This window comes from Austwickia chelonae (assembly GCF_003391095.1).
Lineage (GTDB): Bacteria > Actinomycetota > Actinomycetes > Actinomycetales > Dermatophilaceae > Austwickia > Austwickia chelonae_A.
Genome location: NZ_CP031447.1, coordinates 288358 through 345350 on the forward strand (window position 1 = coordinate 288358; position 56993 = coordinate 345350).

The 56993-nt window shown below is 64.8% G+C and carries 52 protein-coding genes; 23 read left to right on the top strand and 29 right to left on the bottom strand.

Annotation, left to right across the window (positions count from 1 at the left end):
- Positions 1 to 6: 6 nt before the first annotated feature.
- The 3 genes from DX923_RS01280 to DX923_RS01290 are packed head-to-tail and all read right to left on the bottom strand — an operon-like array spanning position 7 to position 2391.
- Positions 7 to 705, bottom strand: a complete 699-nt coding sequence (locus DX923_RS01280; protein ID WP_116112120.1) for a VOC family protein — start codon at positions 703 to 705, stop codon at positions 7 to 9.
- On the bottom strand, positions 705 to 1328 hold the full coding sequence (locus tag DX923_RS01285) for an SAM-dependent methyltransferase (protein ID WP_116112121.1): 624 nt from the start codon (positions 1326 to 1328) through the stop codon (positions 705 to 707). The genes DX923_RS01280 and DX923_RS01285 overlap by 1 nt, the downstream gene beginning before the upstream one ends.
- Positions 1321 to 2391: an enoyl-CoA hydratase/isomerase family protein gene (locus DX923_RS01290; protein ID WP_116112123.1), complete on the bottom strand. Its 1071-nt coding sequence runs from the start codon at positions 2389 to 2391 to the stop codon at positions 1321 to 1323. The genes DX923_RS01285 and DX923_RS01290 overlap by 8 nt, the downstream gene beginning before the upstream one ends.
- 136 nt (positions 2392 to 2527) lie before the next feature.
- Here DX923_RS01290 and DX923_RS01295 point away from each other — a divergent pair, with 136 nt between their 5' ends.
- Together DX923_RS01295 and DX923_RS01300 are read left to right on the top strand one after the other, a co-directional pair.
- Entirely contained in the window at positions 2528 to 3013 is a 486-nt protein-coding gene (locus tag DX923_RS01295) for an ATP-binding protein (protein ID WP_116112124.1), read from the top strand.
- A gap of 35 nt (positions 3014 to 3048) precedes the next feature.
- Complete coding sequence (locus tag DX923_RS01300) at positions 3049 to 3951, top strand: DUF5926 family protein (protein ID WP_116112126.1); 903 nt, start codon at positions 3049 to 3051, stop codon at positions 3949 to 3951.
- Between the two features lie 24 nt (positions 3952 to 3975).
- Here the strand turns inward: DX923_RS01300 and DX923_RS01305 are convergent, their stop codons facing one another.
- Positions 3976 to 4722 (bottom strand): Crp/Fnr family transcriptional regulator, encoded by a 747-nt coding sequence (locus tag DX923_RS01305; RefSeq protein WP_162872698.1) that lies wholly within the window; start codon positions 4720 to 4722, stop codon positions 3976 to 3978.
- 174 nt (positions 4723 to 4896) lie between these two features.
- On the opposite strand from DX923_RS01305, the gene hcp reads away from it, so the two are divergent.
- From hcp to DX923_RS01320, 3 genes are all read left to right on the top strand, one after another.
- Entirely contained in the window at positions 4897 to 6510 is a 1614-nt protein-coding gene (hcp, locus tag DX923_RS01310; protein WP_116112129.1) for a hydroxylamine reductase, read from the top strand.
- A 323-nt stretch (positions 6511 to 6833) separates the two neighbouring features.
- Positions 6834 to 7772 (top strand): ABC transporter ATP-binding protein, encoded by a 939-nt coding sequence (locus DX923_RS01315; RefSeq protein ID WP_116112131.1) that lies wholly within the window; start codon positions 6834 to 6836, stop codon positions 7770 to 7772.
- Positions 7773 to 7802: 30 nt separating this feature from the next.
- Positions 7803 to 8570: an ABC transporter permease gene (locus DX923_RS01320; RefSeq protein ID WP_116112133.1), complete on the top strand. Its 768-nt coding sequence runs from the start codon at positions 7803 to 7805 to the stop codon at positions 8568 to 8570.
- Positions 8571 to 8580: 10 nt separating this feature from the next.
- Here the strand turns inward: DX923_RS01320 and DX923_RS01325 are convergent, their stop codons facing one another.
- The 3 genes from DX923_RS01325 to DX923_RS01335 form a co-directional block, all read right to left on the bottom strand.
- Entirely contained in the window at positions 8581 to 9360 is a 780-nt protein-coding gene (locus DX923_RS01325; RefSeq protein WP_116112134.1) for a phosphatase PAP2 family protein, read from the bottom strand.
- Entirely contained in the window at positions 9357 to 10457 is a 1101-nt protein-coding gene (locus DX923_RS01330) for a diacylglycerol/lipid kinase family protein (RefSeq protein WP_116112136.1), read from the bottom strand. Before DX923_RS01330 ends, DX923_RS01325 begins: the two co-directional genes overlap by 4 nt.
- A gap of 64 nt (positions 10458 to 10521) precedes the next feature.
- A complete protein-coding gene (locus DX923_RS01335) occupies positions 10522 to 11388 on the bottom strand; it encodes a hypothetical protein (protein ID WP_116112137.1) in 867 nt (288 codons plus the stop codon).
- Positions 11389 to 11521: 133 nt separating this feature from the next.
- On the opposite strand from DX923_RS01335, the gene DX923_RS01340 reads away from it, so the two are divergent.
- The gene (locus DX923_RS01340) at positions 11522 to 12370 is read left to right on the top strand and encodes a siderophore-interacting protein (protein WP_116112139.1); all 849 of its coding nucleotides are present in this window, start codon (positions 11522 to 11524) and stop codon (positions 12368 to 12370) included.
- Between the two features lie 117 nt (positions 12371 to 12487).
- Here the strand turns inward: DX923_RS01340 and DX923_RS01345 are convergent, their stop codons facing one another.
- Positions 12488 to 13366, bottom strand: a complete 879-nt coding sequence (locus tag DX923_RS01345; RefSeq protein ID WP_240322697.1) for a matrixin family metalloprotease — start codon at positions 13364 to 13366, stop codon at positions 12488 to 12490.
- Between the two features lie 379 nt (positions 13367 to 13745).
- Here DX923_RS01345 and serS point away from each other — a divergent pair, with 379 nt between their 5' ends.
- The 9 genes from serS (at position 13746) to DX923_RS01390 (ending at position 23159) form a co-directional block, all read left to right on the top strand.
- The gene (serS, locus tag DX923_RS01350) at positions 13746 to 15077 is read left to right on the top strand and encodes a serine--tRNA ligase (protein WP_116112142.1); all 1332 of its coding nucleotides are present in this window, start codon (positions 13746 to 13748) and stop codon (positions 15075 to 15077) included.
- A gap of 118 nt (positions 15078 to 15195) precedes the next feature.
- Complete coding sequence (locus DX923_RS01355; protein WP_162872699.1) at positions 15196 to 16191, top strand: hypothetical protein; 996 nt, start codon at positions 15196 to 15198, stop codon at positions 16189 to 16191.
- A gap of 147 nt (positions 16192 to 16338) precedes the next feature.
- Positions 16339 to 17283 (top strand): serine hydrolase, encoded by a 945-nt coding sequence (locus DX923_RS01360; protein WP_116112146.1) that lies wholly within the window; start codon positions 16339 to 16341, stop codon positions 17281 to 17283.
- Between the two features lie 217 nt (positions 17284 to 17500).
- Positions 17501 to 18385, top strand: coding sequence for an HAD family hydrolase (locus DX923_RS01365; protein ID WP_116112148.1), 885 nt, complete (start codon positions 17501 to 17503; stop codon positions 18383 to 18385).
- A 280-nt stretch (positions 18386 to 18665) separates the two neighbouring features.
- Positions 18666 to 18929, top strand: a complete 264-nt coding sequence (locus DX923_RS01370) for a hypothetical protein (RefSeq protein ID WP_116112149.1) — start codon at positions 18666 to 18668, stop codon at positions 18927 to 18929.
- A gap of 142 nt (positions 18930 to 19071) precedes the next feature.
- Positions 19072 to 19890: a TrmH family RNA methyltransferase gene (locus DX923_RS01375; protein WP_116112150.1), complete on the top strand. Its 819-nt coding sequence runs from the start codon at positions 19072 to 19074 to the stop codon at positions 19888 to 19890.
- Between the two features lie 37 nt (positions 19891 to 19927).
- Positions 19928 to 20569, top strand: coding sequence for a VOC family protein (locus DX923_RS01380; protein ID WP_116112151.1), 642 nt, complete (start codon positions 19928 to 19930; stop codon positions 20567 to 20569).
- 216 nt (positions 20570 to 20785) lie between these two features.
- The gene (locus DX923_RS01385; protein ID WP_205413079.1) at positions 20786 to 21505 is read left to right on the top strand and encodes a GmrSD restriction endonuclease domain-containing protein; all 720 of its coding nucleotides are present in this window, start codon (positions 20786 to 20788) and stop codon (positions 21503 to 21505) included.
- Positions 21506 to 21842: 337 nt separating this feature from the next.
- Positions 21843 to 23159 carry an MFS transporter gene (locus DX923_RS01390; protein ID WP_162872700.1) on the top strand — a complete coding sequence of 439 codons (1317 nt, stop codon included), beginning with the start codon at positions 21843 to 21845 and terminating at the stop codon, positions 23157 to 23159.
- A gap of 143 nt (positions 23160 to 23302) precedes the next feature.
- Here DX923_RS01390 and DX923_RS01395 read toward each other — a convergent pair whose 3' ends face one another.
- Genes DX923_RS01395 through DX923_RS01410 form a run of 4 tightly spaced genes read right to left on the bottom strand, consistent with a single transcriptional unit; the run spans position 23303 to position 26017 of the window.
- Positions 23303 to 23818 (bottom strand): ribonuclease domain-containing protein, encoded by a 516-nt coding sequence (locus DX923_RS01395; RefSeq protein ID WP_116112154.1) that lies wholly within the window; start codon positions 23816 to 23818, stop codon positions 23303 to 23305.
- Entirely contained in the window at positions 23815 to 24291 is a 477-nt protein-coding gene (locus tag DX923_RS01400; protein WP_116112155.1) for a barstar family protein, read from the bottom strand. Before DX923_RS01400 ends, DX923_RS01395 begins: the two co-directional genes overlap by 4 nt.
- A 44-nt stretch (positions 24292 to 24335) precedes the next feature.
- Positions 24336 to 25745, bottom strand: coding sequence for an adenylosuccinate lyase (gene purB / locus DX923_RS01405; RefSeq protein WP_116112156.1), 1410 nt, complete (start codon positions 25743 to 25745; stop codon positions 24336 to 24338).
- A 47-nt stretch (positions 25746 to 25792) separates the two neighbouring features.
- Entirely contained in the window at positions 25793 to 26017 is a 225-nt protein-coding gene (locus DX923_RS01410; RefSeq protein WP_116112158.1) for a hypothetical protein, read from the bottom strand.
- A 193-nt stretch (positions 26018 to 26210) separates the two neighbouring features.
- Between DX923_RS01410 and DX923_RS01415 the strand changes: the two genes are divergently transcribed.
- The gene (locus tag DX923_RS01415; protein ID WP_116112160.1) at positions 26211 to 26768 is read left to right on the top strand and encodes a GNAT family N-acetyltransferase; all 558 of its coding nucleotides are present in this window, start codon (positions 26211 to 26213) and stop codon (positions 26766 to 26768) included.
- Between the two features lie 44 nt (positions 26769 to 26812).
- Here the strand turns inward: DX923_RS01415 and DX923_RS01420 are convergent, their stop codons facing one another.
- From DX923_RS01420 to DX923_RS01450, 7 genes are all read right to left on the bottom strand, one after another.
- Positions 26813 to 27328, bottom strand: coding sequence for a low molecular weight protein-tyrosine-phosphatase (locus DX923_RS01420; protein WP_116112162.1), 516 nt, complete (start codon positions 27326 to 27328; stop codon positions 26813 to 26815).
- Positions 27325 to 28350: a DUF4282 domain-containing protein gene (locus DX923_RS01425; protein ID WP_162872701.1), complete on the bottom strand. Its 1026-nt coding sequence runs from the start codon at positions 28348 to 28350 to the stop codon at positions 27325 to 27327. The genes DX923_RS01420 and DX923_RS01425 overlap by 4 nt, the downstream gene beginning before the upstream one ends.
- Positions 28351 to 28444: 94 nt before the next feature.
- Positions 28445 to 29266, bottom strand: a complete 822-nt coding sequence (locus tag DX923_RS01430; RefSeq protein ID WP_162872702.1) for a nucleotidyltransferase domain-containing protein — start codon at positions 29264 to 29266, stop codon at positions 28445 to 28447.
- 31 nt (positions 29267 to 29297) lie between these two features.
- Complete coding sequence (gene cydC, locus DX923_RS01435; protein ID WP_116112168.1) at positions 29298 to 30989, bottom strand: thiol reductant ABC exporter subunit CydC; 1692 nt, start codon at positions 30987 to 30989, stop codon at positions 29298 to 29300.
- Positions 30986 to 32608 carry a thiol reductant ABC exporter subunit CydD gene (cydD, locus tag DX923_RS01440; RefSeq protein WP_116116087.1) on the bottom strand — a complete coding sequence of 541 codons (1623 nt, stop codon included), beginning with the start codon at positions 32606 to 32608 and terminating at the stop codon, positions 30986 to 30988. The genes cydC and cydD overlap by 4 nt, the downstream gene beginning before the upstream one ends.
- Before the next feature lie 178 nt (positions 32609 to 32786).
- A complete protein-coding gene (cydB, locus tag DX923_RS01445; protein WP_116112169.1) occupies positions 32787 to 33830 on the bottom strand; it encodes a cytochrome d ubiquinol oxidase subunit II in 1044 nt (347 codons plus the stop codon).
- A gap of 9 nt (positions 33831 to 33839) precedes the next feature.
- Positions 33840 to 35285 carry a cytochrome ubiquinol oxidase subunit I gene (locus DX923_RS01450; RefSeq protein WP_116112170.1) on the bottom strand — a complete coding sequence of 482 codons (1446 nt, stop codon included), beginning with the start codon at positions 35283 to 35285 and terminating at the stop codon, positions 33840 to 33842.
- A 569-nt stretch (positions 35286 to 35854) separates the two neighbouring features.
- Here DX923_RS01450 and DX923_RS01455 point away from each other — a divergent pair.
- Positions 35855 to 36511: a class I SAM-dependent methyltransferase gene (locus DX923_RS01455; RefSeq protein ID WP_116112172.1), complete on the top strand. Its 657-nt coding sequence runs from the start codon at positions 35855 to 35857 to the stop codon at positions 36509 to 36511.
- An 8-nt stretch (positions 36512 to 36519) separates the two neighbouring features.
- On the opposite strand, the gene DX923_RS16545 is transcribed toward DX923_RS01455, so the two are convergent.
- From DX923_RS16545 to DX923_RS01500, 9 genes are all read right to left on the bottom strand, one after another.
- On the bottom strand, positions 36520 to 37869 hold the full coding sequence (locus DX923_RS16545; protein ID WP_240322698.1) for an FHA domain-containing protein: 1350 nt from the start codon (positions 37867 to 37869) through the stop codon (positions 36520 to 36522).
- A 104-nt stretch (positions 37870 to 37973) separates the two neighbouring features.
- On the bottom strand, positions 37974 to 39251 hold the full coding sequence (locus tag DX923_RS01465; protein ID WP_116112174.1) for a VWA domain-containing protein: 1278 nt from the start codon (positions 39249 to 39251) through the stop codon (positions 37974 to 37976).
- Between the two features lie 4 nt (positions 39252 to 39255).
- On the bottom strand, positions 39256 to 40797 hold the full coding sequence (locus DX923_RS01470) for a PP2C family protein-serine/threonine phosphatase (protein ID WP_116112175.1): 1542 nt from the start codon (positions 40795 to 40797) through the stop codon (positions 39256 to 39258).
- Positions 40794 to 43091 (bottom strand): serine/threonine-protein kinase, encoded by a 2298-nt coding sequence (locus DX923_RS01475; RefSeq protein WP_116112177.1) that lies wholly within the window; start codon positions 43089 to 43091, stop codon positions 40794 to 40796. The genes DX923_RS01470 and DX923_RS01475 overlap by 4 nt, the downstream gene beginning before the upstream one ends.
- Complete coding sequence (locus DX923_RS01480) at positions 43088 to 44236, bottom strand: hypothetical protein (RefSeq protein WP_116112179.1); 1149 nt, start codon at positions 44234 to 44236, stop codon at positions 43088 to 43090. The genes DX923_RS01475 and DX923_RS01480 overlap by 4 nt, the downstream gene beginning before the upstream one ends.
- Positions 44233 to 45522: a hypothetical protein gene (locus tag DX923_RS01485; protein WP_116112180.1), complete on the bottom strand. Its 1290-nt coding sequence runs from the start codon at positions 45520 to 45522 to the stop codon at positions 44233 to 44235. Before DX923_RS01485 ends, DX923_RS01480 begins: the two co-directional genes overlap by 4 nt.
- The gene (locus DX923_RS01490) at positions 45519 to 47063 is read right to left on the bottom strand and encodes an AAA family ATPase (RefSeq protein ID WP_116112182.1); all 1545 of its coding nucleotides are present in this window, start codon (positions 47061 to 47063) and stop codon (positions 45519 to 45521) included. The genes DX923_RS01485 and DX923_RS01490 overlap by 4 nt, the downstream gene beginning before the upstream one ends.
- 21 nt (positions 47064 to 47084) lie before the next feature.
- The gene (locus DX923_RS16450; RefSeq protein ID WP_205413080.1) at positions 47085 to 47867 is read right to left on the bottom strand and encodes a hypothetical protein; all 783 of its coding nucleotides are present in this window, start codon (positions 47865 to 47867) and stop codon (positions 47085 to 47087) included.
- Between the two features lie 8 nt (positions 47868 to 47875).
- The gene (locus DX923_RS01500) at positions 47876 to 49111 is read right to left on the bottom strand and encodes a toxic anion resistance protein (protein WP_116112183.1); all 1236 of its coding nucleotides are present in this window, start codon (positions 49109 to 49111) and stop codon (positions 47876 to 47878) included.
- Positions 49112 to 49349: 238 nt separating this feature from the next.
- On the opposite strand from DX923_RS01500, the gene DX923_RS01505 reads away from it, so the two are divergent.
- The 6 genes from DX923_RS01505 to DX923_RS01530 all read left to right on the top strand — a co-directional run bounded on the left by DX923_RS01505 (position 49350) and on the right by DX923_RS01530 (position 55401).
- Positions 49350 to 49637, top strand: a complete 288-nt coding sequence (locus tag DX923_RS01505) for a hypothetical protein (protein ID WP_116112185.1) — start codon at positions 49350 to 49352, stop codon at positions 49635 to 49637.
- Complete coding sequence (locus DX923_RS01510; RefSeq protein ID WP_116112187.1) at positions 49634 to 50866, top strand: hypothetical protein; 1233 nt, start codon at positions 49634 to 49636, stop codon at positions 50864 to 50866. Before DX923_RS01505 ends, DX923_RS01510 begins: the two co-directional genes overlap by 4 nt.
- A gap of 159 nt (positions 50867 to 51025) precedes the next feature.
- Positions 51026 to 51583 (top strand): hypothetical protein, encoded by a 558-nt coding sequence (locus DX923_RS01515; protein ID WP_116112189.1) that lies wholly within the window; start codon positions 51026 to 51028, stop codon positions 51581 to 51583.
- A 108-nt stretch (positions 51584 to 51691) separates the two neighbouring features.
- Positions 51692 to 53065: an AI-2E family transporter gene (locus DX923_RS01520; RefSeq protein WP_116112190.1), complete on the top strand. Its 1374-nt coding sequence runs from the start codon at positions 51692 to 51694 to the stop codon at positions 53063 to 53065.
- 111 nt (positions 53066 to 53176) lie between these two features.
- Positions 53177 to 53593 (top strand): hypothetical protein, encoded by a 417-nt coding sequence (locus DX923_RS01525; protein WP_116112192.1) that lies wholly within the window; start codon positions 53177 to 53179, stop codon positions 53591 to 53593.
- Positions 53594 to 53904: 311 nt separating this feature from the next.
- A complete protein-coding gene (locus DX923_RS01530) occupies positions 53905 to 55401 on the top strand; it encodes a uracil-xanthine permease family protein (RefSeq protein WP_116112193.1) in 1497 nt (498 codons plus the stop codon).
- On the opposite strand, the gene DX923_RS01535 is transcribed toward DX923_RS01530, so the two are convergent.
- The gene (locus tag DX923_RS01535; protein ID WP_116112195.1) at positions 55398 to 56891 is read right to left on the bottom strand and encodes a polysaccharide deacetylase family protein; all 1494 of its coding nucleotides are present in this window, start codon (positions 56889 to 56891) and stop codon (positions 55398 to 55400) included. The genes DX923_RS01530 and DX923_RS01535 overlap by 4 nt on opposite strands.
- Positions 56892 to 56993 lie beyond the last annotated feature (102 nt).

Below are 56993 nucleotides of genomic sequence, written 5' to 3' on the forward strand. Positions count from 1 at the left end.
CGCGCCTCACTCGTCGTCAGGCCTGATGACGAGTTCGGTCTCTTCGATGAAGAATTCGTTGCCACAGGGGTCGGTGAGCAAAATTTCCCCAGGCCGGGCGCCCGCGATCCTGGTGGCCCCCAGGGAGAAGAGCGCTCCGACATCATGAGTGGCCAGCCGCGGTCGTAGCTTCCGGGAGGACGACGGGCAAGGAGTCTGCTGCCGGGCGTACACGATCGACTGGAAAGGTGCTCCGGGAACCGGCTCCACCCAGGCGTAGTCGCCGTCGTCGGAAGCGTGGTACCCGGTACCGAGCACCTCTCCCCACCATTGAGCGGCCACCACCGGGTCCGCGGTGTCCATCACCAGGTCGATGATGTGGTGATTCGATCCCGGCTCCTGAGGGAAAGCGCAGATCTCGGCCTCCTCCGGCCCCCGCAGCACCACCCACGGGTAGGAGGAGGCATCGATGACCTCCGCGCCCAGGTCCAGGAAGGTACTCAGCCGCCGGGTGGAAACGTCGACGTGAACACAACATTCGGTAGCTTCCGGGCCCACTGGGCGGATCCACAGCGCATCCCAGGCGTGGTCCCCGGACAGACGGACCGCACCGTCCTCGGTGGCGCGGGACGACATGCCCAGAACAGAGGCCCAGAACCTGCCCACGACGGCCACGTCATGGGCGTCCAACCACAGGTCCAGGAAACGTGCGACCGGCCCGACCATCAACGGCCGACCTGGGCAGGGAGAGACCGGGACCAGACCGCGGCGAGGAACTCTTCATCGGTATGGGTGACGACTCGCGTCCAACCGCGGGAGGTCAAGGCTTCGCCGAGCTCCCGATGCGCCTGCACTCCGGGAACCCGGTAGTCCTCGGCCTGAGGCCACCAATGCACGCCGATGACATCTGCGTCCTGCGCGGCGAGCCGGTCGACCAGGTCGTAGGTGGCGCAACGGTCATCCTCGTCGAGGTAGTAGAGCACCTCGGAGAGCACGATCAGATCAAGCGGTTCCGTGATCTGAGGGCGGTCGGGTAATGCGGACACCCCGCAGGTGACCTGGGGAGTGCCCGCAGTACGGGCTGCAGCGAGCGCAGCAGCGACCGGCGATACATCGGTGGCATTCACCTGGTCACATCGATCGGCCAGCCGAGCCGCCAGATGTCCGGTGCCACAGCCTGCATCCCAGGCCCGCCGATAGCGGGGGCGACGTAGACAAGCGAGAACGACATCGATCTTGCGTTGCTCGTACCAGCTGCTGCCGACCTCCCACGGATCTGGATCACCGGTGTACAGGGCGTCGAAGTCGACCGGCCCGACCGGAACGACAGCCAGCGACCGGTCACTCATCTCGTGGCCTCTCACCGTGGAGGACCTGCTGCACGTGTACCGGGTCGACATCGCTCACATGAACATCCTGCCAGCGTGGCCGACGATCTTTGTCGACCAGTTGGGCGCGGACACCTTCGTGGAAGTCCGGTTCATACGCGATAGCGCGGGCGATAGCCAGGTCGGCCTCGAGCACGGCCTCGATCCCGGTCATGTTCTCGGCCTGCCGGACAGAGGCCAGCGCGAGGGCGACAGCGAAGGGGGAACGCTCGACGACGGTCCGAGCCGTGTTGCGAGCTGCTTCGGCGTCATGGGCGGTCAACCGTTCGAGAACCGATACCGGATCGTCCCCTGCGTAGCACTCGTCAACCCATCCACGGTCGTCGACCAGGGCACTTTCCGGGGAGGTCTGACCCAGATCGGCAGCCGAGGGTGACTCACCAGCACCGTAAGCGCCGAGCACAGCCGGGAACTCCGTCGCCGGGACGACAGCATCGGCCAATCCCAGACGCACCGCGTCGGCACCACTCACCGTGCACCCGGTCATCGCGAGATGAGCCCCTAGCTGTCCAGGGCAACGGGCCAGGAGATGGCGAGCACCCACATCGGGGAAGAATCCGATGATCGTTTCCGGCATGGCGATCCGAGCCGCAGGGTCGACCAGGCGAACATTCCCGTGACAGGCCAGGCCGACACCGCCGCCCATGGTGACGCCTTCGATCAAGGACACGAAGGGTTTCGGGAAAAGAGCGATCATCCGGTTGACCGCGTATTCGACTGCGAAGAAGTTCACCGCGTCGACGGCTGCCTCCCCACCGGCGAGTATCCCCGCGCGGACAGCGACGACATCGCCACCGGCGCACAGGCCGCGCTCGCCGTTCCCAGTGAGGGCCACGACGTGGACCTGGTCGTCCGCGGCCCAGGCGGAGAGCTGGGCCTGCATCGAACGGACCATGTCCAGAGTGAGGGAGTTGATGGCACGCGGTCGGTCCAGAACGACCAGCCCGAGGTGTCCTTGTCGCCCGTAGGCCATGTGCGGGCTGGGGAGTTCTCCTGGGTGCAGTTGCCACGAGGCGAGATCCATGGCCCCAGCCTAGGCCCGGCGTCCGAGGCAGGTGGGCAGCCGCTGCCCCTGGTGAACCGGCGTGCATCAGTGGAGCGCCTTCGCTAGCGTGAGGACAGATGGTGTGAACAGGTCAAGGATGATCAGGAGGTCCACGGTGAACGACGAATCCGGAGCATTGGCCATCGATACAGGCCAGGACACGGACGCGAGGACGACGTCGACCCTCCAGCCGGAGGGACAGCGCAGCGTCCGCATCGTGCACGGTGTGGAGTCGGTTCCTCAGATCCGCCAGATCTTGCATGAGGATCTGCGCGCGCGGGGAGTCGACGAGGAGATCATCGGGGAGGTCGAGACCGTTGCTTCCGAGCTGGTGGCCAATGCGGTGAAGCACGCCAAGCCGTTGGGCGACGGCTGTGTGCGCATCCGGTGGAAGGTCAAGGGGGGCACTGTCGAGGTCGAGGTCAGTGACGGGGGCGCGGCCACCACGATCCGTCCGGTGCCGCCTTCGCCGTGGGCGAACAGCGGGCGCGGGCTGCGGATCGTACGTAGTCTCGCTCACGAATGGGGTGTGCAGGACGACAAGAGCGGCCGCACGGTATGGGCTTCCTTGGGTGGGCCGTCACGGCGCCGTCGGTTGTGACCCGGTCGGTGCTCCAGGCTCGTTAGGCTGTCCGCATGGGCAAGGCATCGCGGAGGAAACGTCAGGAAGCCGATAAGAGCGGCCAAGTGGTGAGAGCAGTCCCGGCTCCTTATGTGGCCAGGCCGTTCGCCGGTCTGCCCGGAGAAGCCGACTGGGTGGCGATGCGGGAGATCGTTCCCTCGGCGACCGCCACGGTGGGTCTGTTGGGCGGTGCCGTGGGGGTCCCGCAGAACGCACCGCGGCAGGTGACGGTGTGCACGATCCTGCCGATGGCCTGTCCTGCGCTGCGACGCACCGACGGCGAGATCTTCCTGGCTCTGCAAACGGTCAATGCCAGCGGGGACGCTTCTCGGGACTTGGCCCAGGCCTTGTTGGCCGCGCTGGCCCTCGAACCGGGAAGCGCGGTGGAGAACCTGCCGCCGGCCACGGTGGAGACCCCTCGACTTCAGGACCTTCTCGACCTTTTGGTCCCCTTCGAGGTCACCGTTCGGGACGACTTCGATTTCTGGGTCGCACCGGATGCGGATCTCCCGGCGGACGGCCGGGCCTCCCTCGCCGAGGCGAAGGAAGTGATCATCCCGACCTGTCGTCTGACCGGGGTCGACTCGGCCTATTGGTGTCGGGTCGGGGATCGTACCCACATCCGTTGGCTGCTGGCCCATGACGAGGACGCGGCCACGAATGCGTTGGCTCGCCTGCACGCCCGCGGTGCAGACCTGCTCGGTGACGGAACCCGCCTGTTGGGTGCTTTCCGGGCCGGTGGGCTGCTCTGCCCGGTCTGGGACCTGGACCCGGCGCTCGACGCCGCGGACTACGAGGAACCGGTGGCGAGGTTGGCCGAAGAGCTTGCGCGGGCGCTGGACGAGGACGGCCCGTTGACCGCTGACGAGCGTCGGGCGAAGAACGGGTTGTTGAGCAGGCAGCTGACCTTGCGTTGAGCGAGGGGCGCGGCCTCAGGTCCTTCAATGGCCGGCCGCGTCGTGCAGGGCTGCCAGGTCGTGCAGGACGACCTGGCGCCCCTTGGTGGTGATCAACCCTTCGGCAACCATGCGGCTCATCTCACGGATCATCGAGGCACGGGAGGCCACCAGGATGTCGGCCATCTCTTGGCGGTTGACCGTGAGTTGCACTGTCTCGTCGAGGCTCCGCGGCTGTTGTAGGAGGTAGGCGGAGATCTTTCCGCGCAGGCTGGGCGCGGTGATCACACCGATCCGGGTGTGCAGGTGGCGGGCCCGTCCGGCGAGTATCCGGGTGAGGTTCTGCAGGAGCCGCAGCCGGGCGAGGTCGCCGGGAGTGAGGGCAGCTGCTTCGTCGGTGAGTAGAGCTGCCGGGTCGATGAGCAGCGCACGGGCGGCTTCGGTGACATGGATGTCGGCCGGCCAACGGGGGGCGGGCAGGCAGGCGGTGACGGCACCGCAGACCTTTCCCGGGGTGATGACGTCGAGGATCTGGGTGCGTCCATCGGCATGGTGATGGGTGACGTCGATGCGTCCGGCGAGCAGCACGAAGAAATGGTGCTGGGGGTTGCCCTCGTAGGCGGGGATGCTGCCCGTCGGCCAGGTGATGATCCTGGCGTATCCGTCGTCGAGCATCTGGGCCAGGTCTTGCGGGTGCAGGCCGGTGGAGAGCCGTGAGGACAGAAAGACGGATCTGTCGACCAGGGTCATATGAGGGCTGCGGTGGCCTGTGCGGGGCGTGATAGGCGTCATCGGATCTCCCGGCCACATCAAGGCCTGAATTCCTGTAAATTAATGAAGAGTGTTGCCGCGGCAACAGACAATCTGTATGTCGAAAGCATAGCGTCGCTGGTGACACTGCCCATATATGGGTCACATAGTGCGTGGCGACCCCGCAACGCCCGCCTTCATTAAAAGGAAGAAGCCATGGCGACCGACTTGACCAGCATGTTCTGCTACCAGTGCGAACAGACCGCCCACGGCACCGGATGCGTCACCAAAGGCATCTGCGGGAAAACCCCCGCAACCGCCGGGGCCCAGGACGGGCTCACCTACGAAACACTCAGGCTGGCCGCCGCGATCGCCGAACGGGAAGGCGGGGCCGACTCCGCCACCGAGGACGAGATCGTGCTGATCATGGAGGCCCTGTTCACCACGATCACCAATGTCAGCTTCGGCACCGAAGCCTCCACCGGCTTCGCACACCGCGTCGACGAAACCCGCCGCTCCTTCGACCCCAGCCCCGAACGCACCCTGCCCGCCCTCGCGGACCATCGCGCGATCTTCGGCGAAGGCGGCGTCGAAGGCTCCTGCCGCAGCCTGCTCATCCTCGGTCTGCGCGGCATGGCCGCCTACGCGCACCACGCCTACGTGCTGGGATACCGCGATGGCCAGGTCGACCGGTGGCTCGTCCACGGCCTCGCCGAGGCCTCCCGCCATCATGACGTCCCAGAATGGCTCGGGCTGCTCCACGACTTCGGCCTGGCCAACTTCGCCTGCATGGAACTGCTCGACCGGGCGAACACCGCCAGCTACGGCACCCCTGAGCCCACCAGTGTCACCATGGACGTCGAGCCCGGCCCCTTCGTCGTCGTCACCGGCCACGACCTGCACGACATGAAAATGCTCCTGGAACAGTGCCAGGAAGCCGGTGTCGACGTGTACACCCACGGGGAGATGCTCCCCGGCCACGCCTACCCCGAACTGAAGAAGTACTCCGTCCTGAAGGGCAACTTCGGCACCGCCTGGCAGAACCAGCAGAAGGAGTTCAAGAACGTCCCCGGGGCCTTCCTGTTCACCACCAACTGCCTCATGCCGCCCCGCTGGACCTACCAGTCGAATATCTTCACGACCTCCGTCGTCGAATACCCCGGCGTCGCTCACATTCCCGCCGACGAGAACGGCTGGAAAGACTTCTCCCCGGTCATCACCCGCGCCAAAGAACTCGGCGGATGGCCCGAGCAACGCCACTTCAGCGGCATCAACGGAGGCTCCACCCTCACCACCGGTTTCGGGCACGGAGCCGTCCTCGCCGCAGCAGACCAGGTCGTCGCCGCCATCAAGGACGGCGCACTGAAGCACATCTACCTCGTCGGCGGCTGCGACGGCCGCGAACCCGGCCGCGACTACTACACCCACCTGGTGCAGCAGACCCCGGCCGACAGCCTCGTCCTCACCCTGGCCTGCGGGAAATACCGCTTCAACGATCTCGACCTGGGCCAGATCGGCCCCTTCCCCCGCATCATGGACATGGGCCAGTGCAATGACGCCTACTCCGCGGTGAAAGTGGCCTCGGCGCTCGCTGAGGTCTTCGAATGCGGGATCAACGACCTGCCGTTGACCTTGATGCTCTCCTGGTACGAGCAGAAAGCGGTCTGTGTGCTGCTCTCGCTGCTCTCCTTGGGGGTCAAGAACATCTACCTGGGTCCGACACTGCCGGCCTTCGTCTCTCCGGAGGTCTTCGAGGTCCTGGTCTCCGCCTTCGGTTTGCGGGGCACGACCACGCCCGAACAGGACCTGGCAGCGGTCGCAGGGAGCTGAGCCTGCCGCTGATCTGTAGGCATGACGGGTGGGTGCCCTCCGGAGGGGGTGGCTACCCGTCATGCCTTCGGAAAGCCGGCGTTCGCGCCCGGCCAGGGGACGTCTGCTGTGGATCGAGCCTGGCCGGCATCGAAGGTGGAGGTTATGTCAACGGGTTTATCCCTTTTGACTTCATCGTGCGCTTTATGGTGAAACCTGTCATGTGAAGTGCATCATGTGCGCACCTTTTTCGTGCCATATTCCAGGCTGATTGCTAATCTCTATTCCGTTAAAGAAGTGGCCCCCTGTCACATGGGTTAGCGATATCGGAGCAGGGAACGACGATGACTCTCGAGGACGAGCTCAGCCTTGACGTCGAGCCGTCGGAGCGAGGTGAGGCGCGAACTCCGGCAGCCTGTTTCCGGGGGGTGACCAAATGCTACAGCGCGACGAAAGCCTTGGACGGGCTCGACCTGGTCATTCCGGCAGGAAGCATCGTTGCGCTGCTCGGCCCCAATGGGGCGGGCAAATCGACGATGTTGGAAATCCTGACCGGTCTGCGCCTCCGTGACGCCGGTGAGGTGGAGGTCCTCGGTCTCGACCCCGGACGTGACCGGCGTCGACTGGCCGAACGCCTCGGCGTGCAGGTGCAAGAATTCAATCTTCAGCCGACGGTGCGTGTCGAGGAATCCTTGAGGTTCTTTGCTTCCCTTTACCGGAAGCCTCTTGATGTCGACTATCTGCTGCGTAAATTTGGGCTCGAGGAGAAGAGAAAGTCCCCTTTTCCGACATTGTCCGGCGGTCAGAAACGGCGGCTGGCCATTGCGCGGGCACTCGTGGGGAATCCTGAACTCGTCGTCTTGGACGAGCCGACCTCTGGGCTCGACCCACAAGGACAGGAATTTCTCCGACGGGAGACCCGGGCCCTGGCCCGCGAAGGCCGGACAGTATTACTCAGCACGCATGACGTCGCCGATGCGCAATTGCTTGCCGACACGGTGATCGTGATCGATGCAGGCCGGGCCGTCGCAGCCGGGGCTCCGCGGCAGATCATCGCCGAGCAGTGCCAGGGGTGGCGGGTCGAGATCACCGGTTCGATACCTGCGGGGATGGCCGACGGCCGAGAACACCGGATCGTGGAAGAAGGCGAAGTCACCGTCGTCTACGGCCCTGATCGAGCGTCGGTTACCGCTGGTCTGCAAGGTGTCCAGGTTCTCTCCGAGCGTGAGCCGACCTTGCAGGACGCCTATTTCCTGCTGACCGGCGCGTCCTTGCGCGCTTGACCGTAGATTGCCGATTCCGAGGAAGAGCCCATGGCGCGTGACGACGACTCTGCAACGGTTTCCGAGGTCCGCCAGATCCTGGCGTTGACCTGTTTGGAGATGTCGCTGTATTTCCGCAGGATCGGCGGGCTGCTCTTCGCGCTGTTCATGCCGACCGGTCTTTTCCTCCTGGCCACGCGCCTGTGGTACCCGCCGGAGATGCGGCATGTCGCGGTCCCGGACATGCTGGTCATCGTGGTGTTCTCCTCGGGGCTCTTCTCGATCGGGGTGGCGATCACCCAGCAGCGGGTTGACGGCACCTTGAAGACCTATCTCTCCTCTCCGCTGCGGCCTCGTTCGTATCTGATCGCGCAGATCGCCGATCGGGTGTCGGTCACCTTGGTCGGGACGCTGGTGCTCCTCCTCGTGGCCTATGCCGGTTATGACGTGCGCCTGGGCGGAAACTTCCTCGTCTTCCTCGGTTGTCTGTTGCTCTGTTTGGCGACGATGATCGCCTTCGGTTTTCTGTTGGCCTCGAGATTCACCTCGGTGGAGGTCGCAGGGGGCTCGTCCGGGCTGATCTTCTTCGCCGTGATGGTGGCCAGCGGTCAGGCCGTCGACCCAGGGAAGCTGCCTGGCTGGCTGGCCACGACGGTTGACCTGCTTCCCTTCAAGCCGATCGTTGCACTCATGCGCATCAGCTGGTCGGATGCTTCTTTCACCGGGGGTGGTACGAAGCTTCTCCTCGTCGCCGGCTGGCTGATCGTCTTCGTGGCGCTGGCGTCTCGTTTCTTCCGCTGGACCTCGACAGACCGGTGACGCTCGGCGATCAGCTCGCGCTCTGTCGAGCGGGGCGGTGGCGGAGTCCCACCCACGCCGCCAGGGTGAGACCGCCTGCCAGGAGGAGGCCGGCGAGTACATCACTGGGGAAGTGGACTCCCAGGTAGAGCCGGTTCAGCGCAGTCACCGCGCAGAAGAGGACAGCGACGCAGACCAGGCAGATCCGGATCCATGGCGGGCGACCGGTGAGCAGTGGCCACACCAGGACCAGCACCGTGCAGAACATCAATGTCGCGTGGAAGACATGCCCGGAGGGGAAGCTGAACCCGGGGGCCCAATGGGAGATCCCGGAGAAGTCCGGGCGGGGACGGGCCACCATTTCCTTGACTGTCGGCCCGATCTGCGAACCGACGTACATGGTGGCGCCGGCCCACAGGGTGCGATGGCGGTAGTCGCTGCGCCAGGCCCAGACGAGGGCCGGTGCGCTGAGTAGATAGACATTGGTGGGGGCCGAGATGTCCTTCCACAACAACAACAGCAGGATCATCGGACGGTTGCCGCGGGTGACTTCGGTGGCCGATCGGACGATGCCCTCGTCCCAGGAGATCATCGGGGCCCAGCCGAGGACGACCGAAACCGTGACGACTGCTGCCGGAAGGCAGGTACCGCAGGCGACCAGGGCAGCGATCAGGAAGCGGCCGGGAACGGTTCTGGCCAGGGCGATCCATTCCTGCAGCTTCTGTCTCCTCGGGTTCGGTCCGGGGCGGTCGGGGTCATCGCATGTCGCTGGCTCGGCGGAGAGAGGTTCAGGTGGAAGCGGACCACTCATGTAGGACTCCCGGCGGTGGTGCGGATGAGAAGGGCATGACGACGTACCGCCACTGTCAGCACCAGCCCGGGTCCGAGCGGGTCGCCGTCCAGTTGGACCTCTTGCGGGTGGTCGAGGGTGATGGACAGCGAGGTGCACCGGCGGTGTTCGACCATGGGGTGCCCTTTGCGCTGCTTCGTCAGCAGCCGTACGCCTACCCCGGCCCAGCCGACGATGCCTTGGGGGGAGAGGACGACCGCGTCGAGCGCTCCGTCGTCGATCTCTGCGTCGGGGAGCAGCTCGACCCCGCCCTGCAGCCGTCCGCAGTTGCCGATGATCACTGAGCGGACCCGACGGTGGCTGCTCTCCTCCTCGTCGAAGACGAGAGTTGCGGCGAAACGGTGCCCGTCGAGATTTTTCGCGCCAGAGACGAGATAAGCGGCCCAGCCGACGTGGGCCTTGAGGTCTTCGGGGGCCTGGGCCACTACGTCGGCGTCGAATCCCACGCCTGCCATCACGAGGAAGTAGTGATCCTCAGGTTCGGTCTGGGCGTCTTCGGGGATGTCGATGTTGACGACACCCACGTCGATGGCGCGGTTTCCTCCGGTGAGGGCCACACGCAGGGCTGCGGAGAGATTGTCGAGAGGTAGGTCGAGGTTGCGGGCCAGGAGATTCCCGGTGCCTCCGGGGAGCACCCCGAGGGGGGTGTCTGATCCGATCAGTCCGGCTGCCACGGCTCGGACGGTGCCGTCCCCGCCGAGTGCGCAGACGAGGTCGACTCCCTGATCGACTGCTTCGCGGGTTTGGGTGGCCCCGGTCTCCTCCTTGGAGGTCTCGTAGAAGATCGGCAGCGCCCATCCTTCCTCTTGGCAGACCCGGCTGATGGTGGCTCTGAGCTTGGAGGTCTCGGTGAACTTGGAGGGGTTGATCACGACGGCCGCGACCGGAAGGGTGTCTTTCTCCGGGTCCTCGCCCTCGGCTGAGGCAGGAGGCATCGACCCTGCGGTGTCCTGTTTGCGCTGGGCCAGCTGCATTCCTGCGGTGAAGAAGACTGCAGCGATGACGATCAGGCCGATGATCAGAGCAATGAGCTGCGTCGACCAGCCGAGTTCGTTCACGCCATGACGATACTGGCGTAGGAGGTTTCAGACGACTTGACGGGCATCCGACGTCATATGAGTGTCAGTGTGTCTCGTTGATGTCGGCGTTCGGGCAGTTGGTGTCTGTTGTTGAGTCGGGCACTGCAGGGGTGGCCGAGACGTGGAGCCAGGCTGCGACGACCGTGGCCGCGAGTACGGTCAGGGCGATGTCCTGGAAACGCTCGGTGGGCTGTCCGGTGGTCATGCCGTGAGCGCACAGGACGGCAGCGGACAAGGTGACCCCTAGGACCAGGAAATTCTTCACCGGGGTTGTCCAAGGTGCTCCCCTCGATGCCGAGGGGCTCGACGGACGGGCGGCATGGCTTGCGGTGTCGAGGGCCGCCGATATCAGGGCGACACCGAGTAACCCTGCAGCCAGCGCCGGTCCGGTGGCGGGTCCAGCGGGCTCCTTGGTCAGTGGGAGCGCGCAGAGCAGTCCGACGGTGCCGAGGAGGGCGGACAGCAGGAGCATGCGTTGGACGGTGAGCGCGGTCATGACGGTCGGAGTGACCCGGGTGATGAGGAGCCAGCCGACCAGGGCGACGGAGACAGCGAGGGCGAGGTGGAACGTCTGGCCCTGGGCGCGGGCCGCGAGGACGAAGAGTGCGGCTCCGGCTGAGGTGATGGCGATCCGTGCCGGGAGAAGGGCGGCGTGGAGGGGAGGCGCCAGGTATCCGGGTCGGCTGACGGTGGGGGACGGGGTGTATCCGGGTCGGCGGAGAAGAGACGCCAGTTGAGAGGGGGCCCAGAGGAGGAGGACGGACAGCAGGCCTGTCAGCAGTGCTGGGGGGACACCGCGGGCGTGCCACAGGTGGAGGAGCGGTAGGGCGAGGACGGCGGTGCCCAGGTGGAACAGGAGTGGACGGTCGACGTGCGGAGATGTCGACGGTGCGCTGTCGAGGGCGGGCACGGTGGCCTTTCAGGGGTGCGGCAGAATCACAGGTACGACTGGCGGGCCAGGCCATACCCGTCACTCGTGTCCTCAGTATCTTTACCTTAAAGGTAAGTCTTGCCTTAGTGATGTTCAACCGGAAGGAGCCGGGATGCCGACCACCTCCGAGCGGATCCTGCGAGGTCTCATCGATACCTGTTCCAAGGTGGTCATGAGCTCTCCGATCAGGCGGGAGAACTCTCCACATCTGGTCCTCGAGGTCAGCGGAATCACCGACGTGGCACCGGCTGTCCGCAGAATCACCCTGAGCGGGTCTGCCCTGAACGGGTTCTCCTTGGTGGCTCCGGACGAGTTCGCAGGAGTGTTCATCCCCGGCGGTGAGAGTCTTTCGCTTCCTCCGTCCGATGTCTTCGACATCCGCAAGGCCGTACGGGAAATGCCCGAGGAAACCAGGCCTGAACTGCGGTGGTACACGATCCGTGCGCACCGTCCCCAGGAGCTGGAGATCGACCTCGACATCGTGCGCTACGGGCAGGAGGTCGGGCCCGGCGGAATGTGGGCGGCGACAGTGCAGATCGGTGATCAGGTAGGGCTTCGTCCTTCGGGTGGGGGATATCGCCCTCCGAGCGATGGCGAGCCACAGATCCTGATCGCCGACGAGAGCGCGCTGCCGGCGCTCTGCGCGATCGGGGAGAGCCTGGACGGGAAGCCTGAGGCCGACGTGGTGCGGGCTTATGTGGAGATTCCCGATGACGACTACGCTGCACCGCTGCCGACGATGCCCTTCCCGGTGGAGATCCATCGACGGGGGGTCCGGGTGCCTGGATCGGCGATCGAGCCGGTGCTGGCGACGACTCCGTTGAGCGGCTACGGAACGGCATGGATCTGTGGCGAGAGCACGATGGTCAGGAAGACCCGCCGCATGCTGCGCCGTGCAGGGATGGACCGGCGTCAGATCTTCTACTGCGGCTACTGGATCAGCGGCCACGCCCGTCCTTGACCCGACGAAGGGCGGGGCGACGATTTTCGTCGGAAAGGGGCCCGGACCTGCGGACGGGGTCGGACCTGTCGGTCCGACCCCGTCGGTGAGCATTCCCTGGTGAGTGGGGAAGCTCGGTCAGCGGCCGTAGAGTTCCCGGATACCGGCGATGTCGGTGCTTGTCATGGAGAGGCTGCGCGAGGTGCCGTTGCACTGCGGGTAGTGCATGATCGACGACGCGTCGTACTTGGTCAGCGGACGCCAGCTGTTGTCCTCGAAACAGGTCCCGGACTCGGGGCGGGTGTGCTCGTGACGCAGGCCGAGCACGTGACCGAGCTCGTGTGCCATCACGTTCGAGGCCGAGCTGCTTCCTCCGAAGATGGAGCGGGTGTTGACGAGGACGTTGCGCGAGTACTTGGGGGAGCTCGGGAAGAAGGCCCGGGCGATGTAAGGAGCGCTGGAGCTGGCGGGCTCCACCGAGAAGACCACATTCCGGTTGCGGGTGTCGCAGGACCCGTTTTCGGAAGAAACGTACTCGAACCCGATTGCGCTGGAGGCCCTCTCCCATTGCGCTGCGCCGGAGCGCATGGCTTCGACGATGCGGGAGTGGTTGGACCCGAAGCGGGTGCTGACGCAGTAGGTCAGGCGGCCGACCTGCGAGGAGGTCCAGACATCGTCCTCGCCGTAGACCTGGTTGACGATGAGTTTCTGACCGGACTTGGCGGGGCTCTTGCCGTTCAGCATGTCGTAGAAGGCGCGTAGCTCGGTGCGGGTCCGGATGGCCTCGTCACCGTTGACGATCCACTGGCCGTCGGTGTCGCGGTAGGTGGAGGCCTCGAACTTCTCGAAGCTGGACATCCGTTCGCTCATGCTGCTGGCGGGGGTGGCAGAAGGTGAGGATGCGGATGCGGTGATATTCGGGGCGACCACGCAGATGGCGCTGACGGCGATGCTGGCGGTGGCGAGAGCAAGAGTCTTCTTGGGGATTCGGGGAGCCAAGGGGATCTTCTCCTTCATCTGGGCCACCCGTCGGGGTTGGGGGCGGCTGTTGAAAACGCTAAAGGTTGCTTGAGGTAGAGATCGCCCAAGGATTCGTATGTTTTTCTCCAAGAATAGTCAAGAAAGATGGCCGTAATGAACGCCTGCTTACTATTTTGACCTGCGCTTTTACTATTTACTGAGACATTTTCTGGGATACAAGTTTGCTCTGTTATCCGAAATACTTTTTCAATTCTCTTGCATCTATACGTGGAACTTGGAAGGCTGCACAGATACTTCCAAGGGGTGTGCCGAGGAGGGGAGGGCGAGGCTCCCGGGTACTGCGCTTCCCCGAAACGGCGAGACCGCCGAACAATTCGTTCGCTGCCGACTTGCTCCCGCCGATACCCTGAGATCTGTGATCGACATCAAGTTGCTGCGTGAGAACCCCGAGATCGTGCGCCGGTCCCAGATCGCCCGCGGGGAGGACCCGGGGATCGTCGACGCGGTCCTCGATGCCGACAAGAGGCGACGGGAGTCCCTCGCCGAGTTCGAGCAGCGCCGATCCGAGCAGAAGAGCACCAGCAAAGATGTCGGCGCGGCCATGGGACGACTCCAGGCCGCGAAGAAAGCCGGAGAACCCGCAGAAGAGATCGCCCGCCTGGAGAACGAAGCCAATACGGCACGTCGATTCGCCGGAGACCTCTCCACCCGGGTCAAACAGCTCGAGGCCGAAGCCGCTGAAGCAGACACTCAGCTGGGCACCCTCCTGCGCCGTATCGGCAATGTCATCATCGACGGGGTTCCCTCCGGCGGCGAAGACGACTACATCCTCCGCGAGGAGTGCGGCACCCCCCGGGACTTCGCCGCCGAAGGGTTCGCGCCCCAGGACCACCTGGCTGTCCTCGAAGGGCTCGGGGCCCTCGACATGGCACGAGGTGTCAAGGTCGCCGAATCGCGTTTCTATTACCTCGTCGGCCAAGGCGCCCGCCTCGAGAACGCGCTGATGAACCTGGCCCTGGACACCGCCTACGAGAACGGGTTCACCCAGCTGACCGTGCCCACCCTGGTCAACCCCGACACGATGGCCGGGGCGGGCTTCCTCGACGCCCACGAGGACGAGGTGTACCGGCTCAAGGCCGACGACCTCTTCCTGACCGGCACCTCCGAGGTCGCCCTGGCCGGATTCCACTCCGGGGAGATCATCGACCTGAGTGACGGGCCGAAGCGGTACATCGCCCAATCCACTTGCTATCGACGTGAAGCCGGAAGCTACGGCAAGGACACTCGCGGAGTGATCCGCGTCCACCAGTTCCAGAAGGCGGAGATGTTCGTCTACTGCCGGCCCGAGGACGCCGAAGCAGAGCACGCACGTCTCCTCACCTGGGAGAAGCAGATGCTCGACCTGATGGAAATCCCCTACCGGGTGATCGACGTCGCAGCCGGAGACCTCGGCGGGCCCGCAGCGCGCAAGTACGACTGCGAAGGCTGGGTTCCCAGCCAGGGCAAATACCGCGAGCTCACCTCCACCTCGAACTGCACCACCTTCCAGGCGCGGCGGCTGGGCATCCGGGAGAAGCGGGACGGACGTACCGAGATCGTCGCGACGCTCAACGGCACCCTGGCCACCTCGCCTCGCTGGCTCGTCGCCCTCGTCGAGAACCACCAGCAGTCCGACGGCTCGGTCGTCGTGCCTCAGGCGCTACGTCGTTACCTCGGTGTCGACGTCCTCAGCCCGGGAAGCCGCTGACCCCGGTGTCCGGAGCCGCCCTCGGCCGCTCCGGACACCACCTCATCGCAGCTTCTGCGCAGCCGACCCCGAAACATCCTTCTGAACTGCGGAAAACGAGCACACCTAGGCTGTGACCATGGATGAACGACACGTCCGAGCAGTGCTCCGCCGTGCCGTCACACAACGACGACGCCTGACCGTCGCAGGAGTCCTCCCCCTCATCGGAGCGGCCTTGTCCGCCGCCGTCCACGGCGGGAGTCTCCTGTGGGGCGGCGATCCCTCCTCGATCGATCTGGCCCTGTGGCCGACGGTCACCGCAGCTGTTGCAGCTGCAGGCGCAGGCATGTGGCGTAGCGGCCGGGCGCCGGTCGACCTGGACGCCCCGCTGACCCGCTGCGTGATCGTGCGTGCGCCGTGCGCCGGGCAACGTGGGCTACGAGTTCGTCGACCTGACGGCGCGATCCTCGAAGTTCCGCTGACCATCGCCAAAGGGTCCACATCCTTGCGGGCGGGCGACGAACTCTGGGCCGTCTCGTGCGGAGACGGACAGCCGTTCGCGGCTCTGCGCTGGGACCCGGCGTTGGGGTCGGGCCTGTTCGTCCGAGGCCTGCGTCGGGCCAGGATGGTGCTGCCACCCAGCGCTTCTCCGCAGGACGGGGTGCCGATGGTGCAGGGTCGGGAAACCGTGGGCGCTGGAGGTGGGATCAGCCTGCGGCGACCGTTGGCGATCGCCCCGCTGGTCCCGGCACAGGAGTGGATCCCCCCGGAGGCGATCGACGAGAGTCAAGCTCGTGCGCTGCTCGACCGGGAACGACGGTCCCCGTGGGCGGCCCCCGACATCCCGCCGGATGCCCCGTTGGGCCTGGTGCGGGTGCTCACCGCCAGACGTACCGTCTCCTCCTCGACGAAGGGCGAGGTCTGGGTGCAACGTCCAGGTGGTGACGAGTTCGAGTGGAAAGCTCGGACCGATGCCTGGCCGGGGGCCGACACCACCGCCTGGGCTACCCGGGTGGCCGACGGCCTGTACGTCTACCTGGTCGCGGTGACCTCCACGGGCGATGTGGTGTTGGTCCGCCCGCTGTCGACAGCCGTGCCCCTGCACCCTTTCGAACGGGCTCACACCGGCCGCTGATCCCACTCACCTCTCACTCATCGGTGGGCTCGCCGGAGGCTTTCCGCCCCGAAGGGAGGTACATGCACCTTTGTTCTGAGCCGGTTATCCGTCGACCGCTCAACTCCCTTCCTCCGCTGTCGAGAGGTGAGAGGAAGGGGGCGAGCGATGACCAGAACTGCTCAGCTGTGGTGTGCCGCGTTGGTGACCTGGGGGGTCGCAGCGGTACTCGGGGTGTTCGCGGCCGTCTTCCTCCCGGAGCTGTTCCCGCCCACAAGTTCTTTCGCTGCGCCGCTGAAGACCACGGCTCCGCTGACGAACGAATCGAAGACTCCACCTGGAGCGGCGAAACACGCTGTTTCTGGAGGTGCCGTGGCAGACGTCTCCCCGGGTGCGCGTCAACGTGCTGCCGATGCTGCGGTTCTGCGGGCGACCTCCCAGGGGTGGCGTAGCGGGATCGCCGTCGTCGACCTGGAGACCGGGCAGACGACCCTGGCCGGGGACGCCCGTGGATATTTCCGGGCCGAATCCACGATGAAGCTCTTCCTGGCGTCCAGGCTGCTCGTCGAGGGCCGACTCACCGGACCGACCGAGGACGCCGCTCGACGGATGGTGGCACTGTCCGACGACCAGGCTGCGAACTCCTTGTACGCCGCAGGCGGCGGTGACGCCGTGATCACCTGGGTCTCCGCCCGCTACGCGATCCCAGACCTAGGGGTCCCACCGGTTCAGGGCCCCGGCCAATGGGGAAGCACCTTGGTGACTCCCCGAGGAATGGCGGCTTTCCTCTACGCCGTGCACCAGGACGGGAAGACCCGCCCCTGGCTGCTCGACGCCATGACCGACATGTCGACCTTGGCCGCGGACGGCACCAACCAGGTCTTCGGTCTGCGTTCGGCCGACCCGGCAGCCGTGGTGAAGCAGGGCTGGGGCGGCGGCGACGGGTCAGGGACCGTCACCGGAACCCCCAGCGTGGGCTATGTGGACCGAGGCCGGTACGCGGTGGCGATCATGACCACCCGGATGCCGGGAACCTCAGTGGAAGCCGCTCAGACAGTGGTTTCCGAGCAGGCCAAGATCCTGCTGCCCGATGGCCGGATGCCCCGGCTGTGAGCCTTCTCCGCCGGCGACCCCTGACACCGAACGGAGAATTCGCCGGGCGGTCATCTCGGCGACACGACGAACCTTCCTGATCCGTGGGACGTTTCTTCCGGTAGAGATACGACGAACACCAGCCCGGTGACAGGAACGAGGTGAACCTGTCGAGACGCCGCCCGTAGCACTACGGACGCCGGCACGGAGAAGGAAACCGGGCATGAGGAGGAATGTGATGAAGATCGACCGTACGACGACCGGTTCCGGGATCTCCTTCCCCGAACTCCTACCGACCTCCGAGGGGCGGCACCTGGTCGCCATCGACCTGGACGGCACGACCCTGCACCACGACGGTTCCTTGTCCCGCACCGTGATCGATGCCGTCGCCGAGGCCCAGGAGGACGGACACGACATCGTGATCGCCACCGGGCGATCCCTGATCGCCACGGTACCGGTGGCCACCGCGCTGGGGCTGGAGGACAACTACCTGGTCTGCAGCAATGGCGCAGTCACCGCGGTCCTGGACGCCGACGAACCCGGCGGCGCTCGCCTGCTCACCGTGCAGACCTTCGATCCAGGCCCGGCGCTGTCAGTACTGCGGGACGCCTGGCCGGACGCCCAGATGGCCGTGGAAGAGGTCGGTGCCGGCTTCAAGGTCAGTGGGGAATTCGACGGCACCGAGGACCTGGAGGGGCAGATCCGGGTGGTGGACTGGGACGAACTGGTGTCGACCCCGACCACCCGGGTGACCTTTCGCAGCGCTACCGGCACTGCTGAGGACTTCCTGGGGCTCGTGGAACGGATCGGATTGCACGGGGTGAACTATGCGGTGGGTTTCACCGCTTGGCTGGACATCGCCCCCGAGGGCATCAGCAAGGCCTCAGGGCTGACCGGGGTCGCCCGGCTGCTGGGCAGCGATCTGTCTCGCACGGTTGCTGTAGGTGATCAGCGCAATGACTTGGAGATGTTGCAGTGGGCGACCTGTGGGGTCGCGATGGGCAATGCCCCGGCGGAGGTGCGGGCGGTCGCCGACCTGGTGACTGCTCATGTCGACGACGACGGCTTGGCGATGGTCCTGCGGGCTCTTCCGCCGGGCTGCGCAGAAGAACGCTGCGCCTGACGCACCCTTTCGGCCCGGATTTTTATCATCCGGGTCGCTTTGTTTAAACGCACGTCTGTATGTCTTTTTCTGGCAGGATCAATCTTTACGATCGTTCGACATGTACGGCAAGTCGCTGTTGCCATCCCCTGTGAACTGGGCATACGTCGATGGGTGACGGTTCGACGATTTTCTCTTCGGGAAAGCTTCACCGCGCTGTGGTCGAGTCGATGATGAGGGTGTCACCCGCAAGGTGATGTTCATTAAAAACTCGCCAAAAGTATCTCCCGAAAGGAGGATCGTGCTTATTTCCGCGGATACCAAGAATGCTGATGGTGAACAGCACGCAGCAGCCGACCCCGTGCTCTCCAGCCATCTGCGCATCGCTGATTTCGCCGCTGACCTTTCTCACCGTGTTCTCACGGAGACGCAACTCGGCGGCAACGGACCCGACGACGAATACCTCCTCGGGTATGCCAGGGCCTTGTCGGACATCTCCGAAGCACTGATGTCCGGAGACCTCCGCCACGGGGGATTCTTCTTCCCCCACAGCGACGACGAATGAGAAACCGGTCGGCCGGTCGATATCGGGAATCACCCACGAACGCCGGGGCGGGCATCTGACCAAGGTGCTCGCCCCGTGCTCATGCCACCGAGGCCCGGGCGGGGTGCACGTCATGGCGGGAAGATGACAAGCTGAGGGAGCCATGGCAGATCTCACCATCACCAGTCCTGCGAATCCCCGGGTCAAGTCGCTGATCGGGTTGCGTCGCCGTCGGGCACGCGACGCCCAGGGGATCACCCTCTTGGAAGGCGTCGACGAGACGACACTCGCGCTCGACGCCGGAGCAAGGCCCACCGGGCTCTACCTGTGCTCCGATCTGATGGCCGACCCCGGCCGAGGAGAGAAACTGTCCGAGATCGTCACCGGTCGAGGCGGCGAGATCATCCGGTTGTCCCGCCCGGTCTTCGAGAAGGTCGCCTATCGGGAGGGCCCGGACGGGGTGCTCGCCGTGGTCGCTTCGCCGTCGCGGGCGCTCGCCGCACTTGATCTTCCGGAGAATCCTTTCCTCCTGGTCAGCCAAGGAGTGGAGAAGCCGGGGAATCTGGGCGCGATGTTGCGGACGGCTGACGCAGCCGGGGTGTCGGCCGTGGTCGCGGCGGACCCGGCGACCGACTGGGGGAACCCGAACGTGGTTCGGGGAAGTAAAGGCACATTGTTCTCCGTGCCGGTCGCCTCGGCGAGCACGGAAGAGACGCTCGCCTGGTTGGCGGATCGAGGGATCGCGCTGGTGGCGACGACACCGGACACCGATCTGTTCCACACCGATGTCGACTACACCGGCCCGGTGGCGGTGGCCGTCGGCACGGAGAAAACGGGACTGGACGACGCCGTGTTGGAGGCGGCGGCCTACCGGGTGCGCATTCCGATGGCCGGTCGCGCTGATTCTTTGAATGTCGCCACTGCCGCAGCCATCGTGGTGTACGAGGCGGTTCGACAGCGGCGGTCGATGTACACGTCGTAATTGTTTCCGGGTTTGTCGGCTGTGCCACGATGGCCGTATGCGAGTCGATCACGTCTCTTATGCCGCCGAAAAGGACGGGGTGCGGGCGACCGCCGATCGCCTGGCCGAGCAACTCGGGGTCCGTGCCGTCAACGGCGGGGTTCATCCGTCGTTCGGTACCCGCAATGTGATTCTTCCGATGGCCCATGAGCGATATGTCGAAGTGGTGGAGCCGTTGGATCATCCGGCCACTGACAAGGCTCCGTTCGGTCAAGCTGTGAAGCAGGCCTGCCTGGCCGGAGGGGGGTGGCTCGGCTGGGTGGTCCGGGTCGAGGATCTGGCCGCCGTGGAGGAAAGGCTCGGTCGGGAAGGGGTACACGGCCATCGGGTCTTCCCGGACGGACGTCGTCTCTCCTGGCGTCAGATCGGGATCAACGGTTTGCTGAACGACCCGCAGCTGCCTTTCTTCGTGGAATTCGAAAACCCTGAGTTGCATCCTTCCCGGGCGGTCGAGGTCGAACCGTTGGTGAATATTTGCGGGATGACCATCGCCGGGGATCCTGGGCGGGTGCACGACTGGTTGTCCTTGCCTGCGGAGAAGACGTCCAGCGTCATCGACTTCTCGTTCATCGCCCCGCACGGTAACGCCGGGTTGTTGTCGGTGGCCTTCGAGACCCCGCAGGGCCGGGTGGAGATCTGACCGGGTGTTCTGGGCGCCGCCGGTTTCCTGACCGAGAACGGAACCTGCGCATTTCCGGAGGGTCAGGTCTGTCGAGAGCGGACACTTCGGCCACCTTGACCGGGTAGGGTTCAACTCTGTTCGTCGACGTGTCCTCGTGTCCTGCCATCAGATTGTCCATGGGTCGTATGTGCGTCGTCAGGGGCGCGACGACGAGATCCAGGCACGGTCGGCGGGATGAAGAGGTTCACACAGGTGGCGGGGTTCGGTTCCAAGAAAATAGGGGCGATGGCGGTTGCTGTTGTCGTCGTGGCGTTGACGGTGTTCTGGTTTATCCGCACCAACAGCAGCGCAGGGCCGTTGTCGAACGAACGCCAGCACGGCCTGCGCGTCGTACAGAGCCGGGAGAAGGTCAAGGGCTACGAACGCGATTGCGGTTCGGGCAAGGGCTGTGTCTTCGGCAAGGCCTGGACCGACGACCACGAAGGAACCGGCGGCAAGAACGGGTGCTCCACCCGCGATGACGTTCTCGCACTCAGCGGCACCAAGGTCGTCAAGGACGGCAAATGCACCGTTTCCAAAGCTGAGGTCATCGACGCGTACAGCGGCGACAAGATCGCCTTCGAACGCGGGCAACGCCCCACGAAGATCGACATCGACCACATCTACCCGCTCTCCCGCGCCTGGGACATGGGCGCGAGCCGGTGGACGGACCAACGCCGTGTCCAGTTCGCGAATGACATCGACCGCAACCTCGTGGCCGCCGGGGCCTCGGCAAACCGGGAGAAGGGCGACAAAGGGCTGGCCGAGTGGCTTCCCTCCAACACCAAATACCGTAAGGACTACGTCTGCCAGTACGCCCAGGTCACCGACGCCTATGACCTGGTGATCACCAAGGACGAAGCCAAGGTCGTCGGTCAGCACTGCCCTGACTGGAAGAACTGGAAGAAGAAGTAGAGCGTTCTTCGTCAGTTGTCTCCGATTGGCGATCAGGGCGATCAGGAACTGGGCGCGCCATGTGGTCACAGGCGGAGCGCTGCTCGGTCAATACCTCTTCTGCCGAAAATCTCAATACACGAGGATTGGCATCTAAGTTAAAACTTAAACACTCGATCTTTGAAACCGAGGATCAGCGGGCGGGTCGGCATGATCTTGATTGGCCTCTACGTTTTAGAGTCCGAGGTGATCGGCCTGTTGGCATCATGAAAAATGAAGAGATCAGAAGTGCTCTCTCCGAGACGGCGTAATGACGAATGCCTGCATTGCTGATTGGGTATGTTAAAAATCTTGCACTGTGACGGCGAGGGGCCCTCTGGAGGGTTTGGTGAAAGTGGGGCTAGGGAAGGGCAAAAAATGGCTTGCGCTAGTCCCTGCGAGCGGAACCATACTATTAAGTAGTGCTTCCGGAGGCATGTCTGGAGACATATTTAATCTCCTCATCACGGACACTATGGGCTATGACCCGTCTGTGCTCAGTCTGGTTTATATCGGGATGTTGTGCAGCATACCGATACAGTTTCTGGGTCCTACCATTGCGCAGAGACTGGGCTTGAGGAAGATCATGCTGCTCGGGGCGGGATCCTGCCTGCTTGCGATAGTAATCCTTCTCGGATCCATGTCTCTCTCGGAGAGAATTATCCTCATTGTTTTATCTACAACTCTTATCGAAATAGCTTACTCCTTGTCGTATGGGACCGTCTGGTCTGCGTGGACGGCAGAGCTTTTTTCTCCCCATGAGCGTCCTATATTCTTATCGATCTCAAGGGGGTGCTCCCAGCTGGTGATGGCTGCCGCTTTCCTTGTGCAGACAATCTTGTTCAAGGGCAGCGTGACCTTCACATTTTACAGAATAATTTGCTCACTCCTTATTGTGTACCTCATATCTTCCTGCGTTATATACTTCGTCCTCCCGCAAGGTGCAGATGGGTGGGCGCAGGGGCATGGTGCGTCGGATTTAAATTCTGGAAAATCGGTAAACTGGATTAGTTGGCTAGCCAGTCCTGATTATAGACTTATTGCATATTCTGCAATTTCTCAAGTTTTTATAGGCGTGCCATTGCTGTCTGTGTATATCGTAAGTATCTTGGGGTTTCCCAATGAAATTCTAGGGGTAGCACTTCTGGCTAGAACGACAGCCAGTCTGGTGGCCTTGTTTTTCATTGGACGTTGGATCCAGGCCGTAGGTGCCGCCAGGGCAGCGATTCAATCCGGGCGACTGGTTTCGATATGCCTGATTGGCTGGCTTCTTCTATCGCTAGTTGCCAATCGCGAGTTGCTGATTTCGATCGTTATGGTTTCACTGGTCGTGGCGTTCTCATTGAGTAAATCAGTATTTTCGATATCAATATCTAATCTGACATATGATCTAGTTGAGAAGAAGGATCGCGTTCAAATATTCACGATGGTCGATTTATTTTCTTCGACCTCTTTGCAGATTTCAGCCGCACTGGGTGCGCTGGCGATAAGCAGCTCAAAAAATGGGAATTTCCTCAGTATTTTCGGCGCTTCGATAGATGTTATAGGAATGTGGATAGTAGCTGCAATTATTCTCTCTGTCTCCCTGACCAGGGCTGTTCAAGCTAACGCTGTTCCGGTAGGGGGCGATAGCTAAAGATAGGTATCGCAGAGGTGGATCGGAACTTTATTACCGAGCATGGGTAGAGCCGACTTCGGTATGTTGGTCCACTTCCCTGGCACAACGTGGCGAATCCAGGCCCAAAGATGTCATCTGCCGGTTCAGCTGTTTCCCGAAGCTCAGGGCGCGGTGATCTTGCAGAACGAGTCGTAGTGGTCGCCGGTGTAATACCAGTCCGGCGGGTTCTTCTGCGGGTCACCGCCGGTGACGATTCGTCGCGCACCACGGTTGGGTGCCCCCGGAGTCGGGACGGTGTACTCCCGGTAGTAACCACTGTCCTTCTGCGGCAGACGCCTCTCGGCGTTGCGGAAGGTCACCCCGTCGTTACGCGGATGCTGGAAAGGACCACCAGCCCGGATCGCCGCGATGATCTGCTTCGCCTCGGACGGAAGCTTCTGCGGATCACAAGCGGCGATGCCACCGGCAGCCGCGCCACCGGAACCGCCCTTGGCGGAACCCCCGGTCGGCTTGGCCGGGGCGCTGCGCCCGCTGGACGCTGCGGGCGTCGACTTCCCGCTCTGACCCTTCATCGCGAAACGGCCGATGACCAGGACCGCTACCAGGATCAGCAGCACCATCGCCGCCAGCAGGACCTTCTTCGACTTCAAACGGCTCAACAGTTCGTCCTGACTCACAACACCGGTCCCTTATCGTGTGGCACGCCCAGCAACAACGGGGCGAGATCGTACCCCTCGACGAAGGCCACCGTCTCGAAAGCGAACTCGTTCGGTGCCAGTTCGAGACAGGCCAAGGTCAGGATCTGCTCGATCTGTTCCCACACCTGCGGGTCGCCTTCGATGAACTGCTCCGCAGATCGCCACAACAGGACCACCCCGTTGCGTCCAGGCCAGAGGTCGGGCAGATCGCGCAGGCTGTCCAACAGGGCGTCGAGATTGTGGTCCGCCGCTCCGGGCAGATGTAAAGCATCGGCCAAGGCCGGAAGCGCCTGCGATCGCTGCACCACATGGGCCCCGTCCAGCTCACGTACCACATAACCGGCGGAGATCAGAGCCAAGGCGACATCGGGCAGATCGGTGTGATCGGCCAGGATCACACCGCGACCCTTCAACCCGGGCACCACATCCGAGACGATGGGGGGTGTGGACATGGCGTCAGCGTAGCTACCGACAACGGGCAGACCAACGGGGCAGCTCAGCCGAGGTGATCGCGCACGAGACGAGGGGCCAACCCCACGTAGCCGGCAGGAGTCAGCCCGGACAACCGCTCCTCGACCTCGGCGGGCAGACCCAGCCCCTTCACGAAGGCGACCAACTCGTCCTGACCGACCCTTCGGCCCCGGGTCAGCTCCTTCAGCCGCTCGTACGGGTTCTCCATGCCGGGCACCCCCTGAGCCGACAAAGCGCGCATCGCCGACTGGATCGGCTCGCCCAACACCTCCCAGTTGGCGTCGAGATCTTTCGCCATCTGCTCCGGAACTGCGTCCAATCCGGCCAGCCCGCGACCGACATTGTCCAGGGCCAGCAGTGCGTGACCCATCGCCGAACCGATGTTGCGCTGCATCGACGAATCCGTCAGATCCCGCTGCAAACGGGAGTTCACCAGGGTTCCGCCGAGCACGTCCAGCAGCGCATTGGACACCTCCAGGTTGGCCTCGGCGTTCTCGAAACGGATCGGGTTGACCTTGTGCGGCATCGTGCTCGACCCGACCGTGCCCTGGCCCCGCACCTGCGCGAAATAACCCATCGAGATGTACGTCCAGGTGTCGGTGCACAGGTTGTGCAGGATCCGGTTGAATCGCGCGACATCGGCGTACAGCTCAGCCTGCCAGTCGTGCGACTCGATCTGCGTGGTCAACGGATTCCAGGTCAGCCCGAGAATGTCGTCGACGAACGACCGGGAGATCTCCGGCCAATCCACTCCCGGCGCCGCCGCCAGATGCGCGCCGAAGGTTCCGGTGGCCCCGTTGATCTTGCCCAGATACTCCTGTCCGGCGATCCGGCGCAGCTGTCGACGCAGCCGGTGCGCGAAGACGGCGAACTCCTTGCCGAGCGTGGTCGGCGTGGCAGGCTGTCCGTGGGTGTGAGCCAGCATCGGCACTTCGGCCAGCTGCTGAGCCATCTCGGCGACCTGGTCCACCAGAGCCGTCGCCCGAGGCGCCCAGACCTGCTCGACCGCGCCCTTCACCATCAAGGCATAGGACAGGTTGTTGATGTCCTCGCTGGTGCAACAGAAATGGATGAGCTCGGCCAAACCGGGCTCGCCCGGAGCGATCTCGACCAGATGCCGCTTCAGGAAATACTCCACCGCTTTGACGTCGTGGACGGTCTCCCGTTCGATCTCGGCCAGCTCGGCGACCTGCTCCGGGCCGAAATCGGTGACCACGGCACGCAGCGCGGCCTGCTCCTCCTCGGTGAAGGCACGCACCCCCTGCAGCACACCCCGGTTGGTCACATGGATCAGCCATTCGACCTCGACGTGCACGCGCTCACGGTTCAGCGCGGCCTCGGAAAGATGATCGACCAAGGGTGCGACCGCAGCGCGGTAACGCCCGTCGAGCGCGGACAAGGCGATGGCGGGAGAAGCATCGGCAAGGGAACCCATGTCTCCATCCTGGCAGAGCACCACGGGTCACTTCGCCCAGGCGTCGATCACCGAGGGCCGCGCGGTCTCCTCCGGAAGTGGTAGTTCAACGTATGACTGATGTCATCACCCACCGCCATCATCAGGTAGACAGCCGGCCACGCGCACAGGAAGAGCACGAAGGCCGACCACAACCCCCGACCGATGAGGACGGAGTAGACGGAGAGGAAGCTGATGCCTGCGGCGATGAGAGCCGAGGTGATGACCCGATCGCCGGTCTTGCGTGAACTCATTCCGCTGCTCCCTTCCGAACGATCCGTTTCGGGACGCATCCGCTTATGGAGAACATCGCGGATGTCATCATCCGTTTCTCTTCATGGTACAGATATGTCTGAAGAAAAGTCGTGACATATTTCACCGGCGGGGGCTTGTGCTGGGAGTAAAAAGAGTTTCCTCGGCTCATGCCCACGGATAAAGTGTTCGACCATGAGTGCGCTGCCAAAATTTGCCACGCTCGACGTCCAGGACGGAGAAAAGCGTCTTCGAAAACTGCACGAGGACGATGCTGAAGCTGTTCACCTGGCCTGTCAGGATCCGGAGATGCGCCGGTGGCTCACGCGGTTGCCCAATCCGTACACCCTCAACGATGCCCGTGACTATGTCACCGATTTCGCCCGGGAGATGCGGGAAAGTGGTTCAGGTCTCGCCCTCGCTATTGAACATGGCGGTGAATTCGCCGGCACCGTCGCGATGCGAGAAACAGATTGGGAAAATCTACGGACCGAGATCGGCTATTGGATCGTGCCCTGGAGACGCGGACACGGGCTCGCCGGATGGGCCTCCTCGACCCTGGCCACCTGGGCCGTGCTCGACCAAGGGATCGAACGAGTCGTCATCAAGGCCGCCACGGGGAATCTGGCCTCGCGGCGGGCTGCGGAGAAAGCCGGCTTCGTCGTCGAAGGTATCGAGCGATCCAGCTCCGTCGGACACTCCGGACGAGTCGACATGATGGTCTACTCATTCATCCGCGCCGACCTGGGCTGACAGCCCGGACCGACCTGGACCGACACTCAGACGGCGTAACGGACTCAGTCCGTCAACAACTCCGTCACATGAGCGACCACACCTTGAGAAGCCGCAACGACCTCTGCGAGGACCCGGTCGAAACCGTCCTGCCCGCCGTAGTACGGGTCGTCGATCTCCACCGTGCCTGCCGACAGCGCGGCCGGATCGAACTCCCGGAACAACCGGATATCCACGTCGCCCTGCGGGCCCACCTGGTAACCCTGCTCGTCGGCCCACCGCCGCAGGGTGCGTAGATGGCCCTCGTCGGCCGCCAGCACCAGGTCGTGCTCGGTCAGCCATGCCACGTCGTACTCTCGGGCCCGATGCGAGCTGCCGTCGTAACCCGCCGCCGCCAAGGTCGACAGTGCACGAGGATCAGCGCCCTCACCGACATGCCACGGGCCGGTGCCCGCCGAGTCCACCACGACCCGTTCGGACATCCCGGCCTGCGCGAAGGACTCCCGCAGGACCACCTCGCCCATCGGCGAACGGCAGATATTGCCCGAACAGATCACACACACCCGATAAGGCGATGTCACGAAGACTTCCCCTCACCGGAGCGCTTATCGGCCAGGTCCGCCACATTGATGCACAGCTCGAGGAAGATACGGGTCACCGCGATCGCGATCAACGACCGGACCACAGCCGTGAGGAAACCGAAGAAGGTCGCCGCATCGTTACGGGCATAGCCGGGAGCGCTGAAGGAGGACGCCAAACCGGTGATCACCGAGAACAAAGACCACGCCACGACCAGCCAGAAGAGCACCGGGGCCAAAGCCCGGGTGGCCCGGGCGACGAAGGTGAAATCGAGCATCGCGGCCAGCCCCAACGACCTGGGGTCAGACGGACGGTCGCTGCGGGACTGTGGCTGCTGCCCGGCCCAGGAAGAACGCGAAGGCTGCGGGTCTCCCTGGGGAGGAGCCGTATACCCGGGGCCACCGGAACCGACCGGGGCCGAGGCCCCGTAGGCGGAGAACTGCGTGCTCTCGGACGGCGGCGGGGGAGGAACGACTCCGTAGGGCTGCCCGTAGGGGTTCGACGACGACCACGTGCCCTCAGCCGGAGCCGCGCCATAACCTGGAGATGAAGTCGGTGCCGCCTCGGCGAAACCGCCCGATGGCGCCGACATCGCAGACGGCGAGCCAGGGGAAGGTACCTGAGCCGTAGCTCCTTGACCGTACGACGCACCCGGCGCCGGAACCTGCATCGTCGGCGATGCGCTGGACGGCGGAGTGGACGACCACTGCGGCGTGGACAGATCGGACGAGGACATCGAGGGCGGAACGCCTCCGCCCTGAGTGCCCGTCAACCGGATCGGACCGGAATCGCTGTGTCCTGGAGTGCCCCACCCCCCGGAATACACCTGGTCATAACTCGTCTGGGGTTGTTGCGACCAAGAAGGATGTACCGGGTCCGGAGCACCTGGCGCAGGCACGGCCGGAGAAGGCCCGGTGCTCGCAGCGGAGGTGCCCGCCACCTCGGGAATGCTCTTCGTCGCCGGTGTCATCTGCGGTGCTGCGCCGTCGCGACGGCTGCCTTCACCGGTGGTGTCCTTACTCATGGACGCTGCCTCCCCTGCCGAATGATCGATGTCCACTGTGGCATATCGCGCTGCTCGCGCCATGATCCGCCCGCAATGAGGAAAAAGCTGCGGATCATGCCTGGAGAAGCGTCACCGCCCGAGAATCGCCATCGAGCACGCCACCGAAACCCAGAGCGCGCAATGGCGGTTCCATAGCGGCGAACAGTTCTCGCTGCGCCGCAGGAGAACCGTCACAGCGCAGCGCCTCGACAATACCCAGCACCCACTCCGACTGCCAGGCCGGTGTGGTCAGCGGATGATATTCCAATTCCCACGCAAGATAACGATTCGTCGGGCGCGGACGTCCCTGGACGGCGAACATTAGTCGTAAAGCCCAAGGCAGGTTCTCCGCCGCGTCCAAACGGGCAGCAGTCAATTCACCCGTGCTGAATTCGTACAGGGAACGCATGGCATAAGTCAGATAAGGAGTCAATGCGAAATCGATGGCATCTGCCTGTTCCGACAGCGACAAGGTGCCCCAGCCTCGGAGATCGTCGCCGAGCGCACCCTCACTTCGATCGGCCACCAGCATCCCCCGAGCGATCCGATACCTGTCCCACCACCGGGACGGATCAGAAGGCACCCGCCGTAACCACTGCGCGTCATGGACCTGGAGGTCCAAGCCGCCCTGGCGCATCGGCCGCCACGAATCATCCTTCTCGGCCAACAGGACATGCAGGTCCACATCGCATCCGGAAGTGGCCAGGCCATGTGCATGCGAACCGGTGAGCAGAACACCCACCACATTCACATCCTGTTCGACCCGGTCGGCCAGAACGGACAGTTCCTCCTGGTACGGCAGGTTCGTGATCCACGTGCGCATGCCCCCGATCATGACAACACCGACGCGCGCATCCATCAGGAGGCCACCTGGTGGCGGTGTGATCTGCGACATCACCGGCAGCGTGCCGTCGACGAGGCCGAACTCATCGTGGCCCGGCGACCGGGGGCGGATTCCTGACCACATCCAGGTCCACCAGCAGATCGCCCTCCTCGATGCCCTCGGCGCGATGAGACACCAGGACCACCGTGCGACCCGTCGAGGCCTCCCGCAGATCACGCATCACCGCGACAGCCGTCGGATGGTCCACATGAGCCACCGGCTCGTCCAACAAGAGCACCGGACGACGGGAGAGCAGCGCACGAGCGATGCCGAGCCGAGCCCGCTCACCCCCCGAGATCCCCTGACCATCCACCCCTAGACGGGTATCCAACCCATCGGGCAGCGCCTCGTACCACGGCCCCAACCCCGCCAACCGAAGACTTTGCTCGATATCGCCATCGGCACACCCAGGCCGGGCGAATCGTAAGTTCTCCCGCAGATTCGACGCGAAAACATGGGCCTCGTCGTCCACCACGGCCAACCGAGAACGCGCATCGGCCAGCGACAGACGAGACACCTCGGTGCCATCGACCCGGTAGACACCGCTCATCGGATCCAGATGGCGGGCAAGAACAGCCAGGAAAGTCGACTTGCCGCTTCCATTGGGGCCGACGATCGCAACCCTCGACCCCACAGCGATATCGGTGGTCAATGCGGACAGAGCAGGACGCTGCCCATCCCAACTGGCCGTCACCTGATCAGTGGTCAACCGGGGCGGGCGGTTCAGATCCTCCTGCGGGAGAGAACTTTCTGACGCAGCCGCTGTCATAGCAGGATCCCGCACAGCCGGACGCTGATTCACCAAGGCATCCAGCCGGGTACGAGCGCTCTGAGCCCGAGCCAGAGCACCGACTGCGTCCGGCACACCAGAGACGACCTCTCCCAGCGCCACCGGCGTCAACACCAGAAAAGCAGCCAACGGGGTGCGCAGACCCAGGTGAGTCCACGGCGCCACCAGGGCGACCATCGCCACCGTGTGCGCGATGGTCACGAGAGGCATCGCCGCCACCCCGAAAGCGCGGCCTCTGGCCTGCCGCCGCAGCGCAGCAGCGAGCGCACTCTGCGCAGAATCCAGCCAGGACAGCGCCTGCGCCTGCGCGCCGATGGCAGCCAGCTCGGTACCCTGCGCGGCGATCACGGTGCTCACCCGGCTCACCTCGGCACGAGCCGCCACCACCTCCTGATGGGCCTGCTTCTCCATCCGATAGTTCGCCCACCCGACGAGCAAGGCCCACACCAACGCAGACAAGGTCACCACAGCAGCAGAGAAAAGGATCACCGCATTGGCGAAAGCCGCCAACACCCCTGAAACGACCAGGGCCACGAGCGGCACCACGACCCGGACCTGCGCATAAGCGATGTCATCGAGATCATCCACAGCACCGGCGAGCACCTCACCCCGGCTACGGCGCCCCAACCGGGCCGGCGTCAGCGGAATGAGCCGCCCGTAGACCTGGGCACGCTCCTCGGCGAGGAAGGACAGAGCAGCGTCATGGCTACGGATCCGTTCCACGTAACGCAATGCCGGACGTGCGATACCAAAAGCCCTGACCAGAACGATCGCTGCCAGCAAGGTCAGAATCTGCGGCCGGTACGAGGCCGCGACGATCAACCACCCGGAGGTCGCCGTCAGCGCGACGCCACACGTCAGGGCAAGCCCCCCGATGAGAGCTGCCGGAAGAATCCCCGGTACCGGACCGGACCGTCGGAGCATCGGGGAAGGAACAAGATTCATGCTGCTCCGCCTAGAACGAGGTGGTGGTCGGCCCGGGCGAGAAGGCCGGCGCGGTGAGTGACCGTGACGACGGTCCGAGTCGTGGCGAGCATGCCGATCAACTCTTCGACAAGTTCTTCCGACGCTGAATCCAGATGCGCTGTCGGTTCGTCGAGCAGCAACAGCTGTGGGTCGGCCAGGACCGCCCGGGCCAGGGCCAGCCGGGCCCGCTGCCCAGCGGACAACCCGAAACCGTCGTCACCGATCCGGGAGCTCAGTCCTTCCGGAAGCGCTCGCACCATCGGGGCCAGTCCGACGTCGGCCAGCGCCTTGCGCAGGTGGCCATCGGTCAGGGACTGTCCGTCGAGATGCCCGGTACCCAGGAGAAGGTTCTCCCGCAAGGTTCCGTCGGTCAGGAAAGGACGTTGCGTGACCAGATGACCAGGACCGGCGTCGATGCTGCCTCGATCGGGAGTGCGTAGCCCGGCGATGAGTTCGAGCAGAGTGGTCTTCCCCACGCCCGAGGGCCCGGTGACGACCGTCAGCCCTGGGCCGGGTAGTTCGACGGTGAGTCCGTCGATGACCGGGGTGCCCTCGGCGAGATAGGAGTATCCGACATCGGTCAGCCGAATGCCCTGGGGCGCTTGGCCGCTGCTCCCCGAAGAGACCGAGAGCCGGTTCCCGGTGGGGGACTCCGGTGACGAAGCCGCTTCGACCTGGGCGTACACCTGCTCCAAGGCCGCCGCACCGTCGGCAGCATTGTGGAACTCGGCACCGACCCGGCGAATCGGCCAGTAGGCCTCCGGGGCGAGGAGGATCAACGGCATCGCGAGGGACAGCTCCATCTCACCGTGTGCCAGCTGGATGCCGACCCAGACTGCGACGATCGCCACGGAGATCGTGGCGAGCAGCTCCAAGGCCGCCGAGCTGAGGAAGGCCAGCTTCAAGGTTTCCACAGTGGCCTTGCGGTGGTCGTGGCTGACCTGACGGATGGTCTCCTGTTGACGTTCGGCGCGTCCGTAGGAGACCAGAGTGGGCAGGCCGCGCATGACATCCAAGAAATGCCCGGACAACCGGGTCAGGGTCCGCCAGCGTCGCTGGGTGGCTTCGGCGGTGGACGCGCCGATCAAAGCCGCGAACAAGGGCAGCAAGGGCACGGTGAGGATGGGGATCAGCCCGGTCGGCACGTCCAGGATCAGCATCGCCAGGATCGCCGCCGGAGGGAGAACCACGGCATTGGCCAGCGTCGGCAGATAGCGAGCCACGTAGGGTTCGATACTGGTCGACCCCTGGGTGGCCAAGGTCAGCAGCTGGGGTCCGTCTGCTCGCCCGGTGGCGCCACGAGCGAGGAAATGTTCCGAGAGCAGACGGCGCACAGACATGGACACGGTCGTCCCGGTGCGGGCGGCGATGGTTTCGGCTGCTCCAGCCGCACCGGCGCGTACGACGAAGGCCGCGACGGCCCACGCCGCAGCGACATGCCAGGAACGTCCGTCGACGAGGGCGACGACGAGGGCGGAAACGGCGAAGGCCTGGCCGATGGCAGCGGCTCCCTGCAGGGCCCCGCAGGCGAAGAGGCCCACGATCCCGGAGCGGCAGTCGGGCACGAGGCTCAGCAGTCGTGGGTCGAAGGGCTTCACGGCGTTCAGTTCACCAGATTTCTTCGGGAACAGCTCGTTACCGGCCGGTCGGTGGCATGAGGAGTGCCAGGCCGAACGAGGAGGTGACGGGGGAATGACGGGAGTGACGAAGGACGCCGGGTCGGCTCGCACTGAGTCGACCCGGCGTCCTGTCGGGGTGCTGACGGGCTCTGACGGATCAGTAGTGCGCCGCAGCGGGGATGTGCTTGGTCGTCAGACGACGACGGAACACCCAGTACGTCCACGCCTGGTAGGCGAGCACGATCGGCACGAAGATCACCGCTGCGCCGGTCATGATCTGCAGGGTGTACTCCGAGCTGGCCGAGTTGGCCACGGTGAGACCGGTCTGCCCGGGGATGCTGTTGGGCATCACATCGGGGAAGAGCGCCAGGAACAGGCTGGCGACGGCCAGCGCCGTGCACACGAAGGTCCCGGTGAAGGCCCAGCCGTCCCGCTTGACCTTCACCGCTCCTAGAGCGGCGACCAGGCAGAGCGCAGCGAGACCGGCGGCGACCCAGGACAGGGTGTTGCCGGTCTTCACGTTGGCGATGCCCAGGAAGAGCACGGCCAGGACCGCGGTGACCAGGCCGGACTTCAGGGCGAAGGCGCGAGCCTCGTGGCGGATGTCCCCGTCGGTCTTCAACGCGATGAACAGGGCCCCGTGGGTGAGGAAGAGCGCCACGGTGGTCAAGCCGCCGAGGAATCCGAAGGGATTCAACAAGGTGAAGAGATTGCCGGTGTACTCCAACGTCTTCGGGTTCAGCGGCACGCCGGCCACGATGTTGGCGAAGGCGACGCCCCACAGGAGGGCGGGGATGAAGGAACCGGCCATGATGCAGTAGTCCCAGTTCTTCCGCCAGGCTGCGGTCTCTCCCTTACCGCGGTACTCCAGCCCCATGGCCCGGATGATCAGACCGACGAGGATGAGCAGCAACGGCAGGTAGAAACCGGAGAACAAGGTGGCGTACCAGTGGGGGAAGGCCGCGAAGGTGGCGCCGCCCGCAGTGAGCAGCCAGACCTCGTTTCCGTCCCAGTGCGGGCCGATGGTGGTCAGCATGAGCCGACGGCGGCGTTCGGTCTCCTCGGCGTCACCCTTCGGGTCCTTGTGCAGGATCCCGATGAGCATGCCGACGCCCATGTCGAAGCCTTCGAGACAGAAGTAGCCGATCCACAGCACGGCGATCAGCAGGAACCACAGGTTCTGGAGCATCGAGTAGTCCATGTCAGCCTCTCAGTACGCGTAGGCGAGGGGAGCGTCGTCGTCCTCGCGGTCGGGCTTCTGTCCGGGGTCGGGGATCGCCTCGGCGCCCATGCGGACGTACTTGAGGAAGAGCTTGATCTCGACGACGGCCAGAGCGGCGTACAGGATGGTGTAGACGACCATGGAAATGAGGACTTCGACCGCGGTCACCCGGGGGGAGACGGCGTTCTCGACGGTCATCAGCTCGTGGACGATCCAGGGCTGACGGCCGATCTCGGTGAAGATCCAGCCGAAGCTGTTGGCGAAGACCGGCATGAAGGGCAGGGCGATCGCCGCCCACAGCCACCACTTGCGGGCGAGCTGCTGCTCGGACTCCTTCTTCCGGGTGACCCACAGGACCAACAACGAGATGAAGGTGCCGAGGAAGCCCAGCCCCATCATCAGGCGGAAGGTCCAGTACGTGCCGGGGATATTGGGCGTGTACATCTGGCCCTTGGTCTGGGTGAACTTGCCGTCGCTGAACTTCTGGGCGGCTTCACGCTGCAGCGGGTTGATGCCCTTGACCTCGGCGTTGAAGTCGCCATGGCCCAGGAAGGAGAGCAGGCCGGGGACCTCGATGATATGGGTGGCCTTGGAGCCGTCCAGCGCACCTACGGAGAGCACGGAGAAGGGTGCGTGGGAGGTGTTCTCGTAGAGCGCCTCCGCAGCGGCCATCTTCATGGGCTGCACTTCGGTCATGACCTTGCCCTGGAAGTCTCCGGAGATCATCACGCCGAGCGAGGCGACCAGGGTGACCACGGCGCCCACCCGGGTGGCTTTGCGGTACATGGGGGCGTTGTCGCCCACCTCGGGGCGGCGCAGGTGCCACAGGGCGACGGCGAGCACCATCGCACCACCGGTCATGTAGGCCGCGAAGATCACGTGGGGGAAGGTGACCAGCTGCACTTTGTTGGTCAACACGGCGATGAAGTCGGTGAGCTCGGCGCGGTTGGTGGCCTCGTTGAAACGGAAACCGACCGGGTTCTGCATGAACGAGTTGGCGGCGAGGATGAAGAAAGCACTCATCACGGTGCCGATGTGGACCAGCCACATGGTCATGGCATGCAGTTTTTCCGGAATCCTTCCCCAACCGAAGATCCACAGACCGAGGAAGGTGGATTCGAGGAAGAAGGTGAGCAGCGCTTCGAAGGCCAGCGGTGCGCCGAAGATGTCTCCGACGAATCGAGAGTAGTCGGACCAGTTCATTCCGAACTGGAATTCCTGAACGATCCCGGTGACGAGCCCGAGCGCGAAGTTGATGACGAAGAGTTTTCCGAAGAACTTCGTCAGTTTGTACATCTCTGGGTTGTGGGAACGGACCCAGGCGGTGTGGAAGCCGGCCACCAGAGCGGACATGCCGATGGTGATGGGTACGAACAGAAAGTGATAGACCGTAGTGATGGCGAACTGCCATCGTGCGAGGTCGAGCGCGTCCATGGCTCTCCTGTCGGTCGGTCGTCGAACCTGCGGATGCAGGGGGCATCCGTCCCTGTAAAGGTTCGGCGGGGACGTCAAAAAAGGACGGCGGGCGACCGTCCTGACCACATGGTCAGTGCTAGCCCTGAGGGCTTATCGGGACCAATGTCCCACTTCTTGGTTATGTCAAATCACAAAACGATCACAATCTCATTGTGTGTGTTACCCTCCGCCGCAAACTAACGTCGATTGCACGATACGTGGTGCCTCACCTATTGCGCTAACCCGTCCTACTGACAAAAGGACGAGTGACTCGTTCACGACGAAAATGAACATCGAGTTCAAGCCCATGTAGTCATCTCGACAAGCACCCGCAGCTTGCTTCCCCGCCGAGCCGGTAAACCAGACTTCACGCAGGAGCACGCCTCCTGACAAAAAGCCGAACCACTCCTTCCCCGCGGCTTACCTGGCAGATGACTGCCATCTCCGACAGACTGCGGACGAGGAGGAGGAAGGATGAGGCCTGCGGAAGAACCCTCCCAGCGGTCCATCCGGACCGCACCCCGGAGACGGAATGGAAGGACGGCGAGATGAAAGCGACCGACTGGGACGAGAGGTACAGCCGAGGGCGCCTGTGGTCAACGGAGGCGAACAGATGGGTCATCCACGAACTCTCCGGGATGCCCCCCGGTAAGGCCGTCGACGTCGCCTGCGGCGAAGGACGCAACAGTCTGTGGCTCGCAGACCAAGGATGGTCGGTCGTCGCCGTCGACTTCTCCCAAGTGGCCCTCGACCGGGGCCACGAGAGCCAGCTACGAGCCCGCGAAGAAGGGCGTGAACTCGACATCCACTGGGTGAACGCCGACATCACCGCCGACGGCGGTTTCCGTGGCCGGTACGACCTCGCCTTGGTCTCCTACGTCCACTTGGAGGCCTACGAACGGACGCCGCTGCTCCGCGCCGCCGCGAGCACCCTCGCGCCGGGCGGGATCCTCCTGGTGGTCGCCCACGACAGTTCGAACCTCGTCGAAGGCCACGGCGGGCCCGATGACCCGGCCCTGCTCTACACCGCACGCGATGTCGCCGACGACCTGCAGGACATGGTCGGCTCAGGCGCGCTCGTCGTGGAACGCGCCGACCGGGTGGCCCGGGAGGTCGAGACCGACGAAGGCACCCGCATTGCCTGGGATGCGCTCTTCCGGGCTCGACGCCCCGACACCACCAAAGGTGAATTCAGCTTCGCCTGAGACCGCCGTCAGCCGAGGCGACCGGTCGCGGCATGATCCGCGGCCGTCGCTCGGCGCACGACCAATCGAGTCCAGGCACCGACGTAGATCCGGTCGTCGTGGGAGACTTCGACCCGCTGGCCTGCAGGAATGGGCTCCTCGGGGAGTGGCCCGCTGGCTTGGCCGACATAGGTACCATTGCTGGACCCCAGGTCTTCCACCCACCAGCGGGTGCCGTCCGTGAAGAATTCCGCATGCCGTCGGCTGACCCCGGAGTCGGTGCCGCACTCGATATCCGGAGAGATCCCGCGACTGGCCGAATAGCGCCCGACCAGAGCGCGATCAGAGATCTGCACGACTTCCGGCAGCCCCGGGGACGGGCAGGACTCGTCGCTCTCTTGGACCTCGTACCAGGAGGAGTCGACCCAGATCTCCACGACCCAGTCCGAGACGGCGGGGCGACGGCGGGGCTCCGCCGGAGCCTTCTCCGGGGCGGCGATGACCGTGATCGGAGTGGTGTCCGGCAGCTCTTCCTCGTTCGCAGCAGGCTGCGGCGGCTCTTCCGGCTCCGGGCGCTGGATCACCGAACGTCGCCGAGGTGGTAGCGGCACTTCAGCGGCGTCGCCCCGGGGCGCGGCTTCGGGCCGGGCCGGTGGCATGCGGCGCTCAGGTGCTGCCGTCTCAGCAGCTTCTTCCGGCTCCGGGCGCTGGATCACCGAACGTCGCCGAGCCACAGAGGCGGCCCGTTCTGCAGACGCCGGGAAAGCCCAACCCGGAGCAGCCTCCGCAGAGATCCTCCGCTCACCTGCGCTCTCCCGCTGCGGCGCGGGGTCCGCGGCTTCCGAAGCCGGTGCGCCCTGGGGCGTCGACTGCGCGGCAGCCGGCGACCGCCGTGGCATCTCGGGTTCTTCCTCCGCAGGCTCCTCGGCGGCCACGGGCGCCGGCTCAGGACGTTCATGACGTGCAGGCCGCTCCACCCGTCCGCCACGGCCTGCCTGTGCGGACCGGATCTGCTCATGGATCGACGGCCGACGCTCCGGAGCCTCCGGCTGATCAGCCTCCGGCTCCGGCCGCTCGATCACGGAAGCACGCTCCGCGCGGCTCACCCACGACCGGGGCTCATCGGCGTCCTCCTGCTCCTGACGTGCCCCAGGCGGAGGACCGAAAGCCCGCTCCACCCGAGTGTCCACCACGGCGAGATCTTCACGCAGCGGGCGCGGGAGGGCCCCCGTCGTGAAGTCATAACCGCAGTGTTCGCAGAACAGGTAGGTAGGACTCCCCGCCTCCTGACAATGCGGACACACCCGTACCTCGGCAGCCGCCTTGGGCTTCTCCTCCGGTGGGCGCGCCCACGAAGGGATGTCCTTCGCGGAAGACATCGGCGCACCACACAGATCGCAATAATCCGTCGCGCGGCTCGCATGGCCTTGGGGACATGTCGCCGTCATCGTCGGAACCCTCGCCGGTCAGGCACTGCAAATCCTCACTTCTTCACCCTCGTCGTCTTGGTGGACGCCGTGTCCAACGCCATCTCGTCGAGCTTGTCGACATCGCGACGCAACCGGATACGCCCGGTGGCAGCGTCGTCGATGTCGACCACCCGCTGCAACCTGCTCGTCGCTGCGGCATCGCCGGTCTGCGCGGCCAACTGCACCGCACGTCCCAGTTTCGCCGTCGCCGTAAAATCGTCGCCGACGGCCTTCGCCGCCAACCCCTGCTGAATAGCCGTCGCCAATTCTGCTTGGCCAGTGAAATGAGCGACCTCCGGGCTGATCTGAGTCGTCAAACCGGCATCACCCGACCACTTGGCCTTCACCAGGCCCTGCGCGGCCATCTGTCCGCCGACCATCAGCTGAACCCGGGAAGCCAACTGCTCCTGGCCGATGGCCTTCGGCGACAGACGTACCGCCACATGGTAGTCACGAGTTTCGTCCCCCCACGCACCAGTCGGATATGCGCCGGTGAGCGGGTTGACGTCACGACGCCTCGCCGTGAGGTCCTCCAAAGTCGGGGACACCTGACGGACGAAGAGCACCTGGGCACCTTGCGGAGCCCAGACATTCAAGGTGACCTCGGCCACCCCACGTCCCATCGACGCTCGCATCAGCGACTCGAATTCCATCGCCATGTCCTCACGGCGCGGAATCAGATCGACCGTTCCCATCAACGCCTGGGAGATGCGGCGCACCTCGTCCACCTGCCATGCCGCGCCCAAACCGCGACAGTCGCACTGGAAACGCCCTCGCACGGCATTGATCGCCCTGGTCAACTGCTCCGGCGCCTCATGCTGGTTCTCCCCGTCGGTCAACAGGATCACGTGGCGTTGCGCCAGAGAGGGGACCGTGTCGAACAGCTGCGCGGCCGCCGACAGCCAGGTTCCCATCGCTGTGCCACCATCGGCACGCAACTGCTCCAGACTCTTCTTCGCAGCCTGCCTGGTCTGCGGGCACATCTTCACCATCGCCGCCGAATACCCGTCCGGGTAACACAGCCGGGCCTGATGGTTCCCCGCCACGATGGCGAACCACACGCCGTCCAAGATCTGGTCCAAGGCCGCCGCAGCCGCATAACGGGCCGCCGCGACTCCGGCCTCCTCCATCGAACGTGAGGTGTCCACCACGATGATCTCGCCGGCGTCCCCTGAACCGGACTGCCCGGCACCGCCGGCCCCGGTGCAGTTGACCGTCACGATGGCATGTACATCCGAGCCGCCCTCGGGCAAGAACTCGTTCTGGAAGACGGACGCGCTGAAATCGGCCATCCCCTTATCCTCTCTCGGTATTCGTCCGTGTCGTCGTGACCGACTGCGAGAGCAGGCTGCGCCCCTCCACCGAATGCCGCCCCGGGCGGGTCACCGGCATCACCATCGTCGGGGCCAGCCCAGCATCGTCGACCCCCGGTGACGGGGCCAGCTCTGCATGCTGACCGTCCCAGGACGACCCCTCCGACTGACCCGGCGCCGGCACCAGGCGAGCCAGGGCCACCGTGATGTTGTCGCTCCCGCCACAGCCGTTCGCCCAGGCCACCAACCCGTGAGCCAAAGCCAATGCTGTCGGGGTGCCCGGGTCGTCGGAACCTCGGGAGCCGGCGGTCCCGGCGATGACTCGACCTGCCTCTGCAGCCCGCAGCGCTTCCCGGTGCACCACCGCCTGCAGCTCCTCCGGCTCCGAGGCGTAATTCCACAAACCGTCCGAACACAGCAGCAACCATCCGGGCGCGCCCACCTGCAAAGGAGTCAACGCGGGCACCTGGTCGGGGCTGTCCTCACCCAACCATCGGGTAATCGTGTGCGCATACGGCCCGGCCTCGGCCTGAGCCCTCGGCACCCCGGACCGGATCTGCTCAGCGGCCCATGAATCGTCGATGGTAAGGAGCTCGGCCGGGTTCCCGTCCGGGATCCAGTACGCGCGGGAGTCACCCACACTGCCGACGACCACGGTCTCCCCTTCGACCGATGCCGCTACCAAGGTGCACGACGGCCCACCCTGCCCCTCGGAGAGGAAAGGCTCCGACATCCTGGCCACCGCCTCGGCCGCTGCGGCACCAGCTTCCTCGACCCGTCGGCCCAGCTCACCCACCGATCCGCCGGGCATCTCCGCGGCGCAGTACGCCCATCCATCGGTGAGCACCTGGACCGCAGCCTCTGCCGCGTCCAAACTGGCCTCGGCCGAGTGCGGTGCGGTCGACACACCGTCGCAGACCACCAAGGACGCCCGCGGCCCGTACGCGCTGCTGGTGCCGTGAACGGCCAACGCATCCTCATTTCCTCGATGCCGGATGCCTCGATCGCAGACCCCGGCCAGCCACGGAGTCACCTCGATCTCGAAATGATGCCGTGGATCCAGGGCCTTGGCACCGCAGTTCTCGCAGTACCCGTCAGGGCTGTAGGAGCCGCGACATTCCCGGCACAGACCCGACGAGCCACCAGGAACCTGCTCGGCGTGTGAGGCGATGCCGCCCAGAACGAGCATGTCGCCCTCCTGCGGCTCCTCCACGGGCTGTTCCACGGTCTCCGCCAGTCCGCCCTCCGCAGCGGTCTCCTCCGGTAACGACCAACGGTCCTCCGCCGGATCCTTCCTGGCCGACCAGGACGACATCGGTAACGGCTCGGTCACCGGCGTCCTGGGCGCGGCATGACGCGGCGGGGGCACCGGCATCGTCGGGATCTCGTCGTCCAGGAAATGCGGTTCCCGCCCCGGCATCGGCCCTGACGACCCGGCCCGCGCAGGCGGTATGACACCGGCCTCGGGCGGCATGAACGCCTCGAACGGGTGGGAACGTTCCGGTCGTCCGGGAGTAGAAGTCATCGCAGGCTCCAAGGTCGAATGGAATTCGCTCGGTCGACGAGCGCGATCCGGGTCTTTTCGTCCGGGGTGAACTGGGCCAGATCCCGCAGATTACGTTCCAGGGCCCGACGAAGGTCCACCACCTTGGCAGGCACCCCGTCGATCTGTACATCCGGCTGGGCCCCCGAGCGTCGCACGATCTCCAAGGCCATCTCCAGTACATCGATCCGGAAGGTCGTCAGCTCCACCCGGTCGGGCGCAGCCAACACCATCGTGTCCATCGCCTCCGACAACGAATGCACGCCCTGCTCGCCGGCCCGGGCCAGCATCTGAGCGCGCAGCCACAAAGCCCGTGGGTGAGCGCGGTTACTGGCCGGGACCTGTTCCAGGACAGTGACCGCCCCGCGCAGATCGTCCGAACCGACCCTCATCCGAGCAAGACCGAAGGCCGACACCGGAACATACGCCGAGTCGGTCCGCAGACACGTCAGATATGCCGACTCCGCGCTGGAATCCTGCCCGTCGAGCTCCGCTGCCAGGGCACCGGCCAATACGGGAGCCAACTCGCCAGGCACTTCGGCGGCCACCGACCCGAAGGCCGCCCGCGCTTGCGGAAGTTCATGCCGGGACAAGGCGTCGAGCCCGATCAGCCACACCGCGCGCCAGTCCCACGGGTCCGCAGCCAGCAGCATGTCGGTGGCCCGGACCACCAGGTCATGGCGCTGCCCTCGGATCCCGGTGCGCGCCTGTTCCAAGAGCACCTCGGCCGACATCGTCGGCGCCTTCGCCAGCTGTTCGTACCGGGTCACCGGCTCCTGGGACTGCACCGTCTGCAACCAACCCGTCATCGGGTCGTCCCCGTCAGGCAGGAGCGCAGGAAGCTCCCACCAGGCGAAATTCTCGTTCTGAGTGACCGGGGCCTCGAAGAAGAGCGAAGCATGTGTCTGGGAAGCCGCCGGAGAGCCCCGCCGATCACGCACGACCCGGCGCAGCACCCCGTCCAGCTGGACCCGCAGCTCCTCCACCGACGTGAATCGGTCGTCCGGGTCGAGAGCACAGGCCTTCGCGACCAACTGGTAGAACGCCGGATATTCCACGAAGGCCGGAACCTGCTGCATCGGTGGCAGCGACGTGGCATAGGTGGTCTGATAGCCGCGGAACTCGGTGGTCAACACCGTCAGTGTCCGCCCGATGGTGTAAATGTCCGAGGCGACCGAAGGACCGGTCTGCGCGATCTCCGGGGCCTGGTAGCCGATCGTGCCGTAGATCGGGGAGTCGAGGTCGTCGATCCGCCGTACCCCGCCCATGTCGATCAGGCGTACCTCGTCACCGGTCTGGATCAGGTTGTCCGGTTTGAAATCGCAGTACAGCAGGTTCCGGTCGTGCAAGTACTGGAAAGCCGGCAGGATCTCCAGGACGTACGCCAAGGCCTGGTCCACCGGGAAGGGGTCATACCGCCCTGCGGAGGACATCCGCTGCTTCAGCAACTCTTTCAGGCTGGTTCCACCGACATACTCCATGACGATGTACCCGGCGTCGTCATGGGTGACGAAGTTGTAGATCTCGACGATCAACGGATGACTGACCGCGGCGAGGAACTCCTGCTCGGCGATCGCCGCCGCCAATGCATCGGGGTCGCCCGCGTTCAGCAGACCCTTCAACACGACCCACCGGTCGGAGACATTCCGGTCCCTGGCCAGGTAGATCCACCCCAGGCCGCCGTGCGCCAGACAGCCCTCCACCTCGTATTGACCGGCGACCAGATCTCCACGGCTCAGCTTCGGACGGAAACTGAAAGGCCTGCGACACTGCGGGCAGAAACCTTCCTCACGTCCAGGGCGTCCGCCATGGGTCCGTCCCACCGGGGCTCCGCAGTAGGAACAGTTCCGTTTCTCCTCGGGGATCATCGGCGAGGCCAGGACAGCCGCCGCCGGATCGGAGACCGGCACGCCGGGCACCGTCGTCAACCCGGCACCCAGCGAAGAAGCCCGCGAACGCAGCGTCGTCCCGAACCGTCGAGTGGCCTTCGTCCCCCGGGCCGAACCGATCAGGATCGACCCGCCTACCGTCGCGGAGGTCCCCGCAGGCGCAGCCGGAGGAAGGGCAGCTGCGGGCGCGCTCGACGGCCCGGGCGGAGCCGGCGGTGACGCAGCGGTCGCAGTATTGGTCATCGTCGACGGACTCACCGATGCCGCTGCCGCAGACGGGCTCGCGGAGGTACCCACCGGGAACTCGGAAGGTTGCTGAGGGGAACCGCAGAAGTCGCAGTAACCGTCGACGTACTTGCCCGTGCAACCGGACTCGGTGCATTTCAACGGCGAGGCTCCCCCCGGCCGGACGTCGGGGCTGCCGCCGCGACATGTGCCTCACAAGCAACGACCAAGGACGCCAACCTGACCAGCTCCACCGGCAAGGTCTTCGCGACCTCCTCCGCACGGGCCTGCAGATAGCGGGCGTCCTCCGACGGCGCACCCTCCGGCCAGGAGGACACCGTCTGCTGACAGGCGGACAACCTCGACAGGAGGGCGTCCCGCCGCTCCAAAGCACCGGCATAGGAACGTTGGCACTGCTCCAGAGCCCGGCCCACCAGCTCCAGCCGGGACAGGTACTCCTTCACTTCCTCCGGCCTGGTCGGCGGGTCGCCCAGTGCCTGAGGGTCAGGAATGCCAAGTCGAGGCGCCGGGGCCACCTGAGACACACAGGACAAGGCGAGCTTGTGCACCGCTTCACTGCGCGAAGCCAGCTCGTCACGTACCTGGGCGGCACGCGCCAGGTCGTACTTCATCTCGGTGCGTCGAGCCGCGCCGACGATCAGATCCCGCTCGGCCAGCGCGGCGTCCGACTCCAACGCGGGCAACGACCCGCCGACGTCAGCACCACGGCGGGCCCGCTCACAGACCTCGGTGGTGCGCTCCTGAAGGGCGTCGTAGACGGCTTGCACGCCGGGACGGGCAGCAGGAGGGACCAAGGAGATCTGGTCGCGGATGCGTTCGACGGAGGCCCGCAAGGAACGCAGCCGGATATCGACGTCAGGCTCGGAACCAGCCAGACGTAACCGGCCCCGTAACGAGGAGGCCAACGAATCGGACAACCGGCAGGCCTCGGGCAAGGACACCGACAGCGCCGAACCCGAGGACGCCGACATGTCGAGGCTGCCCCAGATCAACGTGGTCAGGCGCCGACGGTCCTGCTCCAGCAGGCGGCCGGAGTCCCAGGAGTTCGTCAGCAGGGTGTACCGGTCAGACACCGCCTTCCACAAAGTCATCGAGAGCAGGACGTCACCGGTGTGATTGTCTCGCTCGGAGGCATGCATCGAGGCTTCGTCCAGGGCGTCCAATTCGCCCCTGCGGCGCTCGATCCACTCCCCGAGCTGCTTGATGTACGAAAGGAGCTCCTGCGGTTCGACATCCTCGCCCAGGCTGCCTGGGGCGTGAGGGGCGACAGCGAACTGAGTTTTCATCGATACTCTCCGAGACGACGTCCGATACCGGACCACGCGATGGCACCCGCCACCAAGGACACTCCGAACAGCCCGAAACCGAACAGGGCGTGAGGACGGGGGTTGTTCTTCCCCGCTTCCCAAGACAAGGTGGCCACCCGGCTGCCGAAGTTCTGAGCAGCGTCGATCCTGCGCTGCACCAACCGTTGACGTTCCGTGCTCGACGACAACTGTTCCGCACTCAACGCGTCCTGGCTGAAAGCAGCCCAGGCCGACCCGGCCTGGTTTCTCCACTGCATCGGAACCTTGCCCACGGCGTCCTGGCCCTTGGTGATCTGATCGGATGCAGACTGTTTCGCCGATGACCCCCCACCGGACAACAGCACTGAGGATTCAGCCTGGACCGATACCGCGGCAGCCTCCTTGACCTCGGCCAGCCGATCGACCGCCTCGGCGGTTCCGGACCCGGACAAGGACTGCATGCACCCGGCCATCACCGTCCCGGTCAGGACGATGGCACCCACCAGGCCCGGGTTGATCACCCGCCGTGTCTTACGGGACAACCACACGGAGACGCCCAGCAGAGCGATCACGCCTGTCGACCCGGCGATCAGTACCCGCTCGATGCCGTCGGCAGCTCGAGCCGCAGGGACCCGTTTCAACACATTCGTCGCTTCGACGAAAGGCGTCTCGGGGGCTTTCAAAGCTGAACCCGCCCCTTGGCCGCTGCGCTGCGACCATGCCGTCTCCACCTCGTGGTGGCGACGCACCATCTGCTTGTTCACCGCGTACAGCTCCGAAGCACGGTCCGGGTACAACAAGGCTGCGCGACCGATCTGCTCACTGACGTCCTTGAACGCCTCGGTCGCGGGCTCGAGCGACCCACCCCCCGGGGAGGTGGCCACCGCAGCCCGCGCCTCGTACAGCGCGATCCCGTGGCGCAGATCCGCATAGGTCTGGGTCGGGGAAGCCACCGGAGCACCCGCAGCACCAGCGATGTCGACCATGCCGACCAGCCCGGGCAAGATGCAGGCAGCCGCAGCCAACACCCCGGCGATCCGCAACTGTGCGGGCGTCGAGGACGTGTCCACCCAGCGACCTCGCCGTGGACGGGCGACGGTCTTCGCCGGCCCTTTGGCCGGGGAGGACTGGGCGAGAGCCGTCGACTCCTCACCGGAAGACGGTTCATGGCCGACCGGAACGGTCGAGTTCACCGGGACGCTGGCTTGCCCCGGGCTGGGCCGAGTGACCCAGTGCGGTTGTCCAGAATGTACCGGGGGCAAGGGGGGAGGGGGCGGCGCGCTCATCCGAGTTCTCCTTGACCTGACCTGACGTCGACCTCGCCGTCCGTCGCCGGGGGAAGATCGTTGTCAGGGCGGTCTTCCAGGTCTGATCGCTCCAGGGTACGCAGTTCGGCCAGGGTCGGCTCCGCCACGTCGCGTAACCGCCAGGCATGTCGACCGATGGCTGCTTCCAACGTATTTCTCGCGAAACGTCCGTTGCCGAATCCGCTGCTTCGAGGAGTGGCTGCCAGGATCTCCCGGAAACGGGTCAGCGCCTGCTCGGTGAGGTCGTAGTCATTTCGGTCGGCCAGATCGCCCAGGATGCCGACGATCTCGTCGTCGTCATAGTCGGCGAAGGTGATCGTCGTCCGGAAACGACTGGACAATCCGGGATTGGACGCGATGAACTCCGCCATCGGGTCGGGATAACCGGCCACGATCACGACGAGATCCTCCCGGTGGTCCTCCATCTCCTTCACCAGGGTGTCCACGGCCTCCTGCGCGTACTGATCTCCCTTGAGGGTGTAGGCCTCGTCGATGAAGAGCACCCCGCCCAAGGCCGATTCGACCACCGCCGTCGTTTTCTGCGCGGTCTGCCCCAGATAACCGGCGACCAACTCTGAACGGTCCACTTCCACGAGCTGCCCGGTGCTGAGCAGACCCATCGCCCGATAAATGCCACCCACCAGACGGGCCACCGTCGTCTTGCCCGTACCCGGATTACCGACGAACACCAGGTGACGGGTCAACGCCGCCGAACGCAGACCGGCACGTTCCCGCTTGGCCTCCACAGCCAGCAAGGCGACCTGCCGGTGGACCTCCCGCTTCACATCGGCCAAGCCGATCAGCGCATCCAATTCGCCCAACAGCTCGTCCAGCGAACGCTCCGGTGGCGTCGGCTGCTCCTCCTCCGGTGCCGCCTCGCCGGGGGACTCCGGCGCCACTGAGGCCACGGAAGAGTCCACGACGTGTCCATTCGGCAGCGAAGGCACCGGAGGGAAAGGACCGGAGGCCCCCAGCCCGCGGGTCACCGCATCGAGCTGCTCCTGTACCCGACGTGCATCGGCCAACATCTGGTCATGGGACGGAGAACTCCCGCCCGAGAACAGCGACGGCATACCGGGAGAGCTCACCTCGGGGAAGACACCTGCCGTCAACGCCGAGGTCTGCGCGGCGCGCAAGGCCTCAACCCGTGACCTGGCCACCGGAGGTGCTCCCTCCAATACGCTCGCCGTGTGCGCCACCTGGGTCAAAGCTCGCAGGTAGACAGCCGCTGTTGCGGGATCCTGCCCCGCCAACAGGGAGAGCGTCGGCGTGGCACCGGACAGAAAACGCCGCCCCCGAGGTGCTTGCTCGAAGAAGACACCGACCGACGCCCCGACCTGATCGGCCCACGCGTGAGGTGCTCGGCTGGGGCCGCCGGTCTCCACGATCGCAGCACTCAGCGCAAGTGCCTCGGAGCGAGCCTGTCCTGCGGTGATCCCGGCCTCATCACCCACTTTCACGAGGCGGTCGATGGCGTCTGCCAGGGTGCCGTCCGACGTGGGGTTCGCCGGGTCGGTCATGGTGTTCTCCTTGTGTCCCGGTCAGGACCACGATGGTGGTGCCAACCTGGGTGGTTCATCGGTGTCTGAGCCCCGCGACGGAGGAAAGGACCGCGCGGCGGGCTGTTCCGGAGGCCATCTTCGGGGCGCCATCTGCCGCGGTGGAGCGGGCGCCTGCCGTTGCGGAGCATCCTCGGTTGCCGGGCGCTGTTCGGCGGGCGCGACATGCTCGATCGGTGGCGTTTCCTGGTCGTGGTGCGGAGATGCCGGGCCTGAATCTACGGCCATCCCGGGCATTTGAGGTACGGGGAGCTCTCCGCGCGTGTCGAGCGCGCCACCGGAGGATCCATGACCGAACTTCTCGGCGAGGAATCGTCCGTGGGCGACCAGCGCAGTCGCATCGTCTCGGCAGACGGCGTCGAAGACCTGATCCATGGTGGCTGCCAGGAGGTCGAGCTGGTCGATCAGCACCATCAGCGAGGTGCGTCCGGCGTCGACCGGACGGGAATCGGCGAAACGCCGAGGAAGCCGCAGATAACCGTTCAACGCCTCGGGCAGGTAGTCGGTGGCGGTGGCCACCACCGAGTAGGCGCTGCTGCTTCCACGGATCTGGTCGAGCCGGGGAATGGTGTCGTGCACGACACCGAGCACCCGTTCGACCCGGGCGGTCACACAACTGGGCACAGCCTCCCCGGCCACCATCGCAGCGACCTGGTCCAGGGACACGTACAGGTCGTCCCTGGTGGGAGCCGCGGGCATCGTCTCCTCAGGTTCGGCGGACTCAGGTCCGCCACCGAACTTCGACAAGAAATTTCCGAAAGCCATCGTCGTCCTCAGCGGTGGCTGGGTCCGCTGATGTCCAGCGCACCCTGACCGACACGGCGGTCATGTTGGCGGACCCGTTCCAGGTAGGAATGGGATTTGGCGACCTCCGTCTCGAGGACTCCAATGGTGCTGGCCATCGAATCCAGCGCTTCGATACGGAAGGTGTCGATGGCGTCCATCGTCTGGTAGATGTTCGCGAAGGAGGCCTGGAGCTGAGGCAGACCGATGGTCGACGAGGCCGCCTGCTCCTGGATACGCACCGAATTGTCACGCAGCATGACCGACGTCGACTCGATCAGGTTGCTGGTGGTCTGGTTCAACGCAGAGATCTGCTCCAGCACGACCTGCTGGTTGTTCAACGCCTGCGCCACGATCACCGCAGTACGCAAGGCCGACACGGTGGTCGTCGCCGCGCGGTCGACGCCCTTGATCAGCTCCAGGTTGTTCTTGATGATGATGTCGATGGCCAGGTAGTTCTGGATCGACACAGCCAGCTGGGTGAGCAGGTCCTGGTGCTTCTGCCGAACGTAGAAGAGCACGTCCTGCCGCAGGGCCTTGGCCTTCTCCGGGTCGGTCGCGTCGAGCTCCGAGGCCTGAGCGGACAGCTTCGCATCGAGCCGTTCAGCGATGTACACGTACTGGTTGAGCCGCCCCATCATGGTCCACAGCTGCTGCTTCTCCATGTTGAGCGCCGCATTGTCCCGAGCCAGTTCGTCCTGGCCGCTCCGCAGGGCGTGCAGGATTCCCTCGAGATGGGACTGCGCGGACTCGTACTTACGGAAGTAGTCGGTCAGCTTGTTCCCGAAGGGGATCATGCCGAACACCTTCTTGGCGCCCTTGGCCTGCCCCGGATCCAGGTCCTCCACGGTACGTCGCAGGTCGACGAGAGTCTGGCCGACCTTCGATCCCTGGGACACCCCGCCCTCTTTCAGGGCACGCACCGGTGACTGCAACAGCCGGTTGGAGGTCTCGGCAGCTTCTCGGATGTCGCGATCACCCATCGTGCGGATCTCGGAGGCCTTGGCCTCGAACTCGGGAGACTTTCCCGGAACGGCCTCCAGGCTTTTCATGAAGCTCTCGACCTTCTGATCGAGCTGCGGCGCGACCGCAGGGTCGACGGCGGGCGCCATCTTCGGCGCAGCGGTCGCCGGCACCACGGCCGGTGGGGCCGGTGCTTCCAAGACGAGCGTCGGTTCTGGCATCGCGGCGGACATGCCGGGTGGCGGCTGCAATGGCTGAGTCATGTGGTCTCCATCCTCCTTGTGCATCCGGGTGGGCTACGACGCCGCCCCCCGATGACCCGGACGTCTTGCCCATTCAATCCGTTCCCTGGGCTGCGGTCCACCGACATCCACATCCTCGGACTCCTCGACTCGGCAGGAAGCCACCTGTGGACCGTGAATAACGACTACTCACCGAGGACATCAGGATGATCCGGCCCGGTTCCGGGCAGTCCAGGACAACCCGGGTGGAGACGACACGATGACATCTTCCGGCGCAGTGGTGAACGAGATGGCCCAGCGGGTGCTCCGTCATGCTCTCGAAGAGATCCACTCGGCCGGTGCCCGCGCCGAAGGTCTTGTCCAGGAAATCGATCGGGCCCGAAGACTCCTCGAAATCTCCGTAGCGCAGACGCAGTGGCGGTCGGCGGCAGGGGCGAAATGCCGTCACGAGGCCGAGGAGATCCAACGGGAGCTGTCCCGGGTCGTCGACGAATGCTCCCAGGCGGTCGACGTCCTGCGTTCCTTCGAGACGAGACGCCTGCGATGAGCGAGATAGAGATCCACGGTGGGATCGATGTCGACGTCGACGACCTGTACGCCTTCGCCGGGACATGCCGTGAGATTTCCGAATCCCTGACCTCGGCGCTGACAGGTCTGCTCCTGGCGGAGTCCGAGGTCGTCGCGGCCACGGCGACGTTGGCGGCCGTCGAACCCGGCCGGGCCTTGCACGCCCTGTCCACGATGTCGGTGGCCCCGTTGGCTCTCGGGTTGGTGGCGGCCCGGGTCGCCTCATTGGGGGCGAGGGTCACTCGCGCAGCAGAGTCCTATTCGCAGGAGGAGCGTGGCCTGGCGGGGATGATGTCGGGCTTGGCATCCGTCGGGTCCTTCTTCTTCCCTGCCGGACCTCAGGGTCCTTACCGGTCGGCGAATCCGTCCTCCTGGCAGGAGGACGGGGTGATCAGGCCGTTGTCCCGGTTCTGGTGGGATCCCCGTGAGGTTCGGAGCGGCCCGGCCGAGGAGCTCGGCGGGGGCGAGGCGCCTGCGGGGGTCGCCGGGTTGGTGTCCTTGGTCGGTGGCCGTTGGGCGGACAAAGCGGTGAACGACCCTCCGTCGGGACGGGTCGATGTGACGAAGGTGACGACGACAGATCCCGACGGGCGTTCGCAGGATTCGTACGTGGTCTCGTTGTGGGGGACCTCCAGCTGGGCCGTCGCACCTTTCCACCTGTTCTCGGACGATGTTCGTGGCGTGAAATCGAATCTTCAGCTGGTGTCGGGAGACCGAACGGCGGAGGTTGCGGCTTTGCCGTCGGTCCTGACGAAGGCCGGTGTTCCGGCGGGGGCACGGGTCGCTTTGGTCGGGCACAGCCAAGGGGGTATGACGGCCTATGCCGCTGCTGGTGATCCGGTGATGAGATCCAGATATGACGTCAGCCACGTGGTGACGGCAGGTTCCCCGGTGGGGACGATGGCCGCGCCCCGGGGTGTCCGGGTGCTCTCGTTGGAGAACCGGGGTGATCCTGTCCCGACGTTGGAGGGACGGACGAATCCGGACGGTGCCTTGCGTACCACGGTTCGGTTCACCGGGACGAAATCGGGAGTGGGCGGGCATGACCTCGACCAGTATGTGAGCGGGGCGTCCAAGGTCGATGCGTCAACAGATCCTCGTCTGCGTGCTTTCACTGATTCCTTGCAGGAGAAGGGGTTCATCAACCGGCCGGGTGGTTCGGTCTCAGCTCGGTTGACCAGGGTGGAAATGCGTTTGGAGGCTCGTTGAGCGCGCGGATGGTCCTGTGGGGAGCCTTCTTCCGCTATGCCTTGGCATCGCTGACGGAGGTTTCTGGTCCGCCTGGGCGATTCTGCACCGAGTGGGATTCGTCGCGCCGAACGTGACATGCTGGGGTTTTCCCTGAGTCCCTACACAGGAGCCTTGCACATGCCGTCGAGGAGTTCTCAGAAGGTTGTCCGTTTCCGCGCGCCGCGTCTGGTCTGGACAGCGGCATTGCTGACTGCGGTATGTCTGGCCGGTTCCTCTTGTTCGTCCGGCGACTCCTCGTCCTCGTCGAACACCTCGGCTCCGAAACTGGCCGCCGGAGACTCTCAGAGCACTCCGCCCACAGGCTCGGGCGCTTCGATCGGCGGGATCAACCCGACGACTCCGCCTCCGATCACTGCGACCGGAGCTTCGCAGGTGAAGGTGGCCTGTCGGGAGATCTACCCTGCGGTCATCGAAGTGGTCAGCGCCTGGAACAACGCCAACTCCAAGGATGACGCAGCGTCGTTGAAGAAGGCGGCAGATAGTCTGGTCGAGGCCGCCGAAGGGGTTGACGGGGTGGCCAAGAACAGCGGTGACGAGCAGGTGATCAAGCTGACTGCGGCGGTGAGCGTGCAGCTCAAGAAGATCAGCGCCGACTACAAAGCCGAGAAGGACGTGAACGGTGCCCCGTTGAAGGCTGCCGCTGACGCTTTGTGGAAACACTGTCAGAACACCTGATCCTCGGTCTTTCCCCGGTTGTTCTTTCCAGAGGAAGAAAAGCGGGAAGAAATGGACTCGTCGCTCGTGAGGGCTGCCGTTTCTATCTCGTGCACGTAACGTGGGGCCGTGGACGTCGGGGAGATGGCGAACAAGGTTCGTGGCGCAAAGTGGCCCTCCTTTCTGCGACGTCATGAGGAAACAGCCGGAACTGAGCCGCAGACAGCTCAGCCCGATTCTGAAGGGGCCTTGCGTGCAGCCTCGTTGATGGCGTGGCGGCTGCTGGTTCTCATCGCTTTTCTCTACGTACTGATCCTGTTGTTGAACAAGATCAGCCTGGTCACGATCACCATCACCGTCGCTGTGATGATCAGTGCCGTTCTGCGGCCTCTTGTCGATGGGGCGGTGCGTTGTCGTCTGCCTCGGTGGCTGGCCGCTCCTGTCGTCTTCCTGCTGGGCGTGGGCCTGATCAGCGTGGCCATGTGGTTCGTGATCACCCAGATCACCAACAACCTGGACAGCATGGCGCTGCGGTTGAACGAGGCAGGTCAGGCGATTTTGTCCTGGCTGCAGTACGGCCCGGCACACATGTCTCCGGAACAGTTCAACCAGCTGTCGAAACAGCTGACCGACCAGTTGTCGAATGCGCGTGGGGACATAGCGTCGGGGGCCTTGGCCACGGCGAACAGCCTGATGACTTTCCTCACCGGGTCGATTCTGTGCCTGTTCGCGGTGCTCTTCCTGCTGCTCGACGACGGACAGATCTGGCGGTGGGTCGTCGGGCTGTTCCCGGTGCGAGAACATCACCGGGTGCAGGTCGGCGGAGCGGTCGCCTGGCGCACACTGGTGGCCTATATGCGCAGCACCATCATCCTGGCGTTGATCAATGCGCTGACGATGGTGCCGATCATGATGTTTGCGCAGATGGACTTGGTCGTGCCGTTGGCGGTGATGCTCTTCCTGGGGTCGCTGATCCCGATGATCGGGATGCTGTTGGCCGGGGCGGTGCTCATGCTGATGACCCTGGTGCTCAAAGGAGCTGTGACCGCTCTGGCCATGGGGGTGGCGCTCTTCCTGGTCATTCAGCTGGAAGGGAACCTGCTGAATCCGTACATCCTCGGTAAAGCGGTGCAGATCCACCCTCTGGCTATTTTGGCGACGGTCACCGGCGGGGCGATGGTGGGTGGCGCCTTTGGGGCTTTTGTTGCCGTTCCTCTGGTCGCCATCGTGAACAACGTGGTGAAGGCGGTATCGGCCTTGCCCGCCCCTGACCCGGCCCATGTGGCGGTCGGGGTCCGTGTCGATGTGGCCGCTGGCGTCACAGACGAGGCGGCGACGCCGGGCTCTCCGGCCGCGACCGTCCTGTCGGTCGTCGATGGCCCCGGTGCTGCCTGGGGAGAGGGCCGCGAAGGGACCGTCCGCGAGGCGGGTGCTGTCGTGGAAGAAGGGGTCCCCGGGCCAGCCGGTGAGGCCGGGCCGGTCGCCGGTGAGGCTGCCCGTTGAGCGCCGAAGCGGAAGTCGGCTGTACCAACTGTGGCTCAATGCTTTAGCTGGCTGCTGCACTGCCGATGGGGGGTGCGACTTCTTCCCCAGGAGGCTTGAAAGGAGCCCGCCATGACCTCGCACGGTCTGTCTCCCCTTTTGCGGGCGGCCTCGGCAGCGATCGGCGCACCGATCATGGGGGATCTGCGCTGGCTGTACGCCGGTCCGCGCGATCTCGACGCTCTGACCGTCTCGGATCGGGAACTCATCAGCGTGGTGACCGGGGAAACCTTCCCCGAGCGGGTCGAGGGACTCGGTGTCCGGGTGAGCTTCTTCACTCTGCAATTGGCCTTGGACCGGTTGTCCGGTCTCTTGAAAGACGGTCAGGACGTCAGCATCTCCTACATGGAGAAGGTCTACACCGCCTACGAGGAGAACTGCCCGGAAGGTAATCCCTACTCGGGGGATCTGCTCGACTTGGCTCTGGCTTATCTCGTGGGTCGTGACCTGGCTCGTCAGGACGAAGCTCCTGGCACCCTGGTCGCCTAAGACGCCAGCATCGCCGTTTCGATCGTCCGGTATGCGGGCTGCGCCGATCCTGGATCGGCAGCGTCCGGGCGAGGTCTCCGGCGATGTGATGGGCACGCCGACGGGGTCGGGTGTTCTCTCGGGGGGATCACCCGGCACCGCCGGTCGTTCTTGGGTTTGTTTCTGGGATAGCTTCGAGCTGAAGCATTCCCAGCTTCCTGTGGGGGAGTCTTCCCGGTGCGGGAGGACTCCCGGCGAAGACCGGACAAAACCTCCATTAGGCTTGGTCCGGTCGGGACACCCCCGGCCGTTCGCACGGCCTGGAGGGACCTATGGCATTGGGTTGGGCACTGCACGGAGATGGGCGGACCATCGGTCCTGACGACATCGTCGGCCCTGGTGAGAGGCTCACCTGGGGGCGCACCATCGGCTTGGGCATGCAACATGTGGTGGCGATGTTCGGAGCCACCTTCGTGTTCCCCGTGGTGATGGGGCTCAACCCGCAATTGGCCATCATGATGAGCGGCTTCGCGACCCTGTGCTTCCTGGTCGCGCTGAAAGGCCGGGTCCCCAGCTATCTGGGATCATCGGCCAGTTTCGTCGGGGGAGCGGTGGCCATCCACCAGCTCGGCGGTACTCCGCAGCAGGTCTCCGGAGCGGTGTTGATCGCCGGAGTCGTGCTCGCCCTGATCGGTCTGTTCATTCACATCGCCGGAGCTTCTGCGCTGACCAAGGTGCTGCCGCCGGTCGTCACCGGTGCCGTGGTCATGCTGATCGGATTCAATCTGGCTCCTGTCGTCGCCAAGATCTACTGGCCGCAGGATCAGATCGTGGCCTTCGTCGTCATGTTGGCGGTCATCGCCATGAGTGTGGGCCTGCGGGGTTTCCTCGGCCGGGTGTCCATCGCGCTGGCATTGCTCTTCGGTTATCTTCTCTCCGCGGCGCTCGACCGGGTCCTCGGGCCGATCACCTCCTTCAACCCCGTGACCAAGGTGGTCGACACCCACCTCCGGGTCGACTGGTCCGCGGTGGCTGAAGCCCCGTGGTGGGGTTTCCCGCCGGCCACCGATGCCGCTTCCGGGGTGGTCGGCTGGCATCTGCCTCAGTTCTCACTGACCTACGTCCTCATCGTGCTTCCTGCCGTGATCGCCCTGGTGGCGGAGAACGTCGGGCATGTGAAGGCCGTCGCCGAGATGACCGGGCAGGATCTCGACGACGTGATGGGCAAGGCGATCGCTACCGACGGACTGACCTCCGTGGTCGCCACCGCTGTGGGAGGAGCGCCGACGACCACCTATGCGGAGAACATCGGGGTGATGGCGGCAACCCGCATCTATTCCACCGCGGCCTATCTCGTGGCGGCGTTGACTGCGATCGGTTTCGGGTTCAGTCCGAAGTTCGGGGCGATCGTCTCGGCGACCCCTGGAGGTGTGCTCGGCGGAATCACCGTGGTGCTCTACGGCATGATCGGGCTTCTCGGTGCGAAGATCTGGAAGGAGAACCATGTCGACTTCTCCACCCCGCTCAACCTGGTTCCGGTCGCGGCGGGCATCATCATCGCGATCGGTGATGTGACTCTCTCCCTCGGGCCGGTCGACGTCGGCGGAGTGCACTTCGGACAGTTCACGCTGACCGGTATCGCCCTGGGCACCATCGTGACCGTCGGCACCTATCACCTGGCGCGGGCTGTGGCTCCGGCAGACATGATCGCGCGGGCTGATGGCACCGGGATGATCGTCACCCGGCCCGGACTGGACGAGGTCGAGGGACTGGAGAAGGTGCAGGGCCACCGGCATCCGGTGTCCCCGCGCCCTCGCTCAGGCGACTAACGGATGTTGCCGCGGGAGAAGTAGGCCTTCCCCGGTGTGGGTTTGCCGAGCAGCTGCTCCACCGTGACCAGGGTGAATCCGCGGGACTTCAAACCCTCGATGATCTTCGGGACGGCTTCGGCGGTGGTGGGCCGGGTGTCGTGCATCAGGATGATGCTGCCCGGCTTCGCTCCGTCCAGAGCGCGTTTGGTGGTGGTGGCGACACTGCGGTTCTTCCAGTCCTCGGTGTCGACATCCCACAACATGATCGGGTACCCCAGGTTGCGGGTCGTCGGGTTGTACGAACCGTACGGAGGACGCATAGTCGTGGGCTTCTTGCCCAGCAGCGGGGCGAGCGCGTCCTCCGTCCGCTTGAGCTCGTTGCGCTGCTGCTCAGGTGAGAGCAGAGCAAGGTTGCGGTGGCTCCAGGTGTGGTTACCCACCGACATACCCAAGGAAGCAGCGCGACGCACCGTATGCGGGGCGCGAGAGACACTCTGGCCCAGCATGTAGAAGGTGCCGGGAACATTCGCCGAGGACAAGGAGTCGAGGATCTTCTCGGTCTCCGGACTGGGGCCGTCGTCGAAGGTCAACGCGACGCATTTGGCTGTGGCGCAGTCGACCTGTGGGTAGCTCTTCGTGGTCGACGGTGCGGGAGAAGGTGACTGGGACGTCGACTTTTCTGCCGGTTTTGGCTGCTCCTTCGGCTTCTCCGCAGCGTAGGTCGAGGGGCGACCAGCTGAGTCGCGGATCGTACGGCCTCTGTCGCTGAGCAGCTTCTCCGCCTTGTCGCGGGGGATGGTGATCGTAGCGTTGTCGTCTTCCAGAGAAGCAGAAGGCTCCGTCCCCGGCGTCAGCACCAGGTCGCCTTTTTTGGTGAACCAGATGTCACCGAGGAGCTGCTCCTGGGGAAACTTCGCCGCGTCGACCTTCGCCCCGGATCTCTTGATCTGATCGATGGCCAGTTCGGCGATTTCCTTGCGGCCGTCATCGGTCAACAGGTCAGGGGACGTCCACACCTGGCCGGAGGCAGCATCGGAGTACCAGATCTGGTGGAAGACCACCGTGTCGTTCTCGGTGGAGTGTTGAGACTCGGCGCGCACTCCGAGAAGAGTGCCGTCGGCGAGAACCGGTACGGCGAAACCGGATAGTTCGGTCGGGGACTCAGCGCGGGACGGAGCGTCCGCGAGGAACTTCTTGGAGCGGGACGAAGCCCACTCGGACACGGTTTCATTGAGCTTGGGAGCTCCAGGGATGTCCGGCCACATGATGAAGACCGGGGCCGCAGGGTCGTTGTTCGACAACTCCTTGGTGGTGGCGCCAGGGATGTTGAGCGATTCCGGGCCTGCGGACCATTCGATCTTCTCCGAGGGGACCGAGACGGCAGCAGCTCTCTGCACGCTCGGCGCGTCGGTGGACGATTCGCCGAGTGAGCACCCACTTGCTGCGAGGACAGTGACCAGCGAGAGTGTGCAGGCGCGGTGGGCAAGGGAAGCACGGCGATGAGACATGACGGGGACCTTATCGTCCGGGCCAGGGCAACCAGGAAGAGCCCCTGGAAAGATGATCGCCGTTCTCGATCGGCTGTGAACAGCCAGATGTGACCAAAACAC

What these genes read in the sequence shown, in the direction of transcription:
- DX923_RS01280 (WP_116112120.1), bottom strand. Translation starts at nt 705, where the DNA reads ATGGTCGGGCCGGTCGCACGTTTCCTGGACCTGTGGTTGGACGCCCAT.
- DX923_RS01285 (WP_116112121.1), bottom strand. Translation starts at nt 1,328, where the DNA reads ATGAGTGACCGGTCGCTGGCTGTCGTTCCGGTCGGGCCGGTCGACTTC.
- DX923_RS01290 (WP_116112123.1), bottom strand. Translation starts at nt 2,391, where the DNA reads ATGGATCTCGCCTCGTGGCAACTGCACCCAGGAGAACTCCCCAGCCCG.
- DX923_RS01300 (WP_116112126.1), top strand. Translation starts at nt 3,049, where the DNA reads ATGGGCAAGGCATCGCGGAGGAAACGTCAGGAAGCCGATAAGAGCGGC.
- DX923_RS01305 (WP_162872698.1), bottom strand. Translation starts at nt 4,722, where the DNA reads ATGACGCCTATCACGCCCCGCACAGGCCACCGCAGCCCTCATATGACC.
- hcp (WP_116112129.1), top strand. Translation starts at nt 4,897, where the DNA reads ATGGCGACCGACTTGACCAGCATGTTCTGCTACCAGTGCGAACAGACC.
- DX923_RS01315 (WP_116112131.1), top strand. Translation starts at nt 6,834, where the DNA reads ATGACTCTCGAGGACGAGCTCAGCCTTGACGTCGAGCCGTCGGAGCGA.
- DX923_RS01320 (WP_116112133.1), top strand. Translation starts at nt 7,803, where the DNA reads ATGGCGCGTGACGACGACTCTGCAACGGTTTCCGAGGTCCGCCAGATC.
- DX923_RS01325 (WP_116112134.1), bottom strand. Translation starts at nt 9,360, where the DNA reads ATGAGTGGTCCGCTTCCACCTGAACCTCTCTCCGCCGAGCCAGCGACA.
- DX923_RS01340 (WP_116112139.1), top strand. Translation starts at nt 11,522, where the DNA reads ATGCCGACCACCTCCGAGCGGATCCTGCGAGGTCTCATCGATACCTGT.
- DX923_RS01345 (WP_240322697.1), bottom strand. Translation starts at nt 13,366, where the DNA reads ATGAAGGAGAAGATCCCCTTGGCTCCCCGAATCCCCAAGAAGACTCTT.
- DX923_RS01355 (WP_162872699.1), top strand. Translation starts at nt 15,196, where the DNA reads ATGGATGAACGACACGTCCGAGCAGTGCTCCGCCGTGCCGTCACACAA.
- DX923_RS01360 (WP_116112146.1), top strand. Translation starts at nt 16,339, where the DNA reads ATGACCAGAACTGCTCAGCTGTGGTGTGCCGCGTTGGTGACCTGGGGG.
- DX923_RS01365 (WP_116112148.1), top strand. Translation starts at nt 17,501, where the DNA reads ATGAAGATCGACCGTACGACGACCGGTTCCGGGATCTCCTTCCCCGAA.
- DX923_RS01375 (WP_116112150.1), top strand. Translation starts at nt 19,072, where the DNA reads ATGGCAGATCTCACCATCACCAGTCCTGCGAATCCCCGGGTCAAGTCG.
- DX923_RS01380 (WP_116112151.1), top strand. Translation starts at nt 19,928, where the DNA reads ATGCGAGTCGATCACGTCTCTTATGCCGCCGAAAAGGACGGGGTGCGG.
- DX923_RS01385 (WP_205413079.1), top strand. Translation starts at nt 20,786, where the DNA reads ATGAAGAGGTTCACACAGGTGGCGGGGTTCGGTTCCAAGAAAATAGGG.
- DX923_RS01400 (WP_116112155.1), bottom strand. Translation starts at nt 24,291, where the DNA reads ATGTCCACACCCCCCATCGTCTCGGATGTGGTGCCCGGGTTGAAGGGT.
- purB (WP_116112156.1), bottom strand. Translation starts at nt 25,745, where the DNA reads ATGGGTTCCCTTGCCGATGCTTCTCCCGCCATCGCCTTGTCCGCGCTC.
- DX923_RS01410 (WP_116112158.1), bottom strand. Translation starts at nt 26,017, where the DNA reads ATGAGTTCACGCAAGACCGGCGATCGGGTCATCACCTCGGCTCTCATC.
- DX923_RS01415 (WP_116112160.1), top strand. Translation starts at nt 26,211, where the DNA reads ATGAGTGCGCTGCCAAAATTTGCCACGCTCGACGTCCAGGACGGAGAA.
- DX923_RS01425 (WP_162872701.1), bottom strand. Translation starts at nt 28,350, where the DNA reads ATGAGTAAGGACACCACCGGTGAAGGCAGCCGTCGCGACGGCGCAGCA.
- DX923_RS01430 (WP_162872702.1), bottom strand. Translation starts at nt 29,266, where the DNA reads ATGTCGCAGATCACACCGCCACCAGGTGGCCTCCTGATGGATGCGCGC.
- cydC (WP_116112168.1), bottom strand. Translation starts at nt 30,989, where the DNA reads ATGAATCTTGTTCCTTCCCCGATGCTCCGACGGTCCGGTCCGGTACCG.
- cydB (WP_116112169.1), bottom strand. Translation starts at nt 33,830, where the DNA reads ATGGACTACTCGATGCTCCAGAACCTGTGGTTCCTGCTGATCGCCGTG.
- DX923_RS01450 (WP_116112170.1), bottom strand. Translation starts at nt 35,285, where the DNA reads ATGGACGCGCTCGACCTCGCACGATGGCAGTTCGCCATCACTACGGTC.
- DX923_RS01455 (WP_116112172.1), top strand. Translation starts at nt 35,855, where the DNA reads ATGAAAGCGACCGACTGGGACGAGAGGTACAGCCGAGGGCGCCTGTGG.
- DX923_RS16545 (WP_240322698.1), bottom strand. Translation starts at nt 37,869, where the DNA reads ATGTCTTCCGCGAAGGACATCCCTTCGTGGGCGCGCCCACCGGAGGAG.
- DX923_RS01465 (WP_116112174.1), bottom strand. Translation starts at nt 39,251, where the DNA reads ATGGCCGATTTCAGCGCGTCCGTCTTCCAGAACGAGTTCTTGCCCGAG.
- DX923_RS01470 (WP_116112175.1), bottom strand. Translation starts at nt 40,797, where the DNA reads ATGACTTCTACTCCCGGACGACCGGAACGTTCCCACCCGTTCGAGGCG.
- DX923_RS01480 (WP_116112179.1), bottom strand. Translation starts at nt 44,236, where the DNA reads ATGAAAACTCAGTTCGCTGTCGCCCCTCACGCCCCAGGCAGCCTGGGC.
- DX923_RS01485 (WP_116112180.1), bottom strand. Translation starts at nt 45,522, where the DNA reads ATGAGCGCGCCGCCCCCTCCCCCCTTGCCCCCGGTACATTCTGGACAA.
- DX923_RS01490 (WP_116112182.1), bottom strand. Translation starts at nt 47,063, where the DNA reads ATGACCGACCCGGCGAACCCCACGTCGGACGGCACCCTGGCAGACGCC.
- DX923_RS16450 (WP_205413080.1), bottom strand. Translation starts at nt 47,867, where the DNA reads ATGGCTTTCGGAAATTTCTTGTCGAAGTTCGGTGGCGGACCTGAGTCC.
- DX923_RS01500 (WP_116112183.1), bottom strand. Translation starts at nt 49,111, where the DNA reads ATGACTCAGCCATTGCAGCCGCCACCCGGCATGTCCGCCGCGATGCCA.
- DX923_RS01505 (WP_116112185.1), top strand. Translation starts at nt 49,350, where the DNA reads ATGACATCTTCCGGCGCAGTGGTGAACGAGATGGCCCAGCGGGTGCTC.
- DX923_RS01510 (WP_116112187.1), top strand. Translation starts at nt 49,634, where the DNA reads ATGAGCGAGATAGAGATCCACGGTGGGATCGATGTCGACGTCGACGAC.
- DX923_RS01515 (WP_116112189.1), top strand. Translation starts at nt 51,026, where the DNA reads ATGCCGTCGAGGAGTTCTCAGAAGGTTGTCCGTTTCCGCGCGCCGCGT.
- DX923_RS01525 (WP_116112192.1), top strand. Translation starts at nt 53,177, where the DNA reads ATGACCTCGCACGGTCTGTCTCCCCTTTTGCGGGCGGCCTCGGCAGCG.
- DX923_RS01530 (WP_116112193.1), top strand. Translation starts at nt 53,905, where the DNA reads ATGGCATTGGGTTGGGCACTGCACGGAGATGGGCGGACCATCGGTCCT.
- DX923_RS01535 (WP_116112195.1), bottom strand. Translation starts at nt 56,891, where the DNA reads ATGTCTCATCGCCGTGCTTCCCTTGCCCACCGCGCCTGCACACTCTCG.